This is a genomic window from Bacillus sp. MRMR6 (assembly GCF_001940785.1).
Taxonomy (GTDB): domain Bacteria; phylum Bacillota; class Bacilli; order Bacillales; family Cytobacillaceae; genus Neobacillus.
This window is the reverse complement of record NZ_MSLS01000011.1, coordinates 57672-115342: the sequence shown is the minus strand read 5'-3', so window position 1 is coordinate 115342 and position 57671 is coordinate 57672. Positions and strand designations below refer to the sequence as shown.

Genomic DNA, 57671 nt, shown 5'->3' with positions numbered 1-57671 from the left:
CTTTTTAGTAACAATGAAACGATTGTTGAAAAATAAACTTGCGGTAGTCGGGTTAATGATTATCGCTCTTCAAATCTTGATGGCGATTTTTGCCCCACTGATTACCTTTCACGAACCGGTCAAGCAAAACTTATCTGCAAGTGAGCTTCCGATGTTAAGTGAAGGTCATTGGTTAGGAACCGATAACTATGGTCGTGATGTTTGGAGCAGAGTAGTTTTCGGTGCACGTATCTCCCTTGTGGTAGGGATTGTAGCTGTAACTTTAGGCCTTATCGGAGGAATTGTCCTTGGTCTACTTGGTGGTTATTATAAAAAGCTAGATGGTGTAATTATGAGAATCGTAGATTTGCTATTCTCATTTCCAGGAATCTTACTTGCGATGTTAATTATCGCAATATTAGGAACAAGCCTTATTAATGTCGCGATTGCGATTAGTATTTGGTCGATACCGACCTGTGCAAGGATTGTCAGGGGTTCTGTTCTTTCGATTAAAGAGAAGGAATATATTATGGCGATGAAATCACTTGGAGCATCCGACTTGCGGATTATGATTAAGCATATATTGCCAAACGCCTTCGCGCCAATCATTGTATTTGCAACGATGAGGATGGCAACTGCCATTCTATCAACGGCATCACTAAGTTACCTTGGCTTGGGAGCACAGCCACCAACCCCTGAATGGGGAGCGATGATTTCACAAGGACAAGCTTTCATGTGGAGTTCTCCGCATTTAACGATTGTTCCTGGTATTGCCATCATGTTAACAGTATTTGCTTTTAACGTCGTTGGTGATGGATTACGAGATGCAATTGATCCAAATATGGATATTCAATAAAAAACCGAGGGGGAAATTATAATGAAGAAAAATTGGTTGTTAATCATTACAATTATTACAGCACTTTTATTAGCAGCATGTTCTAGCGGAGACTCAGCTTCACCATCAAGCAGTGAATCTGGTGGAGGCTCAAAGGATGTTGAAAGTTTAACCTATGCTTCTTTGACGGATGCAGTTGGTTTGAGTCCAATTATGACCAATGACTCAGCATCAGCGAATGTTATCGAACATGTTTATGAAACGCTTTTTAAACGAAATGCAAAATCAAAGGAAATTGAACCAATACTAGCAGAGTCTTATGAGAATCCAGATGAACTTACTTGGGTTTTCAAGTTAAAACAGGGAGTTAAATTTCATGATGGAACAGACTTCAACGCTGAAGCAGTTAAATATACGTTTGACAAATTACGTGACCCAGCAACAGCAGCACCACGTGCAAGTTTATTAGAACCAGTTGATACGATTACTGTTATCGACGATTACACAGTAGAAATTAAAACAAAATATCCGTATGGTCCATTCTTAGCGGCTCTATCTCACTCAAATGCTGCAATCGTAAGTCCGACAGCGGATCAAAAGCAAGATTTAATGAAAGAACCAGTTGGTACAGGTCCATTTAAGTTTGTTAGCTGGACACCTGGTGACCAAGTAGTGTTAGAAGCAAACCCTGATTATCGTGATGGAGCTCCTGCTGTTAAGAAATTTGTTTTAAAAGTTATACCGGAAGTTTCAACAGCGATTTCTATGTTACAAGCTGGGGAAGTACAATTTATTGACAAGCTTCCAACAGAACAAATAAGTCGAATTGAAAGTATGAAAAACGTAAATATTGAAAAAGTTGATGGAACAGGACAATACTATTTAACTTTTAATTTCTCAAAAGAAGAAAATCAAGATCCAGAATTTAGAAAAGCTGTTGCAAGTGCGATTGACCGCGATGCCTTCCTTACTAAATTAAATGGCTTAGGTGTAAGAAGTGACAGTGTTATCGGACCACAAGTATTTGGTCATAACGAATCTGCTGATAAAGCAGGTACAGCTTATGATTTAGAAGCAGCAAAAGAATTAGTTGAGAAGAATGGTTATGACAAACGTCCTATTAAGCTCCTGACTGCTAACCGTGGAAACTTTGTATTAATGGCTGAAGTAGTACAGGCACAATTAGCCGAAGCAGGATTTAATGTTCAAATTGAAACAATGGAATGGGCAGCATTCTTAGATACTGCACGTTCAGGGAACTATGACCTTACATTCTTAAGTTGGTCAAACGTTACAGCGGATGGTTCGGAGTTGCTATATCCTAACTTCCATAGTGCTAACGTAGGTTCATCTAACCGTGCACAATATAACAATCCAGAATTCGATAAACTTGTTGAAGCTTCTAGAACGACAACAGACCAAGAGAAACGTTTAACTATTCTTGACCAGGCAAACCATTTAATGCTTGAGGATAACGCAGTGGTGATTATGTACCACGATGTGGTTACAGCCGCACTTAGCAGTAATTTACAAGGTCTGATTGTAGACCCGACCGGAAAATGGGATGTTTCCGAGGTTACAGGAAAGTAGGTTTACATTATGGGAGAGACATTACTTGAAGTCAAAAACATTGTGACAGAATTTCGCACAGCAGACGGGCAGCTGCCTGCTGTGCGTGATGTCTCCTTTTCATTAAAAAAAGGAGAAACACTCTGTATTGTTGGTGAATCGGGCTGTGGTAAAAGTATAACTTCTCTCTCTGTTATTGGATTATTACCTAGCAATGGAAAGATAACGAGTGGGGAAGTCCTTTATGAAGGAAGCCCTATTCACAATTTACCGCAGGAAAAAATGCGCCAAATCCGCGGAAATAAAATCTCTATGATTTTCCAGGAGCCAATGACTGCATTAAATCCTGTGTTAACAATTGGCTTTCAGATCAGGGAACCGTTAATGCTTCATCACGGCTTATCAAAAGTTCAAGCAACCAAGCAAGGAATTGAACTTTTAAAACAAGTTGGGATTCCTTATCCTGAAAAGAGAATGGATCAATATCCACATGAACTGAGCGGCGGTATGCGCCAACGTGTGATGATTGCTATTGCATTATCCTGTAATCCAGGCTTACTGATTGCTGATGAACCGACAACGGCACTTGATGTAACGATTCAAGCACAGATTCTAGATTTGATCAATGACTTAAAAGAAAAGCTTAACATGGGTGTGATGATGATTACCCATGATATGGGTGTAGTTGCAGAAGTGGCGGATCGGGTAATGGTTATGTATGCCGGGAAAAAGGTAGAAGAGGGTACGGTTGAGGAAATCTTCAATAATCGGAAACATCCGTATACGATCGGGCTCTTAAATTCTGTTCCAAATGTGGATGACCCCAACTTTGAATTAGAATCTATTCCCGGTTCATTACCAAGCTTACATGAACAAATTACTGGTTGCCGATTCCACGCAAGATGTAAGTTTGCTACCGATCGGTGCAGAACAATAGAACCTCAAGTGTTTGATGTGTCTGAAACCCATAAGGTTAGCTGCTGGTTAACAGAAGAGGAGGTGCACTAATGGCAGTCGTTACAGAGAAAGTAGCATCAAAAGTAAAGACAGATCCAAAGGTGCTCCTTGAACTAAAAGGAATTAAAAAGTATTTTCCTATCAAAGGCGGAATCCTGCAGCGCAAGCAGGGTGATGTTAAAGCGGTTGAAAATGTTTCCCTGGAGCTTTTTGAAGGCGAAAGCTTAGGAGTGGTAGGCGAATCAGGATGCGGAAAATCTACATTAGGAAGAGCCATTCTAGGTTTAGAAGAGTTAACAGACGGGAAAATTTTCTTCCAGGGCAAAGAAATCCAAAACCTAAGAAGAAGAGAAAAGCTCAAGTTTGTTAAACAGATGCAAATGATTTTCCAAGATCCATATGCGTCATTAAATCCCCGTCAGCGAATTGGACATGCTTTGGAAGAAGTTTTTACAATGCATACCGACATGTCTGCGAAGGAAAAAAGAGAAACTGTTATTAGTTTGTTAGAAGAAGTAGGCTTAAAAGAGGAGCATTTTTATAAATATCCCCATGAGTTCAGCGGTGGTCAGCGTCAGAGAATTGGGATTGCCCGTGCAATTGCACTTAACCCATCTTTTGTTATCTGTGATGAGGCCGTTTCAGCTCTTGACGTATCTGTTCAAGCGCAGGTATTAAAGCTATTAAAGTCCCTTCAAGCAAAATATCAGCTTTCTTATCTGTTCATCTCACATGATTTAGGTGTTGTCCGCTACTTCTGTGATCGGGTATTGGTTATGTATTTAGGAAATACAGTGGAGCTTGCCACGGTAAGTGACTTGTTTGAAAAGCCGCTTCATCCTTACACACAGGCACTGTTATCGGCGATCCCAAGGCCATCGGTTAATAAAAATCGAACCAGGATCCGCCTTCAGGGTGACCTGCCTAATCCTGCAAACCCGCCGAGCGGCTGTCCTTTTCATACCAGATGTCCGATTGCAACGGAAAAGTGTTCAGCTGAAAAGCCTGCATGGAAGGAATACGATCCCAATCATTATGCTGCCTGCCATTACGCTGGGCAGTCAATACTATAAAAATATAAATCCTCCTACCTACCAAGTGGGGGGAATCTTACTTTTAAGGAAACGTAGTATAATAATATTGAAATTGACCAGCGAACAGAAAAGTAAAGTCGGTCAGTTGAGGAGGAATCTAATATGGATTATTTATATCACCCATTCGCATCAAAGCGCCATACTGTATTTGCAAAAAAAGGTATGGTTGCGACATCCCAACCATTAGCTGCTCAGGCGGGGTTAGAAATTTTACAAAAAGGCGGAAATGCGATTGATGCAGCGATTGCGACAGCGGCTGCCTTAACGGTTGTTGAACCAACATCAAACGGAATAGGTGGGGATGCTTTCGCTTTAGTATGGACGAAGGATCAGTTACATGGGTTGAATGCATCTGGACCCTCACCTGAGTCAATCTCTGTAGATGCAGTAAAGAATTTAGGGCATGAGAAGATGCCAGTTCATGGCGTTATTCCGGTTACGGTGCCTGGTGTTCCATCAGCGTGGGCAGCGTTATCTAAGCGTTTTGGTCGTCTATCGTTAGCTGAAACTCTAAAACCAGCAATCCGTTATGCAGAGGAAGGTTATCCTCTTACACCGATTCTGGGTAAGTATTGGAAGTTGGCTTATAATAAATTTAAAGAGAACTTTACAACTGAAGAATTTGAAGCATGGTTTGAAACCTTTGCACCAGAAGGAAGAGCACCTGAGATTGGTGAGGTTTGGAAGTCTCCTGGTCATGCTTCCACGTTAAAGTCAATTGGTGAAACCGATGCACGTTCCTTTTACGAAGGTGAATTAGCTGATAAGATTGATGATTTTATGAAGCAGCATAACGGTTTTTTATCAAAAAGTGATTTGAATAAATATGAGCCACAATGGGTTACACCCATTTCAACGAATTACCGAGGCTATGACGTATGGGAGATTCCGCCGAATGGTCAAGGGATGGTCGCTTTAATGGCCTTGAATATTTTCGAGAAAATGTCACCTCCAGCTTGGCAAAATGCTGAAACTCTTCATCAGCAAATCGAAGCGATGAAGTTAGCGTTTACCGATGGTCAGGCGTTTATTACCGAGCCAGATGAGATGCCGATTTCTGCTGAAGAATTATTGTCAGAAGCATACGCAATTGAACGCAGTCAGGTGATTACAGATGTGGCAATGGATCCAAAACCGTATGACTTGCCAAAGGGGGGTACGGTCTACCTAGCAGCAGCAGATGATGAAGGCAATATGATTTCGTACATCCAAAGTAATTATATGGGATTTGGTTCGGGGGTTGTCATTCCTGGAACAGGGATTGGATTGCAAAACCGCGGGGCAGATTTCTCATTAGATGAGTCTCATCCAAATGTGTTACGACCAGGAAAGAGAACGTACCATACGATTATTCCAGGATTCTTAACGAAGGATGGCCAAGCGGTAGGACCTTTTGGAGTAATGGGGGGGTATATGCAGCCCCAAGGACATTTCCAGGTTGTAACCAATACTGTTGACTATATACTAAATCCACAGGCCGCATTAGACATGCCGAGATGGCAGTGGATGAAAGGAAAATCTGTTCATGTTGAACCAGAGTTCCCTAACTACTTGGTTCAGGCACTTGCTCGAAAAGGTCATGAGGTGCATGTAACTCCAGAAGGAGGAAGTTTTGGGCGTGGTCAAATCATTTGGAGAGACCCTGAAACGGGAGTATTACAAGGCGGAACAGAATCTCGCACGGATGGAGCAATCGCAGCTTGGTAAATGCACTAGCTAAAGAAAAACCATCTGAATCACCTACTTCTAATTCACGCCCGTTTTGGAGAAGGAATTTGGATATTATCACGGCTTTTTTTCGTGTGGGGATATTGGGGTTTGGCGGTGGTCCTTCTTCCATTCCTCTTGTCCATCAGGAAACAGTAAAGAAATATCAATGGATGAATGAAGAGGAATTTGCCGATACGTTAGCGCTTGCGAATACCATGCCAGGTCCCATCGCCACGAAAATGGCAGGATACATTGGTTACCGAGTTACGGGGGTCGTTGGCTGTATTTGTGCGTTATTGGCATCTGTAGTTCCGACAGCGTTAATGATGATTTTCTTGCTGCAACTACTACAGGAATATAAGGATATTCCTTGGGTTCAGCATATGTCGGCATCCGTCGTCCCGGTGGTTGCAGTGATGTTGGCATCAATGACATGGGATTTTGTGAAAAAGTCAGGGGAGACGCTTGGCTGGGTTAAAGGGGTGCTCATTATCTTAGGTGCGCTTGTCTTAATGGAATTTCTGAATATTCATCCAGCTATTCTCATTTTAGTATTAATAATGTATGTGGTGTTGCCATTTGCTAAAAGGGGGATTCAGAAATGATTTACTGGCAAATATTTTTGGCTTTCTTTATCCCGGGGATTTTAGGATATGGCGGCGGTCCCGCATCCATACCATTGGTTGAAAATGAAGTCGTTGACAACTATGGTTGGATGACAACGCAGGAATTTAGTGAAGTGTTAGCAGCTGGAAATGCATTACCCGGACCAATTGCCACGAAAATGGCGGCCTATATTGGGTATACAGAAGGTGGCATTCTAGGAAGTCTTGTCGGACTATTTGCTACCATTGCCCCTTCCATCATCCTAATGTTAATATTAATGGCTGTTTTACTGAAATATAAGGACAAACCACAAGTCAAAAACATTTCAATTATTGTCCGCCCTGTAATAGCTGTCCTATTAGGAGTAATGACACTTGAGTTTGTTAAGGATTCGATTTCTGGTTTAGGAACAATCTATACGATTATCATGTTTGTAGGAAGTTATCTGCTGATAGAGAAATGGAAGGTACATCCTGCATTAGTCATTGTCATTGCACTTTTTATCGGTGCTGCAACAGGTTTGTATTATCCAGGAATACATTAATACCTTTAAATGGAAGTGTTTATTTGCTTAAGTGAGTGAAATACGTTCAAAGACAAAAGACTGTTTGTGTCCTACAGATAGTCTTTTTGTTTTGGAGATTTATGATAAATAAGTGGAGAATAAATTTTTATATTCAGTATAAATGTCGCTTTTTTCGAAAAATTCACCGCAAATTTAATAGAAGTATGGATTGGCCCATGCCGTTTAGGACTTGCTGCATATAGTATTAGCAAGTCCATATTTAGAGGGAGGGTTTACTTTGTTCAACTATGAAACTGCAAAACAATACCAGGGAAAGACTGTTCGTTTTAAAAACGAAAAGGGAGAGTGGGTTATTGGCAAGGTAATGAAGGTTAATAAAGATGGTTTAGAGATCGAAGAGTTCAACACAGAGGGAACAGAAGATGATGGTTTCGGATACGGTTTTTTTGGTCCAAGACCCTTTTTTAGACCAGTTCCATACAGAAGGCCATATGGTTACCGTCGACCTTTTGTTAGATACCCGTTCACTGGGATCACGGCATTAGGCGTTCTACCGTTCTTTTTCTGGTAAAAAGTTACAAGTGGTGCCTATCACCGCTTGAAAAACAAAGAGAGGAGACTGCTTCTAAAAATTGAAGGGTCTCCTCTTTTAGTTTGCTTCTTAATGGTTGGCTTCTTTAATGATTTCTGCATAAAATTTGATGGCACCCATGAAATTTTCTACACTTATATGTTCGTTCGTTCCATGCATTCGATTTAAGTCCTCGGAGGTAATCTGCACAGGCAGGAAGCGGTAGGTATTTTCTGATACCTGATCATAATGCTTCGCATCTGAGCCTGCAAACATTAAATATGGAGCAACGACTGCGTCATTATAAGTGTTTCTGGCTGCTTGCTGAACCGTTTTAAATTGCCAGCTGTCTACAGACGATACCTTGGTGGCCTCACTGCCTGACACCGTTACTTTTATCTCATCATCCTCAATCGTTTTTTCAATAAAGCTCTTAACCTCTTCTAATGAATCGCCAGGCATAAGGCGGAGGTTAATAATTGCGGATGCTTTTTCAGGCAGTGCATTATACTGTTCTCCCGCTTGGAAAATTGTTGGTGCAATGGTTGTTCTAATTAAGGCAGCAGAAGCTGGCTGCTTAAGCAATATATTTTCAATAATAGGTTCGAAAATGAATTTATTGCTAAAGACGTACTTCATGCCAAAGCTCATTTCAGGAGCGACAAATTCAAATAAATCTTCACCTGGACCTCTGAGGTCGGCATCAAATTGGGTATCTTCTAATTTAGCGATCGCACTGGCGATTCGCCCGATATTGGTATGGTCCTTTGGCTGGGAAGAGTGGCCGCCGCTGCCTTCAATTGACAATTCTGCTGTCGCCGAGCCTTTTTCAGATACACCAACCACTCCAACAGGCTTGTCTACACCTGGAACCATATTCTCAACAATTGCTCCACCTTCGTCTAACACAAAGTCAAAGGTGATTCCTCTATCCTTTAACGTGGCTGCGATAACATTAGCACCTTCATCGCCTCCAATTTCCTCATCAAATCCAAACATGAGATAAATGTCTCGAGTTGGCTGGTAGCCTTCATTAAGCAACAGCTCGACTGCTTCTAAAATTCCAATCACGCCAATTTTATCATCAAGCGCACCGCGGCCCCATATCTTCCCGTCAGCAACCGCTCCACTAAAAGGATCATGCTCCCAGTTTGCTTCAGTCCCCTGGAGTACAGGAACGACATCATAATGGCTGGTTAAACCTATCGGATTTTTACTCGAGTCTGAACCTGTCCATTTATAGACAAGGGCGTAATCATTTACCTTTTCCAATTCGAGTTCAGCATGAATGCTAGGATAGCTTTTCTCCAAAAAGGAAATAAACTGGTCAAACTCATTAAGGTCAAACCTGCTTCGATCCTGATAAGATATAGTCTTGTAGGTAATCGCTTCAGATAAGTGTGCAACAGCATTCTCCTCATTGATTGCCAGATAGGTTGGATTTGGGTCTGGCTGTTTGGATTTAACTAGCAAACTATTGAGAACGGTTACAATGATAAATATAAGAATAAGACCACAAAATATGAACAATGATAGTTTTCGCTTTTTCAAAGCACCTTCCTCCAATACTAAAGACTGTCTTTAAAATACATCTACATAGTAATTTCTCTCTGAAGAGGGTTTTTCCCCTCGTTTTGAAACAAGCGCTAGTAAAAAAGCTGCCTAGAGCAGGCAGCTTTGTTATCAAATTGAAATTAAAGCAATTCTTTCGAAACCGCTAGCTTCAGCTATGGAATACTCATACCAGTGTATTAATCTTACTTGCTGGAAGTGCGCTTTGAAGTGTCAGTTTTTCTTCATTGGTTAATGGAACTAATGGTAAACGCACACCTCCAACTTGCACTCCACTCATATTCAAGGCTGCTTTTACTGGTGTCGGGTTTGGTGCAGCGAATAATGCTTTCATAATAGGAAGAAGGACACGGTGTGCAGCTGCCGCCCCTTGAACATCGCCCTTTTTAAAGAGATTAATCATTTCCTGCATTTCGTTACCAATAATATGTGAGGCAACTGAAACCACACCTGCTCCGCCTAAGGCAAGAACGGGAATGGTCAAACCGTCGTCACCGCTATATAATGTAAAATCATTTGGTGTACGACTAATGATTTCCGACATTGAATCTAAGTTTCCGCTTGCTTCTTTAATAGCAACAATATTGGGAACCTCAGAGAGCCGAACAACGGTTTCAACAGACAAATTTACTACGCTTCTTCCAGGAATGTTATAAAGCATCACTGGTAAAGAAGTAGACTTGGCGATTGATTTAAAATGTTGATACATTCCCTCTTGAGAAGGTTTATTATAGTACGGCGTGACAAGCATAATTCCGTCCGCTCCAGCTTCCTCAGCCTTCTTGGTTAAACTAATGCTCGCCCTAGTGTTATTTGATCCTGTGCCAGCGATGACCGGTACTCTTCCATCTGTGACTTCAACAACAAACTTTAGGAAATCAACCTTTTCTTCTGTAGTCAGGGTAGGGGATTCTCCTGTCGTACCTGCAACGACTAATCCATCTGTACCATTGGTAATTAGATAATTTACTAAAGATTTTGCAGCATTAAAATCAATATCGCCATTATGATCGAATGGCGTTACCATAGCTGTTAATACTTGGCCAAAATTCATTATATCTCACCCTTTACATAATTTTTTGTTAGAAATTAGAGGGGGAGGCCACTTACCAATCAACGCAAAAAAGCAGCAACGAGGGTTCGCTACTGCAGTAGAAACATCTATTTATTGTTCCCACGCGTGAGATAGCCCTCCATATAGTTACCTATATGACAGTTCTGGATTTCTTCAATACAGAACCAGCGTCAAGATGAATGAGACTCTATCCGCTTCGGCAAATTCCCCTTTCCACAACTTTCACAGGATCTCATCATCCTCAAACTATGTACTAATGGTCTTTGCGCCTCTATCCTCACTTCAAAGGTATGAAGTAAGAAAGTATTTAATTTTCTGTAACTATACCAAAAATCCGGCTAAGGTTCAAGGAAAATGTGGTGTCAATGTGGTGCCTGTCACCGCTCGTGTACAAATTCCCCCAATTTGTACGCCTGGGGTGGACAGTGGCTGTTAGTTGGTTTCGGGGAGTTCTGGTAATTTTTTTTCTTTTTCGACTTCCATGGCTGAGACGAAATAGGCAAAGCCGTTCATTAGAAAGACGATTACGTTGGATTGGAGCTGCTCCCTTTCTCCTAAATAAGTGTTTAAGATTATGATGACCGAGTATAAAATGACAAAAAATAAAGCGATCTTATTAAATATGATCATTCTCTGACAACCCCTTTTTAGGATTCTTTTCTTAATCATATTGGCTTTTAGCAGGAATTATGCAAGCAAGCTATAACAATATAAAAAGGTGAATAAATTTATTATATTCCACGGACTGTATAGTAATACCAAGACAAAAACCCAGCCGCTTGGGCTGGGTTTCTTTCAGGTGGGACTTTATACAACATGCTTGGCTTTTGGTGCTTGGCTAACGCATAATCCCTTTTTTTCAAATGAAACAATCTTAAACAATAACCCTTGAATGAGGATTGTAAATAAGAAATAATAATACGTTAACTCTTGTGCAAAATGGTAAAGAGCAATAAAGATGAGAACGGAAATTATTCTACCGATATTGAGCAATGTTTCTCTCAACACCATTGATTCAGTACGAAGACCGGACTTCGGCAGGTCCTCAATCGTTCTTAACATAAAGCTAAAATAAGAGACCCCTAAAAGTGCTTTAGCAATCTCGTTTACGATTAGAAAGATAAACACTGTCCATATATTCATGTTAACGACCATCGGAACACATGCTATAAAATACATGATCCAGACAAACAGTAAGGTAGAAGGCTCTCTGTCTTTATGATTATATTTTGCATGCCACAAACTTGAGAGAATGGCAACAGATCCGAATAATATTGAACTAATCCCTACGAGAAACTCATTCTTTACTGCCATAAATAAAATCACAGTGGGGAAGAAAGCTAATAATCCTTCACACATGCCCCAAATAAACCAGCCAAACCACATCGGTTTTAAAGTAGGTTTCCGGCGGTTAAATCTCCATAGTAAACGTAAATATAATGGTTTGCTTGAAGAATGGTCCTTTGGAAGACGAAAGCTTAAAATCAACCCAACAACAAACAGTAATAAAGATAAAGTAAATACAAGGTTATAGCCAGTAAAATCTAACTTAGTAATAATAAAACCAGCAAATGCCGGCCCGATCGTATTAACAAGTCCAAACACAGCCATTTGTTTTCCCATAAAGGAGGATCGTGATTGATTGTCCACTAAGTCATAAATCAGAACAAGATAGCCGAGCCAGTAAAAACCACCTGCTAATCCATTTAAAACCCCAATTAACATTGGAAATTCTGCCGTTTTATCTTGTAGTAAAATCACTAATAGGTAAAATAAAGCGGTAAACCCAATCCCGATTTGAAAACTAAAGATTCGATCCTTACGTTTTGCCAAGTAAGCCCCATAGGCAAAGCCAACTACGGTGAAAAAGAAGGTTACGAGAATAAATGAAGCATTTACCGTTAAATCCTCTGAGAGTCTCCATAGGTAAAGGTTTAAGAACAATCCAGACATGGTAGTCGCTAATCCGTAACTGGCATGAATGGTGAGCAGTAATTTCTGTGATGTACTCAAGTTAATTCCCTCAATCTCTTTATTTTTATATGACAATCTCATTTATTAATTAAATTAACTAACTAGGCTATAATAGCATATTTTGCTCCATTTATGGATAAAAAACTTTAGATGTAGTTTGGTACATTCTTCAAACACAATTACCATTTTTATTGATAGTAATCGGCAGCATGAAATTTTTGTATATTATAAAAGATATCTCTATAATAGAAATAATACAAATCTAGGGAACAGGCATTTACAAGGAGGAAATTCTTACGTGGTCATTGCGATCGTTGTTTTATTATTTGTTTCATTTTTCTTTTCAGGAAGTGAGACGGCTCTAACAGCAACAAATAAAATGAGACTTCAAACAAGAGCTAATAACGGAGATAAAAAGTCAGAAAAGGTTTTAAATTTAGTGTCAAAACCAAGTGAATTTATTACATCCATTCTCATTGGTAATAATATCGCTAATATATTACTTCCTACATTGGTGACTACCATGGCCATACAATATGGATTTAGTTTGGCGATTGCTTCTGCCATTTTAACCGTAATCATTATTATCTTTTCTGAAGTGATTCCTAAATCGATAGCGGCAGCATTTCCGGATCGGATAGCTATTATGGTTTATCCGATAATTCGGTTTGTGATTGTCATTTTTAAGCCCATAACAATCGTCTTAAATGGTCTTACAGGTTTTATCACAGGAATGCTTTCGAGGGGGCAGGAGGAATCAAATGTATCGATATCCAAGGAAGAATTAAGAGCGATGGTCGATATTGCAGATTCTGAAGGAATGTTTAAACAAGAGGAATCACATCGAATTAAGGGAGTTCTAGATTTTTATAATTTAAATGTAAAGGATGTTCTTAAAACTCCTAGGGTAGAGATTGTCGCCCTGCCTATTACAGCTACATTTGAAGAGGTTAGGGACATAGTGATTGAGAATCCTTACACCCGTTATCCAGTTTATAAAGAGGATATTGATAATATTGTGGCAGTCTTTCATTCTAAATTTTTGTTATCTTGGTCAACTGAGCCTGAGAAGTCACTTCAAGCTTATGCGGATAACGATCCGCTAATTATTTACGAGTTCCATTCAATCGAATGGGTTTTTCGTCAGATGACTATGGATAAAAAGCATATGGCAATTGTTTTAGATGAATACGGTGGAACTGAAGGAATTGTCACCCATGAAGACGTAATTGAGGCAATGATTGGGTTGGAGATTGAGGATGAAACAGATCTTGTGAATGAAGGTCTAGTTGAAAAGCTTACCCCGACTGAAATCATCTGTGATGGGAAAATAACCTTACACCGTCTTAACTCTATTTTTCATACAAAGATCCCTGAAGAAGAGGACGTCCTTGCAGGTTACCTATTAAAAAGCTTAACTGACATTCCAGCAAAGGGAGAAGTAATTGAGCAAGATGACTTGACCTTTAAAATCCTAGAGACGGATGGTCGCACGTTGAAGAAGATACAGATTATTAAATAAATTGCATAGCTTATACTGGTAACCGGCCTTCTAAACAGACAGTTTATCTACATGAATAATTAACAGTAGATAACATAACCTATTTCTGTTCAGGAGGTGAAGCAAAAATGTCTAACCAGGGAAAGAATAATCAAAATGGAAGAAATGTTTCCGAGGGCATTAAAGAGACAGCAGGTGCGGCATTCCATGCAGTTCATAGTGCATTGGAGACGACTGAAAATGCAGCAATGAGTGCTGTAGATGCCACGACCCGAGCAGTAAATAATTTAACAGGTAATGAAAAAGGAAGTCGTCAAAATAAATAATGAGCAGACTGAAAAAGCGCCAGTAATTGGCGTTTTTATTTTTGCCTAATATTCTACGGTATGGCAGTTATATGGAAATAAACTGTAAAAACAAGAAATTACCAGCATTGATCGAACACCAAAAACATGACAGCTTTTTGTAAAAACACTATAATAATGCGGGTAGTGTCATTATTTCTATGATGGCTAACCCTAGAAAGATAGATTACAAGGAGGCTGGTACAGGGTGATTTCTTTGCAGCTTGTTAGCAAAAGCTTTAAACAGAACCTGACAGCGTTTCAAGCCGTTGAATCGGCATCCCTTACGATTAAAAAGGGAGAAATCCATGGCATCATCGGTCCTAGCGGTGCAGGCAAATCAACGCTGCTTCGTTTAATCAACTTGTTGGAGTTTCCTGACCAAGGATCCGTCGTAGTGAATGGACAAACCTTAACGACGCTCCCTAACAGCAAGCTGCGTGAAGCAAGGCAGTCAATCGGGATGATTTTTCAGGATTTTAACCTAGTGGCAAACAAGACTGTGTTACAAAACGTATCGGTTCCACTTGAACTTGCTGGCTACTCTAAGAAAGCAAGATTGCATCGAGTGAAGGAATGCTTAGAATTTGTTGGACTGGTTGAGAAAAGCGAGCAATATCCTGCCAGCCTAAGCGGCGGGCAAAAACAGAGAGTGGCAATTGCCAGAGCACTTGCAAACCAGCCATCTGTATTGTTATGCGATGAACCAACATCAGCACTTGATCCTCAGACAACGGCTGGGATCTTAGAAGTGCTTCAAACGATCAACAAAGAGCTGGGTGTAACAATTGTCATCGTCAGCCATGAGATGGAAGTGGTCAAAAGTATTTGCCATAAAGTGACGGTAATGGACAGTGGGAAAATACTCAAGACCGTTTCGATTGAACCACAAGGCTTTGTGACACCTAGAAATGATCCGCAATGGTTTTTACAGCAATTAAAGGGGAATTTAAATGCCTGAGATCATTCTTCAATATCAAACAGAAATATGGCGCGCCATTGGCGAAACCTTTATTATGGTGGGCGTATCGATTGCGGCTGCGTTTTTGATTGGACTTCCTGTCGGTACGCTCCTATATTTGTGCCGTAAGGGGCAGTTAATGGAAAATCGAACTATTTATTCTGGCCTTAATATTTTTGTCAATATTGTTCGCTCATTCCCGTTTCTTTTGCTTGTTGTATTTTTAATACCCTTTACCAGATTTATTGTTGGAACAGCGATCGGCACAATCGCAGCAACGATTCCGTTATCGATTATGGCCATTGCCTATTATTCCAGGCTGGTGGAACAAGCGCTGCTTGAAGTCCCGCGTGGTGTGATAGAATCTGCTGTTTCCATGGGTGCTTCCATAACCGACATTATTTTTAAGTTTCTTTATGTAGAGGCAAGGTCTGGCCTAGCTCTGGGTTTAACCACGGCTACCATTAGTTTTATCTCCTATTCAACCGTCATGGGGATTGTCGGCGGCGGAGGGGTGGGGGATTTTGCAATCCGCTATGGATATCAGCGCTTCGAAACGGAACTTATGACCTATATGATCATTCTGATGATTATCTTAGTACAAACCATCCAGTTTACTGGAACAACCATTAGCAAACGTTTAGATAAACGTTAACACTTACATACCTGGAGGTAATTTTATGATTAAAAAAATATTTTCACTTGTTCTCTTTACTTTGCTCGTTTTAACGGGTTGCAGTGGTAATGAGAAACCGGAAACGGCTCAGAAGCCAGCAGAGGAAATAGAAGAGGTAACCTTAGAAGTAGCTACGCTCATTCCGCCAATGACGGATATACTTGAGATTGTAAAGCCTTTGATGAAAGAGGAAGGGATCAACCTTGAAATCGTCGTTCTTGGCGATAATGTACAGCCGAATAATGCCCTGGCTAATAAAGAAGTAGATGCAAACTTCTTTCAACATATCCCTTATATGGAAGAATACAATAAGGCGAATGGGTCTGAATTAGTGCTGGTAAAGCCTATTTACCATGCCGTTTATGGAGCATACTCAAAGCGCTTTGAGAGCATTGATGACCTTTCGGAAGGAGCAACAATCGCGATTGCCAATGACCCAACGAACATTGGCCGTTCCTTGGACATGCTTAGCGACCATGGCATAATTACCCTTAAAGAGGGTTCAGGGATTCATGCGACTCAAGCAGATATTGTTGAGAATGAGAAAAACTACAAATTTGTAGAAGTAGATTTATTGATGCTTGCGAGAATGCTAGATGATGCGGATTTAGTAGCTATGACACCTGCCTATGCTGCTCCACTGGGTTTAACGCCGAAAAAAGATGCATTATTAACAGAGGGGATGGAATCAGCATTTGCGATTTCGTTAGTAGCACGAGCAGATAATGCTGATTCAAAAGCGATTCAACTCTTAGTAGAAAAAATGACGGGGCCAGAAGTAAGGAAATTTCTAGAGGAAGAATACGCCGAAACAGCTTTGCCTGCATTTGAATAACCTTGACATTGTAGGTATTCTTTTATATTCTTTATGCAAAGAAACAATATAGAAACATTTCGTATAACTCCAATGATATGGATTGGAGGTCTCTACCAGGAACCAATAAATCCTGATTACGAAGAAGGTACATGAATTTGTACTTTCTTCGCAATCAGGATTTTTTTATTCTTTAACTGTTAATTTACGCTCCAGGTGCTTGCTTTCCACTCTAATCAACTTAATACTATTTTATAAAAAATCAGGAGGTCAGCGTTAAGATGAATTTTGCCACATTACCTAAGATTGAACTTCACTGTCATTTAGATGGCAGTTTAAGACCAGAAACGATCATTGATATCGCAGAGAGAGAGGAGATTAATATTCCTTCATTCGATAGAGTAGAGATTCTTAAAGATCTCACAGCACCTATAGAGTGTGAATCACTTGATGAATATTTAGAGAAATTTGCAATCCCCAATTTAGTCATGCAGTCAAAAGAGAATATTAAACGAATTTCTTATGAACTGCTAGAGGATGCCGCACGAGAAAATGTGAAATATTTAGAGGTTAGGTTTGCTCCATTACTTCATACGGCGAAGGGATTAAGTATAGAAGAAGTTATTCAGAGTGTTCTAGAGGGAATTCGGGAAGCGGAAGATCAGTACGATATTAAAGGCAACCTCATCCTTTCTTGTATGAGAACCATGTCTATTGAAAGTGCTTTTGAAGTCGTTGAAAAAGGAAAGCAATTCCTTGGAAAGGGAGTTGTAGCAATTGACTTATGCGCATCGGAAGAGGAAGGTTTTTGCAGGAAATTCGTAGAACCTATTTCACTTGCAAGAGAATATGGATACAGAGTAACCATCCATGCTGGTGAAACAGGAATAGGAGAAAATGTTCTAGAGGCTGTTGAATTGTTGGGAGCCGAAAGAATCGGGCACGGAGTTTTTATTAGGAACCATGAGGAAGCCTATAACATGGTGAAAGAAAAACAAGTAGTTCTTGAAATGTGTCCAACAAGTAATGTGCAAACAAAAGCTGTTGCTAGTTTTGGGGACCATCCCATTCATCAGTTCCATAGAGACGGAATCAAAGTCACTGTTAATACTGACAACAGAACGGTATCTGATACAACCATGGAGAAGGAGTGTAGAATCATATTTAATAAATTTTGCATGAGGTATGAGGACTATAAGGAAATCTATGAAACAAGTGTAGAAGCTTGTTTTGCTGACTCGGAGACAAAAGAAAGATTGAAAGAGTATATGAAATGATAAAAGGGTTGTACCTTTAAGAATACTAATCAAACGTTTGATTAAATCGGAATCAATCCCTGCTAGACAAGGGAAGAGCAAACCAATCAAACGTTTGATTGAATGATACAAAACCTCACGAGATATGGAATGAATAAATCTAATCAATCACCAGGATTGCTATCCACCATTAGGGAGGATTCCGGAGGCCGCTTTCCATTTTGTAAATCTGCAAGTGTTAAGCCAAAGTCCATTTGTAAATGGGGATAGTCTTTAAAACGTGCCCAGTCGCCGCCCCAGTCAAATCCTAATACTTTGGCAAGTTCCACGACCTCTTCCCAATCTGCCACTCCATTTTGATTCCCATCAAATTGCATATCCCAAATAACCTCTTGTGTTGCGGTCCTTAGGGCGAAATCAATGGCAAGGCCATAATTGTGTAAGGACTCCCCACCTCGAGCGTAGGTCACAATATTGCCTTCAGTAGAACGGCCTTTTTCAAAAAGACGATCCTGTTCTTCCGAACTACGGAAACCATCCGTAATGACAACGACAATACCTTTTTCGGCCGCTTGCTGGACTAATTGGTCGCTTCGTTCTTTTACAAGCGGATGGAGTTCGGTAGGGAAAGGCATATTCTGTAATTGTAAGGGTGGATTGATATAGATATAGCCAAGAATAGCTAAAATGGCGAGATATAATGACGTTAGTAATATTTTTTTTCTTTTTCGCTTCAAAACAATAGTCCCTTTCGGTCTAGAATATCATAATAATAATGACGAAAATAACAGTTGCAATGTTTCAATTATTTTTTGTAACTTGGGAGGATCTACGGAAGATTTTCGAGCGTACCACAATTGAATCAAAGAAAGGGAGCAGTATTTTTAGAAATACTACCCGTTACTTAGAATGATTTACTGGTCCTCTTTGTTTTTTAATGTTTTTATTATCAGCCAATTGAAAAGCAGAAGAAGGTAGAGCAGTGGATAAATGAGCATGGAATACCATAACTTCCATCCGTTATATTGGAACACTTCCGTCTGAACTGCTATCCACTCATATGCTAATGCAAATGCAGACCAACCTAGAATATATAAGATTTGTTTTGATAAGGTAGCTAATCGTGGATAAAAATTTAGAAAAATGATATTAACGGCTGGGTAGATAAAGAATACATACCAAAGTGTCAGATTATCAATTCCAGGACTAAAATACCAATATAACCGGTATTTAAATTCTAAATAGATGTCTGTAATCAATTGAAGGACCGTAGAAAACATAGAGGTAGTGTACATTTCCATATATGAGATTCTTTTGGGCATAAAATAAATAATTATAGCAAAGCTGAAAACTGAGATTAGTAATAAAATCAAACAAAATCACCCCCAATTAAATTAATTTTTTCCATATTAATTAATGATTAATCATTGAGGTGTTTGTGTGATGTGATTTTTAAGCGGAACAAGAAAAAGGCGTGTCAAACTATCATTAGTTTGCACGCCATTTTGTTGTTTGGGAGGCTTTTTAAACCTCAACTTTTGCAACTTTAACTGTCCAGTTAAAGGGGTCTTCTTTCTTTCCTAGTTGGATGCCGGTTAATTCGTCATACAGGTCTTGAGATAGCTGGCCAATAGTGCGGTCGTTTATTACGATGGTTTGATCTCTCCAGGTTAATGCACCAACCGGAGAGATTACCGCTGCCGTTCCTGCCCCAAAGACTTCCTCAAGTTCACCACGCTCTTGAGCAGCATACACTTCTTCAATGGAAATGCGGGATTCTCGGACAGGTATGTTCCAATGATTTAGTAATTGGATAACTGAATCACGGGTAATTCCTGGTAAGATACTGCCATTTAATCTAGGGGTGATGACTTCACCATTAATTTTGAAGAAGATATTCATACTGCCAACTTCTTCAACATACCTGTTTTCCTTTGCATCGAGCCATAGAATTTGGGCATAGCCATTTGCATCTGCCTTCTCCTGCGCCTTCAAACTGGCAGCATAATTACCTGAGGTCTTTACATGACCGACACCGCCAATAACGGCACGAACAAACTGCTCTTCGACATAAATGTTAACAGGATTCAACTGGCTGCCATAATAAGCTCCAGACGGAGATAGGATTACCAATAATTTATATTCTTTGGCAGGCCGGACACCTAGGTAGGCTTCAGATGCAAAAATAAAGGGACGGATGTAAAGTGATGTCCCTTCACCTTCAGGTACCCAATCCTTCTCAGTAAAAATTAACTGCTTAATCGCATCTAATAAAAATTCCTCGTCAATTGCTGGAATACATAGTCTGTTGCAGGAGTCGTTAAAGCGGCTCATGTTTTTCTCTGGACGGAAAAGCTGCACTGTGCCATCTGGCGCCTTATAAGCCTTCATTCCCTCGAAGATGGCTTGACCATAGTGAAAAACCATTGCAGCCGGATCAAGTGTTATTGGTTCATATGGAGTAATTCTAGGATTATACCAGCCGATTTCACCTTGATAATCCATCTCAAGCATATAATCACTGTAATACTTCCCAAACCCAAGTGAAGCAGGATCAGGTTTTTCTTTTAATTCTTTTCGTGGAATAAATGCAATTTCTTGTTTCATGATTACACCTCATTTATTATTCATTATGTTGTAATTAGTAGTAGAAATAATGACTCTAATACGAATATTCTAAATATAATACTCTATTACTATAACACTAATTGAGTGTTTTCTGCACACGGTATGATTTGGGAGAATGAAATATTATTGCGATGGAGTTCCAACAAAGTATATAGAAAAACCAAAGAAAAAGAAAACAGGATTGAAACCTGTTGAAGCATAAATAGGGAAAAACCTCTACCGGCTTGGTCGCAAACAAAGGAAATATAAGGCGAAATTCCTATCGAATTGTTTGAATTCAAAGCAACATACAAAAATTATGGTCTAGGTTTTGGGAATGAAAGGTATTGGATTTTAATAAAGGAGGAAATTTGTTTCTGCACCAATAATTGTGTGTTTCCAATATTCTTTATTTTTTGTCTGTAAAAAGGTTGCGAAGAAATAGTGAAGATTCAAGAGTGGCAAATATGGTTTCATTTATGTCTCCTTGCAAATACTTTTAAAAAATGTTAAACTTTAGAAGAATTATTTTTGATCGGTGTAAAGGATAGTATAAGGATTAACTTTTCGTCTTGATGATCACTGAGTGCAAGGATAGTAACACATTGTGTGCAAAGCACACAGCAGGAGGAAACAAAATGGAACAAGGTAAAGTAAAATGGTTTAATGCAGAAAAAGGTTTCGGATTTATCGAGCGTGAAGGCGGAGAAGACGTATTCGTTCATTTCTCAGCTATCCAAGGCGAAGGTTTCAAATCTTTAGACGAAGGTCAAACCGTTACTTTTGACGTTGAGCAAGGTCAACGTGGAGCTCAAGCAGCTAACGTACGTAAAGCTTAATAACAAGAACAAACTAAAACAGGCTCTTTATAGAGTCTGTTTTTTTATTTCTTCTTTTAAAAACAAGGAGCCCCACTCACGAATGAGTAGGGCACATGTGAACAAGTAAATTAAATGGTAAACAGAGTGTACCATATTATCACGAATTCTCCTAATTTCCTTTCAATAATCATTTTAAAGTGCCTATGGAGAGAGTGGCAAAATTGTCCATATTTATTAGTGTAATACGACTAACGGGGGCGTTACTTTTAGACAATTACTCCATAGCTATTACAGATCTACTATACATTTTAGGAGGAAAATCAAGTTTTGCGATACATATCGGAATCCGTTACGATTTCGTAATCTCCTTTTTAGGTAATTTAACTGTAAAGGTTGTTCCTTTGTGTTGATTTCGACTAACAGAAATCGTGCCATCATGTTTGGTAACAATCCATGGGGCAATTGACAGGCCTAATCCTGCACCACCGGTTTCCTCTTGATCGTGCCCGGTCTTCGCGGTAAAAGCGGTCAAAGATATGCTTCATATTTTCCTCTTTATTTCCAATACCAGTATCCATTCTTCTAATTAATTGTTCTAGATGATGGTAACATTCAATTAACTTCTAGTGACGATGGTATTAATGTTGGCGGCGGGAATGACGGATCGGGAATGGATATGAGTACATCATCTGCAGGACTTTTACAAATAAGTGGCGGAACGATCACAGTAAATGCCAGTGGAGATGGTTTGGATTCAAATGGATCGATTGCAATGACAGGTGGTACTGTGATGGTCAATGGACCGACCATTTCGAACAATGGGGCGCTTGATTATGATGGAAGCTTTGACATAAGTGGCGGGCTCATCATTGCAGTGGGGAGCTCAGGTATGGTTCAAACATCCTCAGATCAATCGGCACAGGCATCCAGTCTAATGACGTATCCAACGACACAGGCAGCAGGATTAATGGTCCATCTTGAAGATCATAATGGAAAAAATATTATCAGCTTTCTACCTGCAAACGAATATCAGTCTGTCTTTATTAGTTCCCCTGAACTAAAGAAGGATTCTTCTTATACTCTTTATTCTGGGGGATCATCAACAGGCAGTAATGAGGTTGGTTTATATAAGAATGGCGAGTACAAAGGTGGTACAAAGATAGTAAATCTGAAATGGTTACTTGGTTGAACGAAACGGGAATCACTACTGCGCAAAGTTCCGGCCCTGGTGGAATGAGAGGCGGTGGAGGCTTTACTAATCCGGATGGAAGTACAGGGAGACCTGAGCGGGGAAATCCTGATGACATGTTTGCGAACCTCGACGAAGAAACAAAAGCACAAGCTCAAAAGATGATCGACCAAGTCAATGGGGGCACTCTTTCTATTGAGGAAGCCCGGCAACAACTGGCGGAAATGGGGGTTGAGTTTATGGAAAGTGGGGGATTTAGACCGTAAGATAAAAACAGCCATATAGTTTAAAGTAAACCGTACCAAATTGATGGTACGGTTTTTTGATATTGGGGATGGTATTTTGAGAGACTCGACAGTTCAAAGATTTGTCAAAGTTCAAAACTAATAGAAGAAAGCCGGACTTATGGTCCGGTTTTTTCCCGTATTTAGGCTGATGGGAGAAAAAAGGAAAAGAAGGTAAGGAGCATGAGTGTCACTTTAGCATTACTTGCGGCTTTATTTGCTGTCTATTAAACAATCAAAGGAACAATCAAAGGGACGGTCTTGATGCTTCCATGGAAGCACAAGAACCGTCCCTTTGTTAATTAATTTCGGATCAGATAATCAAAGGCACCTAGTGATGCGGTAGCACCTGAGCCCATTGAGATGATAATTTGCTTATAGGCACTGTCTGTACAATCACCTGCAGCGAATACGCCTGGGAGGCTTGTAGAGCCATGTTTGTCTACAATGATCTCACCGAAGCGAGTACGTTCAAGTGTATCGGCTAGCCAATCGGTATTAGGAACAAGACCAATCTGCACAAATACACCTTCTAATTCTACATGCTTAACTTCCTCTGTATCACGTTCAATATAGCTAATACCGTTAACCTTGTCAGTACCGGTAATTTCTTTTGTTTGAACGTTCTTAAATACAGTTACGTTAGGCAGGCTGTAAAGACGTTCTTGAAGGACAGCATCTGCTTTTAACTCTGGCATAAATTCAAGTACTGTTACATGTTTCACAATACCGGCAAGGTCAATAGCAGCCTCGATACCGGAATTACCACCGCCAATAACGGCTACACGTTTTCCTTCGAATAAAGGACCATCACAGTGTGGGCAGTAAGCAACCCCTTTATTTTTGAACTCTGCTTCGCCAGGGACACCGACATTGCGCCAGCGGGCACCTGTTGAAAGGATAACAGTCTTACTCTTTAGTACCGCACCGTTTTCAAGTTCAATTTCAATAAGGTCCTTCTTTTCTAATCGTTTAGCACGCTGTAAATTCATTACATCGATATCATACTCTTTAACATGTTCTTCAAGACTTGCAGCGACTTTAGGACCTTCTGTATATTTTGTTCCGATAAAGTTTTCAATACCCATCGTGTCCATTACTTGACCGCCGAAGCGTTCCGCGACAATACCCGTACGAATTCCTTTTCGTGCCGCATAAATGGCTGCACTAGCACCAGCTGGTCCGCCGCCGACAACAAGTACATCGTATGGATCCTTATCAGAAAGCTCTGATGCATCAGGACCATTCCCCATTTTAGCGAGGATCTCTTCCACTGTCATACGGCCGCTGCCAAACGATTCTCCATTTAGGAAAACAGTCGGAACTGCTAAGATATTCTTGCTTTCAACCTCATCTTTAAATGCAGCACCGTCAATCATGGTATGAGAAATACCAGGGTTGAGAACGCTCATTAGGTTGAGTGCTTGTACAACATCAGGGCAGTTGTGACAGCTTAGGCTGATGTAAGATTCAAAGTGAAATTCACCTTTAATTTTTTTAATCTGATCAATCACTTTTTGGTCAACCTTCGGGGCTCTTCCACTCACTTGTAACAATGCCAACACTAAGGAAGTAAACTCATGTCCTAGTGGAATACCGGCGAACGTTATCCCAGTGTCTTCGCCGATACGGTTTACACTAAAACTAGGTGTTCTTTCTAAGGCTGTTTTTTCCACCTTAATCCTAGATGACATGGTCGCTAATTCATCGATAAGTGAAAGCATGTCCCGGGATACCTCGTCAGTTCCTGCACTCACCTTTAGCAGCACATCGCCCTCTAACAATTGTAGATATTGGGCTAACTGTGCTTTTATATCTGCATCTAATAACATACTCATCGTACTCCTTAAATTTTACCTACAAGGTCAAGGCTTGGCTTAAGTGTTGCTGAGCCCTCTTGCCATTTAGCTGGGCATACTTCGCCTGGATTGTTGCGAACATATTGAGCGGCTTTTAATTTGCTAACCACTGTACTTGCGTCACGGCCGATACCGCCTGCATTGATTTCAACTGTTTGGATGATTCCGTCTGGATCAATGACGAATGTACCGCGGTCAGCAAGACCTTCATCTTCGTTTAGTACGTCAAAGTTGCGAGAAATCTTTTGTGATGGGTCACCAATCATCACATACTCGATTTTGCCAATCGCCTCTGAGTGATCGTGCCATGCTTTATGTGTAAAATGAGTATCTGTAGAAACTGAATATACTTCTGCGCCAAGTTCTTTTAAAGTTGCATATTGGTTTTGTAAGTCTTCTAATTCAGTAGGACAAACGAATGTAAAGTCTGCAGGGTAGAAGCAAAAAACACTCCATTTACCTTTAAGGCTTTCTTCTGAAATAGTGATAAATTCACCGTTCTGGTAAGCGTGTGCGAAGAATGGTAGTACTTGTGATCCGATTAATGACATAGTAATTGCCTCCTTAGATGTTGGTTGTGAGAATTATTCACAACAAAAATTAATAATTAAATTATAATAATTCTAATACAATGTTTATTATTATATAGAACCTGTTATTTTGTCAACAATATTGCACATTTTTTTCTTGGCTTCGACATAATAGCTATTCTCAGTCAATGTGACAACGGTGAAAATAAGGTATGTTTGGTTCGATTCAAACAGGGATAGCTGCAGATCTATTTCACATCTACCGATATTAAAGTCCCCCAAATTTAACAATATAAACCTCTAGAAAAGCAAAAATCCAGCGGCACATGGCTGCTGGACTCTACAATTGCTTTATCTTAAGAGTATTTTTCAAAATGTACATGATGGTCGGTGACGATACTACTAAGCAAGTCTCATTTTAAAATCATGATAGCCAAATTCACGAACAACCTGACAATCTCCATCTTTATCTTTAACAGCAATAGCAGGTAAGGCCATGCCGTTAAAGGTAGTGTTTTTCACCATCGAGTAAATCGCCATATCACCAAATACTAGCCGGTCGCCACACTGCAATGGCTGATCAAAGGAGTAATCTCCAATGACATCTCCTGCCATACAGGTTTGGCCGCCAAGGCGGTAAAGAAATGGCTTTTCACTAACTTCCCCTGATCCAAAGAGTGGGGGACGATAAGGCATTTCCAGCACATCTGGCATATGACATGATGCAGAAGTATCAAGAATCGCAATATCAATACCATTTTTGATCGTATCTAGAACAGTTGTAACTAGATATCCTGCATTTAGAGCAACGGCCTCACCAGGTTCAAGATAAACTTCTAAACCATATTTCTTTTGCATTTTTTTGATGCATTCTTCTAATAAAGAGATGTTATAATCTACCCTCGTGATATGGTGCCCGCCGCCGAAGTTAATCCATTCCATTTGCGGCAACCATTCTCCGAACTTTTCTTCCACTGCTTGAAGGGTCGCAGCTAAATCATCAGAGTTCTGCTGGCATAGGGTGTGGAAATGAAGACCTGACACACCGTCTAGCAATTCAGGGCGAAATTGCTCTCTCGTCACACCGAACCTAGATCCCGGTGAACATGGGTCATAAATGGCATGCCCATCTTGAGTCGAGCATTCAGGATTAATGCGCAAGCCGACCTTTTTTCCAGCTTGAAGCACCTTATCTTTATATTTCTCCAGCTGTGAGAAGGAATTAAAAATGATATGGTCACAAATTTCCACAATCTCGTCCATTTCATCATCACGATAGGCAGGGGCAAAGACATGATTTTCTTTACCCATTTCTTCGTAACCTAGACGTGCTTCATATAAGCCGCTTGCTGTTGTCCCAACTAAATACTTTGCAATGAGTGGATACATTTTAAACATAGAAAATGCTTTTTGGGCCAAAATAATCTTGCATCCCGTGCGCGCCATGACACCGTTCAGGATTTTTAGATTTTTTTCTACAAGAGCTTCATCAACGACATAACAGGGTGTTGGTAATTCTTCAAACCGCATCTTATCGTACGAGCTCCAACTCTTTTTCTTTTACAGGTTGATCAACCAGAACTGGGTTAAAATCTTCTACCCATGGAAGACCCCACTTGTTTAATTCTTCCATGAATGGATCTGGATCAAACTCTTCAATATTGAATACTCCTGGTTTATTCCATTTTCCAGTCATAACCATTGCTGCACCGATCATGGCAGGTACACCAGTTGTATATGAAATGGCTTGTGAACCAACTTCTCTATAGCATTCTTGGTGGTCACATACGTTGTACACATAGTAAGTCTTAGCTACTCCATCTTTCTTGCCTTGGAAGATACAGCCGATGTTGGTTTTTCCAACTGTACGAGGACCAAGTGATGCTGGATCTGGTAATACAGCTTTCAAGAATTGAAGTGGAATGATTTGTTTTCCTTCGAATTCGATTGGTTCAATGCTAGTCATGCCTACATTTTCAAGAGCTTTTAGGTGAGTGATATAGCTTTGGCCAAATGTCATGAAGAAACGGATACGCTTAAGTCCTGGGATGTTTTGAGCAAGAGATTCAAGCTCCTCATGATATAACAAATACATATCTTTCTCGCCAACTTCAGCAAAGTTATAAACGCGTTTGATTTCCATTGGCTCTGTTTCGATCCATTCGCCGTTTTCCCAATAACGTCCGTTTGCTGAAACCTCACGGATATTGATTTCAGGATTGAAGTTTGTCGCGAACGGATAGCCATGGTCGCCGCCATTACAGTCAAGAATATCGATGTATTCAATTTCATCAAAATAATGTTTTAGGGCATATGCAGAGAATACACCTGTTACACCTGGGTCAAAGCCGCTACCTAAAAGAGCTGTAATGCCAGCTTTTTCAAAGCGGTCACGGTATTCCCACTGCCATTTATATTCGAATTTTGCCGTATCTTCCGGCTCATAGTTTGCCGTGTCCATGTAATGAGTTTTTGTAGCTAGACAAGCATCCATAATCGTTAAGTCTTGATATGGTAATGCTAGATTCATAACGATGTCTGGTTTTACCTCATTAATTAATGCAATAAGTTCGTCCACATTATCTGCATCTACTTGTGCAGTAGTAATTTTTGTTTTGCTTGTGCCATCTAATTTAGCTTTTAACTCATCGCATTTTGATTTTGTACGGCTTGCGATGCAAATTTCTTCAAATACTTCACTATTTTGTACACATTTATGAACTGCTACTGAAGCAACGCCCCCGGCGCCAATAATAAGTGCTTTTCCCATTTTTCTCAAACTCCTAACTACTAAAATATTTTTCGAAGCAATGTGAGGGCCATTTATGGGTTATACACCCTCCAAGTGTTTTTTTACAAGCAAAAAAAGCAAGTGCAAAGCGCATAATACGCACAACACTTGCTTAGATAGTATCATCAATATTAAAAGGCATACGCATGACTAATTCATACGTCTACAATAGAAGTCCTACGGCGTAAGGTAAGAAAGCTCTTTAATATTTAAAATATATCAGATAGGTTCAGAGTCTATATAGCAAATAATTACTTTTACCACTCTTATTGACCGTTTCACAAGTTGTGTACATGAATGCACTGGTTGTAAAGTAACCAACTTATAAAATTTGAGCTTTTAACTCAATCAATAGGGCAACAAAAGTTGCCAATCGGCATTTGACCCGGCACACCGTTGCCCTTAACTTCCGATAGGATGTGGTCAAAAATTATCTGCTTGGAAAAACTCAAAAATATCGATATAGCTTTCCAATAAACAATATTTATATTATCAGCATGATATATAAATGGCAATAGGGAATATTAAAAATTATTTGGTGAGGTAATCACAGGGACGGTTCTCCTGCTTCCTTAAGGAAGCAGGAGAACCGTCCCTGTGATTACCTGTGTTTAATCCGAATGCTAAAAAAGTACAGATGATATTAAAAGATTACTAGTAGTTAGCGCTTACATACAATCGCAAGCACCATATAATTGAAATGTAATCATACAAAAACGGTTCAGGGGGTTCCAAAATGAAAAAGACAATGAAGGCGATTTCTCTATTGCTGGTTGTTATGGTGTTTGCTGGAATGCTGGCAGCTTGTAACAAAACGAGCGGATCAGCGTCAGTGGACGTAGGTATTGTATTACCAACGAAAGATGAGCCAAGATGGGTTCAAGATGAACAAAGATTTAAAGATGCTTTGAAAGACTCCGATTATACGACTGAGATTTTATTCAGCCAAGGTTCATCTGCTAAGGAAAAAGAAAACGTTGAAACATTGATAAATAAGGGAATCAAAGTGCTAATCATTTGTCCACAAGATGGTGATGCAGCAGCGGCAGCAGTTGAAGCAGCTAAAAAAGAGGGTATCACCGTTATTTCATATGATCGTCTGATTACAAATACAGACGCAGTAGATTACTATGTTACATTCGATAGTGTAGCGGTAGGTGCAGCACAAGGACAATATTTAATTGATAACGCAAACGGTAAAGATGTTCCATTGTATTTGTATGCAGGTGCAGCTTCTGATAACAACGCATTTTTATTCTTCCAAGGAGCATGGAGCGTACTTCAACCTAAGATTGCTGACGGAACTTTTAAAGTAGCTAACTCAAGTGAAGCAGAAGCGTTAAAAGCTACAGCAGAACTTTCTCGTGATCAATTAAGTAAGATTCTAGGACAAGTGACAACAAACTGGGATCCAAATGATGCGAAAAACAAAGCACAAACACATCTAACTGCTGCTAAGGCAGACATGAAAGGCGACATTGCTATCCTTGCACCGAACGATGGGACGGCTCGTTCTATCGCTGATGTGTTTTCATCTGATAGTGACATTTCAAGTTATTTTGTAACAGGTCAAGATGCTGAGAAGGCTTCTATTCAATATGTCATTGATGGCAAGCAATCAATGACAGTATTCAAGGATGTTCGAACACTTGTTACAGATGCTATGGGGATGGCGATTAGTATCTTAGACGGCGGTACACCAGAAACAACTGGTTCTTATGACAATGGTAAGGTCGATGTAAAAGCAAAACAAACGAATGTTATTGTAGTTGACAAAGATAATGTAAAAAAAGAACTCATTGATTCTGGTTACTACGAAGCTAGCGAATTTACTGGACTGTAATAACTTAAACATCAAGCGGAATAGTGGTAGAAGTTCTGCCACTATTTCGTGATTGTAAAGCAGTTTGTTAAGGAGGACCCAGATGAGTGAATATATTTTGGAGATGAAACAAATTTCCAAGAATTTTACAGGTGTCAAAGCACTTAGTAATGTCAATTTCAAGGTGGAAAAAGGCGAAATTCACTGCTTAATAGGTGAGAATGGAGCAGGAAAATCAACATTAATGAAAGTTCTTAGTGGTGTTTATCCTTTTGGAACTTATGAGGGTGATATCGTTTTTGAGGGAAAAGTGCAGCAGTTTAATAAAATTACAGACAGTGTAAAGACAGGAATTGCAATTATTTATCAGGAACTCGCGCTGTTTCCAGACCTTACAGTCTATGAAAATATTTTTGCAGGGAACGAAGTAAAGCGCAGCGGAGTGATTGACTGGAATCAGACAATCATCGAGGCCAAAAAAATGCTAAAAAAGGTAAAATTGGATGTCAACCCCGACACACTGATCAAAGATTTGGGTGTTGGTAAACGTCAACTCGTTGAAATTGCTAAGGCATTAAGTAAAGATGTTAAGCTTCTCATTTTAGATGAGCCAACCGCGGCTCTGAATGAGGACGATAGTGAAAATCTATTAGAGTTATTATCTGAACTAAAAAAACAGGGAATTACCTGCATCATGATTTCACACAAACTGAAAGAAGTCATTTCTATTGCGGATAAAGCGACCGTGCTCCGTGATGGTCAAACAATCTGTACATTAGATGCTGAAGCAGGAGAAGTCTCAGAAAACATTATTATTAAGAATATGGTTGGTCGGGAGATAGATGATATCTATCCAAAAAGGACTAATAAAATAGATGGCGAGAAAATCCTTGAATTATATAACTGGTCAGCCTATGACCCTACTTTAGGCAGACAAGTTGTTAAAGATGTAAATCTTCATGTGAAAAAGGGTGAAATTGTCGGAATCGCTGGTTTGATGGGTTCAGGCCGAACGGAACTAGCTCTTAGTATTTTTGGAAATGCAAAGTCCTACAAATTACAGGGTGATTTAGTGCTGGATGGAAAGTCGACAGCCTTAAAGCATACGAGTGATGCGATTAAGGCAGGCATCGCTTATGTGACCGAAGATCGAAAGGGCGATGGATTGTTTTTAATCCAAGATATAAAGAGCAACATTACCGCTGCGAATCTAAAGGGCATTAGCTCGAATGGAATTCTTAATGATAATGAAGAAATAAATATTGCTACTCATTATAAAAATTCTCTTTACATTAAAGCACCTTCATTGGAGCAAGTAGTAGGTAACTTGAGTGGAGGTAACCAGCAGAAAGTGTCCTTAGGTAAATGGTTGTTCGTTGGTCCGAAGCTGCTGATCTTAGATGAACCAACTCGCGGAATTGACGTTGGAGCAAAATTTGAAATCTATACGGTGATGAACGAGTTGATCAATCAAGGTATGAGCATTATTATGATTTCGTCAGAGCTTGGTGAAATACTTGGGATGAGCGATCGGATCTATGTTATGGCCCAAGGTGAAATGAAAGGTGAGTTATCAATAGCAGAAGCGGACCAAGAAAAAATCATGCAGCTGGCTACGCTTTAGGAGGTAAAAAAATGAAGCTTTTCAATGAAGCTAGAGTCTTAATTAGTGAAAATATTCGTGACTATGGCATGTATATTGCCTTATTCGTTATTATCCTTACATTCTCGATTATGACAGACGGACTTTTCATGTCTTCCCGAAATATTAGTAATTTATTAGATTCGGCAGGTTATATTGCTGTCCTTGCGGTTGGAATGACACTCGTAATTGTCATTCGACACATCGATTTATCGGTAGGATTTGTAGCAGGTTTCCTGGGTGCGATTGTTGCCATTCTTCTCACTCAAATGGGACTGCCAATGCTTGTGGCGATTCCCGTCATTCTTATTCTTGGTGTAGGTGTCGGTCTTTTCAATGGATTGTTAGTGGCACAAATTGGGATTCCATCCTTTGTTGCTACGCTGGCAGGGATGCTCATTTTCAGGGGGGCACTCTTACAGGTAACTGAGAAGACAGGAACCATTATCATTCAGGATGACAGCTTTAATGCAATTGGTAATGGATACATTCCTTCTCTTCTCCAAGTAAATGGCCTGCACGTACTTTCCCTTTTAGTTGGTTTAGTAGGTATTTTACTATATATTTATAGCGAATTAACAACACGCAAAAACAAAATCAAATATGAATTTGAAGTCATCTCTAAAGGAATTTTCATCATAAAATTGGCTTTCGTATCTGCCATTATTGCCTATATTACTTGGATTCTAGCAGGCTATAATGGATTTTCTTGGACGGTAATCATCATGCTGCTGGTTGTAGTTATCTATCACTTCCTCACAACAAAAACAGTGCTTGGCCGCCATATTTACGCTGTTGGAAGTAATCCAGAAGCTGCACATCTAAGCGGTATGAACGTAAAAAAGATTACCTATATTGTTTTTGGTTCGATGGGGATGCTTGCCGCACTTTCCGGGATTCTATTTACCTCGCGTTTGCAATCGGCAACGACAACAGCAGGGACACTGTTTGAACTTGATGCGATTGCAGCCGCATATGTGGGTGGCGTGTCATCTGCAGGCGGGGTAGGAAAAGTAACAGGAGCGATTATCGGTGCAATCGTTATGGCATCGCTCACAAGTGGGATGAACCTGCTAGGAGTCGGAATCTCTTACCAGTACATGATCCGCGGAGGGGTACTAGCTGGAGCCGTTATTTTCGATGTCATGACGAGGAAAAAGAGATAGTTTTTTATGAGAGGCTCACCGTAGTCTCTCTTTTCTTTTACTGAAGGAAACTATTTGTGACAATCTCTATAGGAAGGAGACAATGTGTCATTTTTTATATAGATGATTTGATGATTAATAGTTTATTATTAGGGAAGAAGGGGGACATTTCTCTTGCGAAAAGTAGGCATAATAATTTTATTTTGTGTGTTCATCCTTCTTTGCTATTTTACATTTGAATCGGCAAGGAAAGTTTTTCGCTCTGATTGGCACTTACTAAAAGTTAACCAGCAGAAGGCAAACCATCGACTTGTGTTAATTACACAAGATATGGAGACACCTTTTTGGAATAAGGTTGCTAATGGGGCGTTAAGACAGGCAGAAAAGAATGGGGTGAGCCTTGAAGTATGGGGGAGCTACAGCAACAAAGAAGACTTTTTAAAGAAAATGGAAATTGCGATTCATTCGAAAGTGGATGGTATAATCGTACAAGGTCTTGATACAGAAGAGTTTAAACAAATTACAAAAATTAAAGCTTCTTCCTATGGAATCCCGGTCATTACTGTAGCAAACGATGTACCGATGTCGGATAGTCTTAGAAAAACGTATATTGGTTCTGATCAATATAAGGCAGGACAATTAATTGCGACTCAATTGTTGGCTGACATGGGGACAACAGGAGAAGTCGTTCTTATGTACGACCGTCAGCAAGAGTATTACCAAATTCAACGTCTGAATGGAATACAAGATGTATTGAAGCAGCACCCAAATGTTCAAACTGTTTTTGCCGAGACCTCTGATTCAAGGGAGGAAATCGTCGCTACTACACAAGGCATTCTGAACCGAGTCCCTGAAGTTGACGCCTTTATCGCCGTCGATGCTGAGGTTGCAGGGGCTATGATTCAAGAGTTAGGTAAACGTTTTCAGGTTGAACCCTTTTATATATTCTCCTTTGACGATGGTACCGAGTCATTGTCATTGCTTAAGCAGGGTAAACTAGACGGCCTGATTGAGCAATCGCCTGAAAAAATGGGCGAGAAAAGTGTTCAGCTTTTAATGGAGTGGTTGAACGGAGAAACGGTTCCGCTTAACTCTGAAGGTTATTTTACTGATATTCATATTTTGAAAGCGACGGACATGAAATGAATAGTATTCAAAAGAAAATATTGACGCTCACCACTGTTATTCTTGTCATCATGTCGGTTATTTGGATAGCGCTTACATTCTATAATCATAAGACGCAGAATCAATATAATGAAATCCTGCAGCGCTATTTAAGTATGAATGAAGCGGCTAGATCTAGCCAATTTGTCATAACCGACCTAAATAACTATATGATTAGCCCGTCAGAAGATAAAATAGACCAGCTTAATTTGAGTAAAAAGAGAATGCAAAAAGCGAAGCTGGATGTGGCAAAACTCAGAAACTCTGAAAATACGTTCATCTTAACGAACTATATTAATTTAATTGATAGCTTAATTGAAACGACAGATCGGATCCTAATCTTTCATTCAGCACAAGAAACCGAATCTGCTGCAAAGGAGTTCTCGGAAGCTACACGGATTTCAACCTATATTTCTGAAATGACTCTCAGCTTGCTAGATACCGAGCTTAAAACCTATGACCGCTTCTATCGCAGTATGATCGAGCGATCTGGTGAAGTGATCAAGCTTGGAATCTGGCAGTTGCTTCTGATTATTTTCCTGCTTTTAGTAGCAACCTATTGGTTTTCCTTAACGATTACAAGACCTGTACTAAAGCTGACTCAAGCGGCTAATGAGTTGTCCAATGGCAGTTTTGATAAGCCGATTAATGTGGAGACAAATGATGAAATTTCATTTCTTGCTAAAACCTTTGACCGGATGCGGATCAATATAAATAACTTGATTCTTGAGATAAAAAACAAAGCACAGCTCGAACATGAACTGCAACAGAATAAAATTTTATTGCAGGAGAGTCAATTTCGCAGCTTGCAGAGTCAGATTAATCCGCACTTTTTGTTTAATACGTTGAATACACTTTCGAAAAAGGCTTACCTTGAAGGATCTGAAGAGACAAGTGACCTACTTGTAAGTGTTGCTGGGCTGTTGCGCTACAACTTAAAGAGATTAGACCGGTCGGTCACGCTTCAGGAAGAGGTTATGGTTCTTAAGCAATATATGGATATTCAAAAAGCAAGATTTACCGAACGGCTGAATCTGGTGCTGCTAGTGGACGAGTCGTGCCTTAACGTTAGGATTCCTGCCTTAACCCTGCAGCCGATTATCGAGAATGCAGTTATTCATGCCATTGAGCCAAAAGAAGATGGAGGGACGATTTGGGTCCGAGTAATTGATGGTGACCAACAAATTACGATTGAAATTGAAGACGATGGATCAGGGATGGAAGAGGATAAAATTCGGCAGATTCTTGAGGAAGATAGTGTCCAAACAGAAGGCCATTCAACCGGGATTGGGTTTAGTAATGTGGTCAAACGACTGCGTCTGTTTTTCGGATATGATGAAATAATCGATATTGTTAGCTATAAGGGCTGCGGAACAAAAGTGATAATAAGGATAAGAAGGTGATAAGCATGATAAGGCTGTTAATCGTGGATGATGAACAGATCGAGCGCGAGGGAATGCAGGTTATTTTAAATAGGCATTTTCCAGAACTCGTGATTGAGCAGGCGAAAAACGGTAATATGGCGGTACGAATGGCAGGTGAGTTCAAACCAGATCTCATCTTAATGGATATTAAGATGCCTGGAATGAATGGGCTCGAAGCAGTGGAAAAGATATGTGCAAATGATCCCACTATTAAATTCATTATGGTAACAGCCTATGACACCTTTGACTATATGCGGCAAGCGATTAAATTTGGAGTAAAGGATTATCTGCTTAAACCGAGTAAGTCAAGTGATATCGTGTTAACAATTGGAAAAGTATTGAAGCAGATTGAAGAAGAAAGTGAATTGCGTTTAAAGAATAAGCAAGAAAAGGATGCACTTCAGAAAACATTGGCTCTCGTGGAAACAGATGTTGTCACACAGTTGTTGTTCGATCATGTACATGAGGTCCATGTAGACATGTTGTTAGAGATGCTGGATATTCCATCAACGAAACAGCTGTTTGTGATGAGCGTCTTGCTTCCGAAAGGCTCCGAAAACTACTATTCTGCTATTAAAGAGAAAGTCAGGAAGTCGAAGAGCGGATGGGTTGGTGCCTTGTATAGTAATCAACTTCCCATTATCGTATTTAGACAGCCAGACCAAACTTTTCGTACTCAAGCAACAACTCTCGCTCGTGAAATCCTTTCTTTATCAGAAGCTGACCTCAAAGAATGGTTTGTCGGAATAGGGAATATATGTGGTTCTTTGGCTCAAATTCGGCAATCCTATCAAGAGTCGCTGATTGCTAGTATGGACACAACACTTCCGGTTAAATACCGCTACTATTCAGATGTTCCCGCTATCAATGATGTAAACAATCAACAATTGGTAAAACACCATAAAAAAGAGTTTTTTGATCAGATTAGATTTGGCGAATGGGAATCAATCCGTACCGACATTATGAATGTGATTCAATACTATGAAAATGAAAATATTGATCTTCTGCAAATTCAGCAACGACTACTTGAAGTTTTATGGATTGTATCAAGAGTTTTGAGAGAAATGGGAGTTGTGACTGCTACACCACTGTATTCCTACCAAACGATAGATTATCGCCACCTCCGTTCTGAGACAAATCAGCTACTTGATAAAATGAAACAATCGTACGATCAACATTATGAGCGGCTTGAAGCAGATACGATTCATCAAATTAAGCAATATATTATTGAACACTCTAGTGAAGATATATCTTTAGATACATTAGCCAAAAAGGTAGATTTAAGTCCGATCTACATTAGTAAAATGTTCAAAGAAAAACTAGGGATCAACTACATTGATTTATTGACTGAATGCCGGATTGAAAAAGCGAAGAAACTGCTGGGTGATCCAGAAAAAAGTATAAAAGAAATCACCTTCGAGGTCGGGTACCACGATCCTAACTATTTTAGTAAGGTGTTTAAGAAAATGTGCACAATATCGCCGAAGGATTATCGAAGAACGCTGAATGGGAAAAAGGAAATGAATAGTTTATGATGGGGCTAACTGAAAAAGGCAGGTCCGTAATGACAGTGGTAAGGGTGTCCCTATTCATAGTTATCAGTGCACTGCTCGGTGTTACGGCTGCTTGTGAAAAAGGAGACGAGATTCCTGAGCCGGCAGTCTCACCAGGAATCTCACAAGAAGCAAACCAAGCTGTTGAGGCCATGATTAAAATAGGATTTTCAATGGATACATTAGAGGAGGAACGCTGGCTTAAGGACCGAGATCTATTTAAAGAGGCTGTAGAAGGTCTTGGAGCAGAAGTAGAGATTTTGGCAGCTAATGGAGACGATGCGTTGCAGATATCACAAGCTGAAACATTAATTAGCCAGGGTGTTGATCTGCTAGTTGTCGTTCCGCACAATGCAGAAGCCACTGCAGCGATTGTGAATAAAGCCCATTTAGCCGGTATTAAGGTAGTTTCCTACGATCGCCTCATCAAAAATGCCGATATTGACCTGTATATTTCTTTTGACAATGAAATGGTAGGCGAGTTGCAGGCAAGGGAGATTACGGAACTAGTTCCAAAAGGGAAATATGTCTACATCGGTGGGGCAGAAACCGATAATAATGCACATTTGTTTAAAAAAGGTGTTTTTAACGTGCTGGAGCCTTATATTGACCGAGGTGACATTACTATCGTTTATGACCAATGGACCGAGAACTGGACACCTGCTAATGCCTACAAAAACATGCTGGATGCTCTAAAAGCCAATGATAATCAGATCGACGCAGTGATTGCTGCCAATGATGCAACAGCCGGTGCTGTAATTGAAGCACTCGCAGCCCATGGACTTGCAGGGAAAATACCTGTCGCAGGACAGGATGCAGAGCTTGCCGCCACGCAGCGCATTGTGCAAGGAACGCAGACCATGACAGTGTACAAGCCAATCAATGTGCTAGCCAAAGAGGCAGCTGAAATTGCAGTTAAAATGGCAAAAGGAGAAGCCGTTGTTGCGGGTAGTCGAGTAAACAACGGAAAAATCGAAGTCCCCTCATTATTACTCTTTCCAATTGCAGTAAACAAATCAAATATAGACGAAACAGTAATCAGAGACGGCTTCCATTCTAGGGAGCAGGTTTATTTGAAGTAAGCACAGGGCCGGTCCTCCAGCTTCCTTAGGAAACCAGGAGAACCGGTCCTGCGTACTTTTTACAGATAATTAATATTCTTTCAATTGAAAGTATTGTTTATAATTAGCCTTAACAGAGGTGATGTTCGTGAAGGTGTATGTTTCTGTGAAGCAGGCAGGAAGACGTAAGGCATATCTCACAAAGGAAGAATTGATTTTAACCAGAATTCCAACTAGTTTAAGGGAGCTGATTACAGAGGTCATTACGGGGAATGTTGCGGAATACAATAAAAAGGCAGAAGAACACGTATTACTTAAATACCTTTCTTTCGATGACATAGAGAACGAGGTACAAGCTGGGAAGGTAGGATTTGGGGAACGATTCAATACTCAGCAGGCAGATTCTGCTCAAGCAGTTGATACTACGATGACAGCTTTTACAGATGGTCTGTTTAGAGTTTTTGTTGGCGACCAAGAGATCTCGACTCTTGATGGGCCTCTTGAAGTAAAAGAAGCTGATGTATTGACTTTTATTCGGTTTACGATGCTAGCAGGGAGAATGTGGTGAGGTGTTGTTAATTGTATTACTACTATCAAGATAGTGAAGCTATTAAAAAATATATTGAAAAGCTGAATGTAAAAACCATTTTGTCCTTTGGCAGGAATAAAGACATCATCAATGCAATAGTAGCCTGTCATAAAATCAAGGGATACAACTACGAAGAGTGGAACAAAAAGCAAGCTAATCTTTACTCTACTCTATGGACGGAAAACACCGAGTCTATATCAGTGATTTTTAGCGGATCTGAATTTAAGGTGTTGGTCACTCTTTTTGGCAGGGAGTGGGCTGAGAAGTTTAAAAAAGTCTGGGATAACAGTTCTGAATACATTTACTCTTCCGGAATGGAACGGCGGTCTTTTCGGACAAAGTCCTTTGATGTGCTATATCTGGCAACGGCTATTGAGAAGCTGAACGGTATGCTTCACTTAGTGGCAGTGAACTTTTCCTACGAGGAATATTTCGCCTCTAAGGACAATAAATTTGCATTCAATCCGGTCCTTCCAGATTTGTTAGCTTTAGAAATAGATGAGAATAATGAAATGGTGATCAATCAGATTCAGGATATCATTTATGGTGATAACAATACGGGTCTTGTCTCACGCGAAATGATTAAAGGCCTGTTGATGAGCCGAAGTGAACATGCACATAAAATGATAAGCGAACTGCTTTTGGCAGCTAAACTGCAGGAGGGTCTTCGCCAAACGATTGTTGAATGTATGGATGAAGGTTCGAGAGAAGGATTTCTGTATCTTTTAAAAACGATAGTAGACCATAATCTCATTAGATTTTCATCTGTGGTTAGGGCATTTGATGTATGGACAGGCCTTGGAATAACGGCTCAGAAGCCTTCTGTGATAAAGAGATGTTTGGAGACAGCTTATAGGTGCTTAAAGGAAAGAGACTTTGCCGAAGAATGCTTGAAAAGTAAGGATGCGCTGTTAATCTATATTGGATTATGGTCTTTGGCGTTTAACGATGTAGCATGGACGGAAACAAAGATTCAAGAATTGATAGCTGAGGAGGAAAAATATAAAAGATTAGTAGCTTTATACTTTTTACAGCAAGTTCAATATCCTCGTTTTCAGCATAAATATGCCTTGCTACTACTGGATGACCCTGATTATGAAGTCAAGAGCTGGGTTCTTAAAAATCTTTACAGTGATATCAACCATCTTTATAACCTAATGGATAATAGGGAAGATAATAAAAAGTACCAGAGAATAGATGGGATTTGCAGCTCATCAGAATTATTTGAAAAGCTGAAACAAATGCTTGATCATATGCCTAAAAAAGAAAAGATTTTTAAGGAGAGCATTTTCCCCTGGTGTGAGACGACAGTTTCTTGTGATGAGATTTTAGTGAAAATGATGCTGACCGCCTCCGAACCAACAGACAGCCAGATTGATGTACTGCTCGACTATAAAGATAAAATGAGTGTGAATACCCGGTCAGCATTTATTGAGGTTTATTTACCTGAGCCGAAAACACTCAAACAAAAAACAGCGATGATTGAATTTATGGGGGATAAAAGCTCGCAGATTCGTTCCACTGCGTTGAAGAAGGTGAAAAAACTACCTTTAACACCTGAAGATTATAAAATAATCGAAAATTTACTTCAGTATAAAGCGGGCGATTTGCGAAAAAATGCAATTTCTATGCTACTAAAACAATCACAAGAAGAGCTCCTAGGCAGTATTAAACGCTTATTTGATGATAAAAGTGAAAACAAGCATTTGGCCGCCTTAGACATCATATCTGCGATTGAAAAAGATCCAAAATATAAGTTAATAGTAGATGAGTGCAGACAAATGGCAGCGGTACTCTCCGAATCATCCCAGCAGACAAAAATATTGGTGGAGAAAATAACCCAGACAAAGACAGAAGATTTTACTGCTTCCGAGGGGTTCGGATTATATCAGCCAAAACAAACACTCACACTGCCAGAATTATCACCACCATCAGGCTTTACTAGCAAAGATATTCTTTCTTCCTCCTTGGAGGAGATCAAACAAACCTTGCAGACTTTCAGTGATTTAGTAGACCAATATAAAGAATATGAATATGAGGTTGAAGACTGGAGTGGTGCAAGACAAAAGGTCATTCTTGGCGGCGAATATTCGATTCGAGCAATCGGTAATCGTGAATCCAGAGATACCTTACGCACCTTAGAAGATTATCCACTAACAGAGGTTTGGAGAGAAGCATCTGACAAACATAAGCTTTCAACTACAAAACTACTAGAAATCCTATTTTATTTTGACTTAAATCAGCAATACTACCGAACAAATAAAGAGTGGTATAAGAAATTGCTTGCACAGCTGTTTCCTAATCATCAGAACGAATTTAAAAGTCTTATTAAAGATTTGTCTTATTCCTATCATGTTCATACCATCCTTCAGGCCATGCTGAATGAGGTAGCTAACACGGAAATATTTGGGCTCACCCGCAATATGGTCAGCTTTATTAGCCAAAAGGTGCCTAAAAAGTGCTTTGCTATGGAATATGAAAATCGAAATAAAACAGATTATTATTATAGTGATTATTCAGACACATTGGTGAATGCACCAGAGATTTCATTTTGGTATAGTACGATGAAAGCTAGTAGTAATGATAATGATGAACAGCAATTTAGGGACGTTTTCCTGCTGGGGTATGCGATGTATAAAGATTCAGGTTATCTCTCGCATACTTGCTTAGAGCTGGCTGATTTTGAAAAGGCATACGAGATCGGTCTTGTTGATGAAAATGAGTTGTATGCCGAGTTATGCGGAAGGCCATTAAGTCCAGAAAATTTGCGGCTTCTGACAAATCATGAATTTCACAACCACAAATCAGTTTCTTCCTGTAAAAAACTGAATGAAGTATGCCGTAGTGTTGTGGACAGGGTCGTATCAATTGAACTAAAGCGGGGAGATATGACAACAGAGGTTAGCAGGCTGGCTTCAAGAATTTATAGATGTACAGGTACTAAATTCTTTGTGGATATAGTAGTAGCTTCCGAAAAGGATACGTATGTACGCGGTTATAATTTTGTCGGTGACGACAGTACGAAAAAGGAGATTTTCAGCCATTTACTTAAGAACTGTTATCCGGCCGATGGTGAGGATGAGAATACACTAAAAGAGCTGCTGGCTAAACGAAAGGTTACTGAGAAACAGCTGATTGATGCGGCGATGTACTCTCTTCAATGGTTTGATATGATTGAGAAATATTTAAATTGGCCAGGGCTTAAATCTGCAGGCTGGTATTTCCATGCACATGTTAACGAGTATTTTTCACATGAAAAAGAATCGATTGTCGCCCGCTATTCCCCTATTCCCCCTGAGGATTTAAAAAGTGGTGCGTTTGATATTGATTGGTTTAAAGAGGCCGACTCTTTACTAGGAGCAAAACGATTTAAAGTGGTTTACAACAGTGCAAAATATATCGCAGGCGGGGGTCTGCATAAACGATCTCAGCTCTTTACCGATGCGATGCTAGGGAAAATTACCTCCGACCAGGCTGAAAAAATAATAACTGAAAAAAGAAATAAGGATTATGTACTATTGTATGGGCTTATTCCTCTTGGGACAGAGAAAAAGGAAATGCTGTATAGATACGAGCTGCTCCACCAATTTCTAAAAGAAAGCAAGCAGTTTGGAGCTCAGCGCCGTGCGAGTGAAGCAAAAGCAGTCGCTATTTCTTTAGAAAATCTAGCTCGGAATGCAGGCTTTCCAGATACAAATCGATTCACCTGGTATATGGAGACGGAAAAAATTAAATCATTCCAACCATACCTAAAACCAGCAGCTATAGGGGATGTGGACATATCTATCAAAATCGATGAGCTTGGCAGGGCAACGGTTGAAGTCATGAAAAACGGTAAACCGAGCAAGCGTATTCCTTCCAAGTTGAAAAATAATGAGTATGTAACTGAAATAAAAGCGGTCCATAAGTCGTTGAAGGCACAGTATACTCGAGCATGGTCAATGCTTGAAAAGGCAATGGAAGCAGGAGATGAATTTACCGCAGTAGAACTGGCGAACCTTTCCGAGCATCCTGTCATTTATCCGTTAGTAAAGAATCTCGTCTTTAAATCTGGTAATAATTTAGGGTATTTTAAGGATGGAGCACTGGTTGGAACGGAAAAGCAGAGCCTACCAATACAGCCTGAGGACACCTGCATCATTGCCCATCCTGTTCATCTATACGAAAACCGGGTATGGTCAGCTTTTCAACAGGATATATTTGAATGCGGGATTATCCAGCCGTTTAAGCAGGTTTTTCGCGAACTGTACAAACCTACTGCTGATGAGTTGGAGGCAAGGACCATCTCTAGTAGGTATGACGGTCATCAGATTCAGCCGAAAAAGGCTGCTGCGCTTCTAAAGAGCAGGGGCTGGACAGTAAGCTATGGTGAAGGGCTGCAAAAGGTTTTTTATAAGGAAAATATGATTGCCCATATTTTTGCAATGGCAGATTGGTATTCTCCAGCCGATGTAGAGGCACCAACGATTGAAGGAGTCCAATTTACGGAAAGAAATACAGGAAAAGGAATCCCGTTTACAGAGGTTCCTAACGTTATTTTTTCAGAAATCATGCGCGATGTGGATTTAGTCGTAAGTGTGGCGCATGTTGGGGGCGTTGATCCAGAAGCAAGCTTATCAACGGTGGAAATGAGAACAGCGATTATGACAGAACTAGTTCGCCTCTTAAAGTTAACGAATGTGGAATTAAAAGGCTCCCATGCTCTTATTACGGGGATGTTTGGCAAATATACTGTGCACCTTGGCAGCGGAGTTGTTCATAAAATGGCTAGCGGGGCAGTGAATATACTTCCGATTCATTCCCAGCACAGAGGTCGACTGTTTTTACCGTTCATAGATGATGATCCCAAAACTGCGGAAATCACCTCTAAAATCGTCTTGCTGGCTGAGGATTATAAAATAAAAGACCCAACCATCTTGGTGCAGATTGCTGATGGTGTTACGAAATAGTACCTCTCTTTAACCTCTATCCTTTTTGGGTAGAGGTTTTTTATTGAAACATTTAAGAGAATTTGAAGTGACACTATGAAAATAAGTACGGACAACTAAATGGACGATGAAGAATAAATTAGCTAGTTGAATGCAAATTTACTAGAAAGATTGGTACGGACGACTGGAGTTTTGAGAAATAGAGACTCCAACTTTTTTAGTGAATAGATTTTTTTATTAGTTTTATTTATTAGTAATATTGAGAATTTACTAGATTTATAGTATTGTTTATTTTGTAGTAACTTGTTCGACTTTTTTTGGAAGCGTTTTATAACTTGTATGTACATCTGTGATTGAATGGGAGGGGGATTTCCGACAAACAGCATTTAAAGTAAAATGGTTGCGCTATCATTTTAGAAAGATAAAGGAGAAGGTTATATGAGGAAAAGTATTATTAAAAAAAGTACACTTGTTTTTTTAACTTTAATCTTGTTATTACCTAATACTATTTTTGGAATTGAGCAATCTAGTGTGCTTGAGCCACCTGTAATTAGAAATGCCACTGTTCATGACCCATCTATTATTAAGGATGCAAAAAGCGGTACATACTATGTGTTTGGTTCACACATTGCTGCTGCTAAATCAACCGATTTAATAAGCTGGGACAATTTCACAAATGGATACAACACCCCAAATAATACTCTTTTTGGTGACTTATCTAAGACACTTGCCGGTTCTTTTAAGTGGGCTGGGGAAAATGATTCAGACTCTAGAGGCGGATTTGCCGTTTGGGCTCCGGATATTTTCTGGAATCAAGATTATATCAATGAAGATGGAACAACTGGTGCTTATATGATGTACTATAGCGTTTCGTCTACCTATATCCGTTCTGCAATTGGTATTGCTGTAGCGAAAGACATTGAAGGTCCTTATCAATATGTAGATACGATTATGTATTCTGGCTTCACGAACAACGAGGCTTATGACCGAAACAGTACGGTAAATAAGCATTGGCAGAATACCAATCTTTCAAAATTAATTGCAGATGGTGTAATTAGTGGGGTAAATCCAGCATGGTTCACTTCTACTGGAGCCTACAATAACAAACTTTATACAAATGCCATCGATGCTAACATCCTCTATGACGAAAATGGCAAGCTGTGGATGACGTATGGTTCGTGGTCTGGCGGTACATTTATTTTAGAATTGGACAAGCAAACAGGTCAGCCTAAGTATCCTGGTGTAGACGGTCAAACTGCAGATGGCAGAATGATCGACAGATATTTTGGTACAAAAATTGCTTCAGGATATGGTAGATCTGCAGAAGCGACGTATGCAGTATACGATAAGGAATCTGATTATTATTATCTTTATATCACATATGGTGGTTTAGCGGCTGATGGCGGCTACCAAATGAGACAATTCAGATCAAAGACTATTGAAGGACCTTATGCTGATGCAAAAGGAAATGCTGCTGTTTTTCCAGCATCCTTCGATGTTGGAGTAGGAAACTTTCCAAGCAGGACCGACCATAAAGATATCGGTAACAAAATGATTGGAAACTTCTTATTTAAGAGAGATCTTGGCGAGGCAGGAACTGGAATAGGTACAGGCTATAAATCTCCAGGTCACAATTCCTATTATATTGATGATGAAACAGGTAAACAGTATCTCGTGACTCATACTCGTTTTCCGCAACAAGGGGAAATGCACGAGGTTCGCGTACACCAAACCTTTAAGAACAGTGCTGAATGGCCGGTACCAACACCGTATCGTTACGCTGGCGAAACAATCGCGGCTGTTTCAAAGGCAGATGTTGCCGGTGATTATAAATACGTGAACCATGGCAAAGAAATTACCGGTGATTTAACAGAATCAACATGGGTAAAATTAAATGCGGACAACACGATTACTGGTGCTGTAACAGGTACATGGAAGCTTTATGACAATTACAGAGCAGAACTAGTGATTGACAATGAAGGTACGTATGATGGGGTCTTCATTCGTCAATATGACCCGACTTCAGAGAGCTGGGTAATGACGTTTAGTGCGATGTCTGACCAAGGTATCGTCATTTGGGGAAGCCATGTGGAAGCGTCTTCAGACCAAGAATTAGTACAGGCAATTAAAAAAGAGCTGACTACTATTTTTCCGGCTAATGTCATTAGCAATCTTACACTTCCAACTGTAGCAACAAGAGGATCGCAGATTGCGTGGGCATCTTCTAACCCAGAGGTAGTAGCGAATGATGGAACCGTAACTAGACCAAAATTCGGCTCGGACAATGCAACGGTAGAACTAACCGCTTCGATTACATTGGGCGAAGTGACAGACACACAAACCATCACCGTTACAGTTTTAGCAGAAGAACAGGGCGGCTTAGCGGCTTACTACGATTTTAGCAACGGTTTGAAAGATCGTTCCGGAAACCAAACTGAGGCTACAGTGACGGGAGATAGACTAAATAATACAGGCGGCGAAATTACCTTTGAAGAGGGTGTTGTCGGACAAGCTGCTAAATTTGACGGGAAATCTGGAATACGTTTAGGCAACGGGTTAATTACAGGTGATACGTACTCAGTATCATTGTGGCTGAAGCCTGAAGCCATTACGGAATTTACAACCTCTTTCTTTGGTGCTAGAACAGAAAACAATTGGATTAGTGTTGTTCCAAAAACACCTTGGGGCAATACAATGGTTTGGTCACACAATGGTGATCAATGGTATGACGCTGTAACGGATAAGACGATTCCTGCAGGCGAGTGGTCACACCTTACGTTTACGGTTAACAAAGGAAAAGCCGAGTTCTATATTAACGGTGTGAAAAAGTACACAGGAACAAATTTCCCGAATGTATTCACTTCTTTAGACGCGGTATTTGGCCTAGGTGTTAACTACTGGGATGTTCCTTTTAAAGGATTAATGGATGAAGTTCGTGTCTATGATGGAGTCGCTCTTCCAGAAAAGGAAATTCAGGCACTTTATCAGAACCCAGATGGATTAACCGCACAGTATAATTTTGAAGATAATCTTGAAGACCAAACTGCCAACTATACGGCTGGAACGATTACTGGGAATTCTGTCGATAATACAGGCGGTGCTATTTCCTACGTGGATGGCGTAACGGGTAAAGCGGCTGTATTCAACGGTCAGTCTGGTGTTCGTTTACCGAATGGTTTACTATCAAGCAATAGTTATTCTGTATCTTTTTGGTTAAATCCACAAGAATTAACACAGCATACAACAACCTTCTTTGGTGCAAGAACAAACAGTAATTGGTTAAGTCTTGTACCGTTTGGACCAGGTGCCGGGGATACAATGGTATGGTCAGGCAGCGACCCTTGGTACGATGCAACAACAGGTATGAAAATACCAACAAATAAATGGACGCATATGGCATTTACTGTAAATAATGGTGAAATGAAGGTTTACGTAAATGGCGAACAAGCATTTACGGGACAAAACTTCCCGAACCTATTCACAACAGCAGATGGTGTATTTGCCCTTGGTGTTAACTATTGGGACACTCCATATAAAGGATTAATGGATGACTTAAAGGTCTATGGTAATACCGTCCTTTCTGGCGAAGAGGTAAAAGCTTATTATTCTAGCCTAGCAGGAACTGAGGAACCAGGAACAGGAGACCCAGGAACTGAGGARCCAGGAACAGGAGACCCAGGAACTGAGGARCCAGGAACAGGAGACCCAGGAACTGAGGAACCAGGAACAGGAGACCCAGGAACTGAGGAGCCAGGAACAGGAGACCCAGGAACTGAGGARCCAGGAACAGAAGCGCCAGGAACTGGGACTCCAGTTACTGAACAGCCAGGAACAGAACAACCTGTACTCGAACAGCCAGAAACTGAGGCTTTAGATGAAGGAAACGAGTTACCAGATACGGCAACCAATCAATTTAATTTGTTAGCATTAGGGTTCCTAATCATCGTTGCAGGTTCTGCTATTTACTTCATACTAAGAAAGAAAAAGAATATATTAAACTAATGGTACAAGAAACCTTCTTTTGTTTTTATGCAAAAGAAGGTTTTTTTATATAAATAGTTAAATATAATAAATATATTAAGACCTACTAATTTGTCCAACTACTAGTAATTAGTTACAATAGTAAAGACATAAAGGTGCACTTCTTTTTCATGCTAGGGGGAATTTTCACAATCATTTAAGAATTCTAACTGTAAAGGGGAAAAGCTCAAATGAATAGAAGAATAGTGGTTACAGGTATTGGAGCAGTCACTCCTTTGGGGAATGATGCATTGACAACATGGAATAACATTAAAAATGGGATCTCTGGTATTGCTCCAGGGACGATATACGATGTAGACAAGGTTGATGTGAAAATTGCAGCAGAAGTGAAAGACTTTGCACCAGAAGAATTTATGGATAAAAAAGAAGCGCGAAGAATGGGCCGTTACAGTCAATTCGCGGTGGCTGCCAGTAAAATGGCTGTAAAGGATGCTGGCCTTCAAATCGGTGTCGATATTAATCCAGAACGGGTCGGTGTCTGGATTGGGTCAGGTATTGGCGGACTAGCAGAATTTGAGGAACAGCATCGTAAATTTATTGAAAAAGGCCAAAGAAGAGTAAATCCATTTACGATACCAATGTTTATCCCTGACATGGCGGCTGGACAGGTATCCATTGAACTGGGGGCAAAAGGAATGAACAGCTGTACGGTCACAGCCTGTGCCTCAGGTGCTAATTCCATTGGTGATGCATTCCGGGTGATTCAAAAAGGCGATGCGGACATCATGATTGCCGGCGGAACAGAAGCGACGATTACAGAAATGACGATAGCTGGTTTTTCCAATATGACCGCACTCTCCAAAAATCCAGATCCCAAAACGGCAAGCCGGCCATTTGATAAGAATCGTGATGGATTTGTCATCGGTGAAGGTGCTGGGATTGTCGTATTAGAAGAATTAGAACACGCCCTTGCCCGCGGCGCTCATATTTACGGAGAGTTGATTGGGTACGGAGCTACAGCGGATGCCCATCATATTACCTCACCTGCACCTGAGGGTGAAGGTGCGCAGCGAGCCATGAAACTAGCATTAGCAGATGCCGGCATTACTCCTCCGCAAGTGGACTATATCAATGCTCATGGCACATCGACTAGTTATAACGATTTGAATGAGACTTTAGCAATCAAAGAAGTCTTTAAAGAGCATGCTTATACGCTTTCCGTTAGTTCTACAAAATCAATGACAGGACATTTGCTAGGAGCAACGGGTGCGATCGAAGCGATTTTTTCACTTTTAGCCATTAAGGAAGGGATCCTTCCTCCAACAATAAATTATGAAACACCGGACGAACAGCTGGATTTAGATTACGTACCAAACGTAGCAAAGAGGAAGGATATTCAGATCGCTTTATCCAACTCCTTAGGATTTGGCGGACATAACGCAACATTAATTTTTAAAAAGTTTAGTGAGATTTAGTAAGACTAGAGAAAAAGAAAAACTCGTCATTGACGAGTTTTTTATTTTTAAAGGTTTACGCTTTTAATTGGTCTAAGAATCTAGGTAATACTCGTAAAACAAGCTCTGTCCAAAACCAACAATAACCAAGTGAAAATAAGTAAATGATGAGGATATTCCACATGCTAAACTCGATTAAAAATGGTCCTAGAATAGGAAATCTAACACCGTAAAGTAAGAAACAAATCCCCAATAATAAAAATACTGCTGATAATATTACAGCTTTCCATATCCTATTTACCAACAGAAAGCTGAATCCAAGCCCTATGGCCATGATGCCTGTAGTAAAGGGAAAGACAATGAGTTCAGAAGGCTGAAGAAGTAGTAATAGAAAAATTGTAAGAAGATAACACAATAAGCCAAACGAAGGTCCAATCAACATACTAAGAATGATAGGGGCAGAGGAAAAAGGGCTGATTAACATCCCAATGCCTGGAATCCATCCGCCTGAAGACTGAAAAATAGCCGCGATTAAACCAAGTAACGCTGTGGCCACTAACTTAAACGGAAGGCTTTGCCGACTTTTAATTTTATCCATGAGCGGTGATATCGTTTCTTGAATATCTTTATTCCAAAACATCTAGTTATCACCCTTTTAAACATTAGGGTATAGTCATCTAGTTATCTCTAACGATTCTCCAAACGGAACCAGTCCCGGCACTTTTGTCTCTAGGACCCATTAATCCGAAATCAATCACATACAGTTCATCGGCTTCCGGATTAAAAATAGCAGCAACGGGTCTTTTAGGACCACTTTCAATCTCCAAACCTACATGATTTGTATAGAAATCCCGAATCTGTCCCGTTTCAAGATTAACCCGAACGACCTTTAGGCCGCTTTTTCCATCCATTCCTCCGAGCTGACCAACAAATGCCTCACCGACAAAGCCAAAGCTTCGATTGGTTGAAAACGAAAATTTATTCGATGAAGAATGCGGTTCAAAGCGAACGATCGGCTGGCCTGCGAGTTTTGGGTGACTTTTTAAAAGAAAAGTAGGCTTTGGCTTTCCTTCTACACGAAAACGCGGGCTGGTTGCTGGTAATCCACTGAAAAAGTCAGGCCAGCCATACCAGCCATTTTCTTTTACCTCCCAAAAATTATCCCAATCCTCATTGATGGGACGGCTTCCCCGATTATCTGCTCCATTGTCGGTTATATAAAGCTTTTGGTCAAAAGGGGAGAAGGTCAATCCAAATGGGTTGCGAAGCCCGTCTGCATAAACCTGCAAATCACTGCCATCCAAATTGCAGCGATAAACCACCCCGTTTGCGTAAAGGTTTCCTTTTATCACCTCTCCATCCTGATTCGGTACCCCAAACGGTTTAAAGGCTCCTGTTTCCACGGCACTGCCTTCTGGATTAAAGGGGTTATTCGTGATAAAGTCTTTTCCATAAACAACATAATCTCTAGCAGGTGTATCATGGAATTTTGGATTTCGCCTTACCCACGATTGATTATCTGTACCAACTACAGCTGAATTTGTAGCGGTTCCAACCGTAAAATATAACATTCGATCGGGACCAACCTTAATATCTCCGGTAAAATGATCTCCACAAGACTTAAGACCAGACACTAGTGTCGTTTTCTCTCCGTTTGGAGCTAGTTTGGTAATTTTGCCACACCCATCTGAGGTGCTTTTTCCAAATCCAGCCTCAGCAACATAGAAATGGCCCTCGAACCAGGTTAAACCTGTTAGCGGTACGGAAAAACCTCTAGCAATCTCTGTTTTTTGTCCATTTGGACCAATTTGATAAATTCGTCCTTCTCCAGGTTCAGCACCATAGGCATAACCGGCCTCAGCTAGAAACATATTTCCCTTATCATCAAAGGTCATAACCGTTGGAAAAGTAAGGCCATCGATTACCTTTTCTAAGCGGTATCCATTTTCGAGAGAATAATCTTGTCTTGCGGCACGGTCATCGTAGTTCGGAAAACATTGCCTTAATTCTGTAAGCTTTTCAATTTGCCATTTTTTATTAGAGATGATGTTGTTTAGGTAGTAGGATTGGGAGGAGGGGGATAAAAAGTAATGAGTATAACCTTCATACTCCTGTAATAATTCATTTTCCCTTGTTAGTAGTTCGTCAAGCAGGTCGTATATTTGCTGTGGCGGATCAAAATAGCTAGGACTAGGAGGCAGTTTCTTTCCACGAGTAGCAGCCATTTGCTGTAAGGTCATTAATTGCGATTCTTGGATTTTCACGAGCATTCCAAGCTTTTGCGCTAGTTGGGAATCTGTATTCATTTTGTTAAGATGATAATAGAGTGCATAGTTAATATACTCCCACCGATATTCCTTCTCAACCATCCCCTTAGGAATGTATCCTTTGTTCATAAGTTCAACTCCTCCAGGAAGATTAGGTAATTTACCCCTATTTATATACATATTAGGGATGTAGAGAAGTTATGAAGGCTTATATTTTTAAAAATAAGCTTAGGAAAGAAGGCGTGCAGCCAACTTGTGGATTTACACGCCATTTTTGTTGTTGTGATGCAATTAATGAATTAGTGATGCTCTTAAAGTATTTGTCCCATTTTCTAGGTAACCCTTTAGACAAGTTAACATATACACCCAGCCGCCTTTTTGGCCAACCATTTTGTTGATTAGATCGGGGTCATCTTCTTTAAAACCAGATTCAATTATTTCGATAATGGTTTGGGTGTTTTCAAGCGACTCTAGGGTAATCGTGACGATGGTTTGCTGGTTTAGTTCACCCCAAGAGAACTGGATTTTCTTATTTTCTTCCACTTCTAACACCTGTATGACTCCTTCTGCATTGTACTCATCATATCTCCAGGTAATCGTTTTGCCCTGCTCAATTCTCCCTGTACCTGAAGAAAACCAATAATTAGCCATTTGGTTAGGGTCGGCTATTGCTTCGAAAACCTCGGTGGCGGGCTTTCTTATGTTAAATTTCGTTGTTATTTCTTTCGTACTCAAGCTGAATCATCTACTTTCGTATGTAATTTTTCTTTGTGCCTAATAATAGCAATTTGGAGATAGAAGTCAACTGCTATCTTAGCAAACTTGGACAGTGGGTAAAGAAACCGAGGATCGGTGTCCGGTAGGTAGGAGGGTTCAATCGGACAATCATGGTTGGAAGAGTGGAGTCGTTGTCAAAGAGGAGACGTCAATCGGACAAGGTGAGCAAAATAAGCTTGAATCTGTCCAATACAGGACAGATTCAAAGGCTGTTATATATAATACGTATGTCTATGAACACTGCAAGCAGTATAGTTTTTCTTTAAAACCCTAGTAAATGTCCTCTTCGACATATTCATATTACACCACTCATAGATCCTCGGGGTAGTAATCCTCCGCTCAGGAAACAGTAGCTTATATTCAGCTACATTCCGCAAAATAGCTTGTTCAAAAGTTTCATGGCCTCCACATTTCACGCATACCAGCCTATTACTTTCAATTGAAAGAGAAAAGGTCAAACATGTTTTACACAAAGTCCCTTTATTCAAGTGATCATAATCAAATTCAGGCAATTGTACAAAGGGGTTCTTTGTTTGATGGAGTGAAAGGATTTGTTGGGCTAGCGTTTTATGGCCATCATTTAATTTTGAAGGTGTGCTGTTTAAATCCTGAAAAAAATGATTTATTTGAGTGGGGAGAAGGAAAGGCTGGTCCATGGGAGCTTTGTACAAGGTGAACTCTGGATTGATAAAAATAACGGAGGAATCCACAAGGTAATCTAGCTTTAAGTTTTGGAGAAGCTGGCGGAAAAGAGTGGCACATCTTTTCAACTGGAGTACTGGATTCTTGTATTCCCGTTCGGTTTTTACTGCCATAAGTATTTCATCTTTTAAGTACCAATCACCTTCAAAATTCTTTATATCCAAAAGCTGAATCAGTCCCTGCGAAATAATCAAAGTATCAATTTGAAAGTAGGAGTTATTTACTTGTAGCAACAGGTCATTCATAATATATCTTTCTTCTAATAAACTTTCGGCTAATAAATCAAATTTCACCTCCCCCTCATAACCTTTTTCTAGGTTGTAAAGGTGTACCTTTTCATTATAAGGCAAATCCATCCGCGCATTTAAACTACGCATAATAAATAATTCTTCCGATTCGGTCCTAGCCTTAAGTAACATAAGTGTTATCCTTCCATAATCAGATATAGGGCTGACGAAAAACGTCTGCCCCGATAGTTAAAAGTTGAAGCATTTTCTTGCTTTTGGCGGATAGATCCCGCCAGTATGAAACCATTTGTAGTACAGGTCATTCCGTTTTCTACCGATGGAACCGTTCATAATCAGGCCAAGTTTCATCAATTCTGATGGTAATCCTTTTAGCTGATACATCCGGTCAGTTTTATATTCTGTTAATTCAATCAGATCATCGATCAATTTTGTCACAACGAAACAACTATTCACTTGATCAGCACACTGTTCAAATTCATTGTCCAGATTTTCAATATCTTTGAATGGATTCCAGTCATCCTGGAAGAGTTTGGGATAGTGGTCTAAAAAGATGGCATGGAGGATGCTTTCACAAATGATTAGGTCGGATACTGCAGCTTTTACATAATTGGTAACAATAGGATACCAATTCGTTTGGGCACGTTTATCAAGCCATTTAACAAACATTTTTAATTCATTTAGATAGGTTTCAGCTTCATTTTGGTTTGGGTTAATTTGTAGGTTATGTGGAATAAAGGCGAAAATCAATTCTTCCCAAAAAGGGGAATGGCATGCTTTCCAAGAAGGGGGACAATTATCTTCTAGGCGAGTAGTCATATATTCTGCGAGTACACGGAGGAATTCATTGCGGTTTTCATTTTTAGGATCTTCCAATTTATAGGCAATCAAATCTTTTCCATAATACTCGAGGATACCGCGTTGCCTCATGTCAAACTCGGAACTTATGGCTAAGTTCTTAAAGAACTCTGTCCGTTCTTTCGTGGTTGTAAATGGTACGACCCTAACATTTACCTCTGGCATGTTGGCATTACTAACATTCCTTTTATGACGACTACTTCTCATAAATCAACCTGCTTTCAAATGAATTATTTTGGAGGGTAATACGAGGAACAATTTGTATTATACCGCTAATTTCCATTGAAATTGGAAGGATTTATGTAAATATTGTGAATGTCGAGAAAATACTATCAAGAAAAACGAGGGTCATAAAAGTTTCCTTTTTCACTAAGTGGGTATCGTCATTTCAAATCCAAAATATGTCATCACGTATATAAGGTATATTTTAAAAAACTGATTGATATTAGAAAATCGGGAAATATAACAATATCTTACCTCTAAATCTACCGCAGGGAGTTGGCTTATTTGAGTAAGGTTTCAAATGTATTTTGGATTTCCCTCGTGATTGCAAGTGCTTTTGTCATATGGGGAGCAGTTTCACCAGTACAATTAGGTGAAAAGATGGATCAAACGAAGGCCTTCTTTTTAGATACCTTCGGTTGGTTCTATCAATTATCAGCAACTTTCTTTCTTCTATTTGCGTTATTCTTGATTTTTAGTAAGTACGGAAAAATCAAACTAGGCGCACAGGATGACAAGCCTGACTTTAACCGTGCAACATGGTTTGCCATGCTATTTAGTGCCGGAATGGGAATTGGGCTACTTTTCTTTGGTGTTTCCGAACCTATTTCACACTTTAGGAACCCTCCGATAGGTGAAGGTGGTACACCGGAAGCCGCTAAATTAGCTTTAAGATATACATATATGCACTGGGGATTTCATGCATGGGCTATTTATGCGGTGATTGCACTTATATTGGCTTATTACAAGTTTAGAAAAAAGGAACCAGGCTTAATGAGTATTACACTAGTACCGCTTATCGGTGAAAAAGCCAAAGGAACCTTAGGAACAATTATTGACGTAGTAGCCGTCTTTGCAACGATTTTTGGGGTAGCTGCATCATTAGGATTGGGAGCTGCTCAAATAAATGGCGGTTTAAATTATGTTGCAGATGTACCAAACAACTTTACGACCCAACTAATTATCATCGCTATCGTAACTGTCCTTTTTCTACTTTCAGCAAGTACCGGCCTCCAAAAAGGAATAAAATATTTAAGCAATGCAAATTTAATTTTAGCTGTGATTTTACTAATCACGTTCCTCATCTTATGTCCAACAGGATTTATTCTTGATTTATTTACCACGACATTGGGAAGTTATATTCAAAACTTGCCTAGTATGGGATTAAGACTGACCCCCTTCAATCAGGAACAGTCTACTTGGATAAAAGATTGGACGATTTTTTACTGGGCTTGGTGGATTGCGTGGGCTCCATTTGTTGGAACTTTCATCGCACGTGTGTCTAAAGGAAGGTCTGTACGTGAGTTTATGATCGCAGTACTTGTAATACCTACACTTGTGTGTGCCTTTTGGTTTTCTGTATTCGGTGGTACAGCCATCTATTTTGAATATTTTGAGGGTGTTAACATATCAGGACAAAACTTAGAAACAGCCCTATTTTATGTTTATGACCGATTAGCATTTTCAGGTATTCTGGTTGGAGTGACCCTATTATTAATTACTACCTTCTTTGTTACATCAGCAGATTCAGCAACATTTGTATTAGGGATGCAAACTACACATGGAGATTTGAATCCCCCTAATATTGTAAAAATAGTCTGGGGACTATTTCTTTCGGCCTCTGCGGTCGTACTCATGCTCTCGGGGGGTCTGAATGCCATGCAAACCGCCATCATCGTAAGTGCATTTCCCTTGACCTTTGTTCTGATTGCGATGTCATTTGCAATCTTAAAAGACTTTAGGAAAGAAGTCCCGGAAAAGAAAAATGAGAAGAAGAAAGTGAAAGTGGGAAAAACGGAAGAAGAGCCAGACCCTATTTAAATTATTTAAATGTCTTGATTTGCAGTTGTTTAAAGTGAGACATCACATACCCTGTGGATGGTGTCTCTTTTCAATACTAGTTGAAAAGACACCAGTTGAGGATTGGTGTCTTTTGGGGAACTACTTTTCATTTCATAGCCAATAGCCTGTTTTAACAGAACTTTGTACGATTTATTCCTCTTCATATACCTCTGTTGTCGTATCCCTGCACTCCCAGCATTCTGCTCGATTTCTCTCCATAATTGACAATTCCTCTCCACAAGAAATGCAGACATCCATCAGGCAAGCCCCTTTCCAGTGAGATTTATTATTATCAATTTATTCAATGGAGTTAAAAATTATATCTATAACAAGCTTGGAGAAAAAAATTTCCTTTAGACAATATTGGCTTCGGTCAATAATAAACTTAGCTGTTAATCCAAATCCTCTTTAGGTTTTTCAAAATGCTTTCTATTTTTAACTTCAGTAAATATGTTATCTGACTCATGTTGTTGAGTTAGTGAGATTTCAGTAGAGGAATTAGGTAGGTGTAATTCAATCATCGATTTTAGCAACTGTATATCTTCTTTAGTAGCATATTGTTTATCCGGCTTTAACATATATCCTAACTGGCCGTTCGTTTCGATGGTTGCCCATTGTAAGTCACTGATATTTTGTATGTTTTGTTGTCTCATTCGTACCTCTAGCATATCAACGGTTAATCGGAGCTTTTTTAAATTTCTCTTATTAATTTGTCCATTTTCGACTACTACCCGTGATTTTCCATAAATAAAAGTCTCAAAAGCATTTGATTTTAAAACGATATACTCAATCAAAATAAGAGTAAGCACCATTAAAAATGTGATTATCAATGTAATCCAAATGTTCCTGTCACCAACAGGCTGAATAATTAATGACCCAACGGCAACCATCATGACAGTTTGAGCAACGGTAAGCTGTGAGATGGATTTTCTGCCAGCTAACCGTAATATTAGAACTCCGCCTATGACAATGACGACAGATTTCCAAATGAAGTTTAAATCCAACGACATACCCCTTTCATCATGTATTTATGTTTTCTTCTTCTTCTTTTTTTCAACCTTTTCAATCGTTTCTGCCAGAGGAATTTGATACAGCCTGCTCTTAGGCTCATACATTTTCTGAGAAGGCCATAGCCCATGATGGCCTGAGAATAAATAACTAACGATACAAGCAATAAAGAAGTACTCTAGTCCTTTTCCATCAAAAAACTCCATTGCTAAAAGAAAAGCTGCAATCGGGGTATTGGCACCGCCGCAAAAAGCAGCAATTAATCCTAATGCAGCTAGAAATGACAAAGGCAAATCAATGAATGAGTGCAGAGTGTTCCCTAAGGTTGCCCCCATGAAGAACAAAGGTATAGCTTCTCCGCCAACAAAGCCACTCCCAAGTGTTACTGCGGTAAATACTAGTTTAGCTAAGAAGGCAAAGGGAGGAACGTCTTCCTTGAAAGCTTGCTCTAACATCTCCAAGCTTCGACCATTGTAATCTTGTGTTCCAACTAATAAAGTTAATAGGATGACGACCAGTCCGCCGACAAAGGCTCGTTTCATATGATTTTTTTTAAAAAGCTTCTCGGAAAAGTTTTGGATACCATGTCTCAACTGGCAGTACAAAACACTTATCAGGCTGAAAATAATAGAAACGAGGATCACTTTTAAAAATGTAATAACAGATATTTCTGGGATCGTTTGGATGATGAATTCTTCGTGTTTATGCCCCCAGGCAGCAGTTGTTGTATAATGACCAACAAAGCTCGCAACTAGACAAGGAACAAGTGCTTCGAATTTCAGCTTTCCTAGAGCAGCCATTTCCATCCCAAAAACCGCACCAGTTATTGGCGTTCCAAAGGCAGCGCCAAAACCAGCACTTATACCGCTCATCATTAGAATTTTAG

General features: G+C 39.8%; 48 protein-coding genes and 2 riboswitches (2 of these 50 cut by a window edge). Of the genes, 29 read left to right on the top strand and 19 right to left on the bottom strand.

The genetic code is table 11. From position 1 onward, the window contains the following. From BTR25_RS12835 to BTR25_RS12800, 8 genes are all read left to right on the top strand, one after another. Positions 1-835, top strand: partial view of an ABC transporter permease gene (locus BTR25_RS12835; protein WP_075688457.1) — the 3' portion only. 71 nt of this gene lie to the left of the window's left edge; only the last 835 of its 906 coding nucleotides appear in the window; its start codon lies off the left edge, out of view; the stop codon is at positions 833-835. Positions 836-856: 21 nt separating this feature from the next. Continuing rightward, complete coding sequence (locus BTR25_RS12830; protein ID WP_075688456.1) at positions 857-2404, top strand: glutathione ABC transporter substrate-binding protein; 1548 nt, start codon at positions 857-859, stop codon at positions 2402-2404. A gap of 9 nt (positions 2405-2413) precedes the next feature. After that, positions 2414-3391, top strand: a complete 978-nt coding sequence (locus BTR25_RS12825; protein ID WP_075688455.1) for an ABC transporter ATP-binding protein — start codon at positions 2414-2416, stop codon at positions 3389-3391. Then, positions 3391-4413, top strand: coding sequence for an ABC transporter ATP-binding protein (locus BTR25_RS12820; protein WP_075688454.1), 1023 nt, complete (start codon positions 3391-3393; stop codon positions 4411-4413). The genes BTR25_RS12825 and BTR25_RS12820 overlap by 1 nt, the downstream gene beginning before the upstream one ends. A 123-nt stretch (positions 4414-4536) precedes the next feature. Next, positions 4537-6141: a gamma-glutamyltransferase family protein gene (locus tag BTR25_RS12815; RefSeq protein WP_075688453.1), complete on the top strand. Its 1605-nt coding sequence runs from the start codon at positions 4537-4539 to the stop codon at positions 6139-6141. A gap of 68 nt (positions 6142-6209) precedes the next feature. Continuing rightward, complete coding sequence (locus BTR25_RS12810; protein ID WP_075688482.1) at positions 6210-6749, top strand: chromate transporter; 540 nt, start codon at positions 6210-6212, stop codon at positions 6747-6749. Further along, the gene (locus BTR25_RS12805; RefSeq protein ID WP_075688452.1) at positions 6746-7294 is read left to right on the top strand and encodes a chromate transporter; all 549 of its coding nucleotides are present in this window, start codon (positions 6746-6748) and stop codon (positions 7292-7294) included. Before BTR25_RS12810 ends, BTR25_RS12805 begins: the two co-directional genes overlap by 4 nt. A gap of 259 nt (positions 7295-7553) precedes the next feature. Continuing rightward, a complete protein-coding gene (locus tag BTR25_RS12800; protein WP_075688451.1) occupies positions 7554-7847 on the top strand; it encodes a hypothetical protein in 294 nt (97 codons plus the stop codon). 90 nt (positions 7848-7937) lie between these two features. On the opposite strand, the gene BTR25_RS12795 is transcribed toward BTR25_RS12800, so the two are convergent. From BTR25_RS12795 to BTR25_RS12780, 4 genes are all read right to left on the bottom strand, one after another. Next, a complete protein-coding gene (locus tag BTR25_RS12795) occupies positions 7938-9398 on the bottom strand; it encodes a M20 family peptidase (RefSeq protein ID WP_075688450.1) in 1461 nt (486 codons plus the stop codon). Positions 9399-9585: 187 nt separating this feature from the next. Continuing rightward, on the bottom strand, positions 9586-10473 hold the full coding sequence (dapA, locus tag BTR25_RS12790) for a 4-hydroxy-tetrahydrodipicolinate synthase (protein ID WP_075688449.1): 888 nt from the start codon (positions 10471-10473) through the stop codon (positions 9586-9588). A gap of 124 nt (positions 10474-10597) precedes the next feature. Further along, positions 10598-10776: riboswitch (Lysine riboswitch) on the bottom strand. Positions 10777-10926: 150 nt separating this feature from the next. Next, positions 10927-11124, bottom strand: coding sequence for a hypothetical protein (locus tag BTR25_RS12785; protein WP_075688448.1), 198 nt, complete (start codon positions 11122-11124; stop codon positions 10927-10929). Between the two features lie 177 nt (positions 11125-11301). Beyond that, on the bottom strand, positions 11302-12507 hold the full coding sequence (locus tag BTR25_RS12780; protein WP_075688447.1) for an MFS transporter: 1206 nt from the start codon (positions 12505-12507) through the stop codon (positions 11302-11304). 259 nt (positions 12508-12766) lie between these two features. On the opposite strand from BTR25_RS12780, the gene BTR25_RS12775 reads away from it, so the two are divergent. The 6 genes from BTR25_RS12775 (at position 12767) to add (ending at position 18041) form a co-directional block, all read left to right on the top strand. Beyond that, positions 12767-13990 carry a hemolysin family protein gene (locus BTR25_RS12775; RefSeq protein ID WP_075688446.1) on the top strand — a complete coding sequence of 408 codons (1224 nt, stop codon included), beginning with the start codon at positions 12767-12769 and terminating at the stop codon, positions 13988-13990. A gap of 107 nt (positions 13991-14097) precedes the next feature. Further along, positions 14098-14295 carry a hypothetical protein gene (locus tag BTR25_RS12770; RefSeq protein ID WP_075688445.1) on the top strand — a complete coding sequence of 66 codons (198 nt, stop codon included), beginning with the start codon at positions 14098-14100 and terminating at the stop codon, positions 14293-14295. Between the two features lie 226 nt (positions 14296-14521). Continuing rightward, a complete protein-coding gene (locus BTR25_RS12765) occupies positions 14522-15274 on the top strand; it encodes a methionine ABC transporter ATP-binding protein (RefSeq protein WP_075688444.1) in 753 nt (250 codons plus the stop codon). Next, positions 15267-15929 carry a methionine ABC transporter permease gene (locus BTR25_RS12760; protein WP_075688443.1) on the top strand — a complete coding sequence of 221 codons (663 nt, stop codon included), beginning with the start codon at positions 15267-15269 and terminating at the stop codon, positions 15927-15929. Before BTR25_RS12765 ends, BTR25_RS12760 begins: the two co-directional genes overlap by 8 nt. Before the next feature lie 25 nt (positions 15930-15954). Beyond that, positions 15955-16785 carry a MetQ/NlpA family ABC transporter substrate-binding protein gene (locus BTR25_RS12755; RefSeq protein ID WP_075688442.1) on the top strand — a complete coding sequence of 277 codons (831 nt, stop codon included), beginning with the start codon at positions 15955-15957 and terminating at the stop codon, positions 16783-16785. 39 nt (positions 16786-16824) lie between these two features. Continuing rightward, positions 16825-16924: riboswitch (purine riboswitch) on the top strand. Between the two features lie 121 nt (positions 16925-17045). Continuing rightward, a complete protein-coding gene (gene add, locus BTR25_RS12750; protein WP_075688441.1) occupies positions 17046-18041 on the top strand; it encodes an adenosine deaminase in 996 nt (331 codons plus the stop codon). A 143-nt stretch (positions 18042-18184) separates the two neighbouring features. Here the strand turns inward: add and BTR25_RS12745 are convergent, their stop codons facing one another. The 3 genes from BTR25_RS12745 to BTR25_RS12735 form a co-directional block, all read right to left on the bottom strand. Further along, entirely contained in the window at positions 18185-18757 is a 573-nt protein-coding gene (locus BTR25_RS12745; RefSeq protein WP_483295257.1) for a M15 family metallopeptidase, read from the bottom strand. A 177-nt stretch (positions 18758-18934) separates the two neighbouring features. Continuing rightward, the gene (locus tag BTR25_RS12740; RefSeq protein ID WP_083652356.1) at positions 18935-19393 is read right to left on the bottom strand and encodes a CBO0543 family protein; all 459 of its coding nucleotides are present in this window, start codon (positions 19391-19393) and stop codon (positions 18935-18937) included. A gap of 151 nt (positions 19394-19544) precedes the next feature. Then, positions 19545-20627 (bottom strand): branched-chain amino acid aminotransferase, encoded by a 1083-nt coding sequence (locus BTR25_RS12735; RefSeq protein ID WP_075688439.1) that lies wholly within the window; start codon positions 20625-20627, stop codon positions 19545-19547. Between the two features lie 638 nt (positions 20628-21265). Here BTR25_RS12735 and BTR25_RS12730 point away from each other — a divergent pair. Further along, the gene (locus tag BTR25_RS12730) at positions 21266-21466 is read left to right on the top strand and encodes a cold-shock protein (protein WP_042463323.1); all 201 of its coding nucleotides are present in this window, start codon (positions 21266-21268) and stop codon (positions 21464-21466) included. A gap of 331 nt (positions 21467-21797) precedes the next feature. Here the strand turns inward: BTR25_RS12730 and BTR25_RS12725 are convergent, their stop codons facing one another. Then, positions 21798-21980 carry an ATP-binding protein gene (locus tag BTR25_RS12725; RefSeq protein WP_075688438.1) on the bottom strand — a complete coding sequence of 61 codons (183 nt, stop codon included), beginning with the start codon at positions 21978-21980 and terminating at the stop codon, positions 21798-21800. A gap of 57 nt (positions 21981-22037) precedes the next feature. On the opposite strand from BTR25_RS12725, the gene BTR25_RS28175 reads away from it, so the two are divergent. Both BTR25_RS28175 and BTR25_RS28170 read left to right on the top strand, forming a co-directional pair. Further along, entirely contained in the window at positions 22038-22637 is a 600-nt protein-coding gene (locus BTR25_RS28175) for a carbohydrate-binding domain-containing protein (RefSeq protein ID WP_368482990.1), read from the top strand. After that, positions 22622-22903, top strand: a complete 282-nt coding sequence (locus BTR25_RS28170; protein WP_075688436.1) for a hypothetical protein — start codon at positions 22622-22624, stop codon at positions 22901-22903. The genes BTR25_RS28175 and BTR25_RS28170 overlap by 16 nt, the downstream gene beginning before the upstream one ends. A 320-nt stretch (positions 22904-23223) precedes the next feature. On the opposite strand, the gene ahpF is transcribed toward BTR25_RS28170, so the two are convergent. From ahpF to BTR25_RS12695, 4 genes are all read right to left on the bottom strand, one after another. Then, positions 23224-24753, bottom strand: coding sequence for an alkyl hydroperoxide reductase subunit F (gene ahpF, locus BTR25_RS12710; RefSeq protein WP_075688435.1), 1530 nt, complete (start codon positions 24751-24753; stop codon positions 23224-23226). Between the two features lie 14 nt (positions 24754-24767). After that, positions 24768-25331, bottom strand: a complete 564-nt coding sequence (gene ahpC / locus BTR25_RS12705; RefSeq protein WP_075688434.1) for an alkyl hydroperoxide reductase subunit C — start codon at positions 25329-25331, stop codon at positions 24768-24770. Positions 25332-25712: 381 nt separating this feature from the next. After that, positions 25713-26840 carry a carboxynorspermidine decarboxylase gene (nspC, locus tag BTR25_RS12700; protein WP_075688433.1) on the bottom strand — a complete coding sequence of 376 codons (1128 nt, stop codon included), beginning with the start codon at positions 26838-26840 and terminating at the stop codon, positions 25713-25715. A 1-nt stretch (position 26841) separates the two neighbouring features. Further along, on the bottom strand, positions 26842-28080 hold the full coding sequence (locus tag BTR25_RS12695) for a saccharopine dehydrogenase family protein (protein WP_075688432.1): 1239 nt from the start codon (positions 28078-28080) through the stop codon (positions 26842-26844). 757 nt (positions 28081-28837) lie between these two features. Between BTR25_RS12695 and BTR25_RS12690 the strand changes: the two genes are divergently transcribed. From BTR25_RS12690 to fabF, 11 genes are all read left to right on the top strand, one after another. Next, complete coding sequence (locus BTR25_RS12690; protein ID WP_075688431.1) at positions 28838-29944, top strand: sugar ABC transporter substrate-binding protein; 1107 nt, start codon at positions 28838-28840, stop codon at positions 29942-29944. A gap of 82 nt (positions 29945-30026) precedes the next feature. Further along, the gene (locus BTR25_RS12685; protein ID WP_075688430.1) at positions 30027-31547 is read left to right on the top strand and encodes a sugar ABC transporter ATP-binding protein; all 1521 of its coding nucleotides are present in this window, start codon (positions 30027-30029) and stop codon (positions 31545-31547) included. 11 nt (positions 31548-31558) lie between these two features. Then, a complete protein-coding gene (locus tag BTR25_RS12680) occupies positions 31559-32731 on the top strand; it encodes a sugar ABC transporter permease (protein ID WP_075688429.1) in 1173 nt (390 codons plus the stop codon). Positions 32732-32884: 153 nt separating this feature from the next. Next, positions 32885-33856, top strand: coding sequence for a sugar ABC transporter substrate-binding protein (locus BTR25_RS12675; RefSeq protein WP_075688428.1), 972 nt, complete (start codon positions 32885-32887; stop codon positions 33854-33856). After that, positions 33853-35277: a sensor histidine kinase gene (locus BTR25_RS12670; protein ID WP_075688427.1), complete on the top strand. Its 1425-nt coding sequence runs from the start codon at positions 33853-33855 to the stop codon at positions 35275-35277. Before BTR25_RS12675 ends, BTR25_RS12670 begins: the two co-directional genes overlap by 4 nt. A gap of 5 nt (positions 35278-35282) precedes the next feature. Beyond that, on the top strand, positions 35283-36833 hold the full coding sequence (locus tag BTR25_RS12665; protein WP_075688426.1) for a response regulator: 1551 nt from the start codon (positions 35283-35285) through the stop codon (positions 36831-36833). Next, positions 36830-37933 (top strand): D-xylose ABC transporter substrate-binding protein, encoded by a 1104-nt coding sequence (xylF, locus tag BTR25_RS12660; RefSeq protein WP_075688425.1) that lies wholly within the window; start codon positions 36830-36832, stop codon positions 37931-37933. Before BTR25_RS12665 ends, xylF begins: the two co-directional genes overlap by 4 nt. Before the next feature lie 127 nt (positions 37934-38060). Continuing rightward, positions 38061-38480, top strand: a complete 420-nt coding sequence (locus BTR25_RS12655; RefSeq protein WP_075688424.1) for a hypothetical protein — start codon at positions 38061-38063, stop codon at positions 38478-38480. 11 nt (positions 38481-38491) lie between these two features. After that, complete coding sequence (locus BTR25_RS12650) at positions 38492-43450, top strand: DUF4132 domain-containing protein (RefSeq protein ID WP_075688423.1); 4959 nt, start codon at positions 38492-38494, stop codon at positions 43448-43450. 417 nt (positions 43451-43867) lie between these two features. Continuing rightward, entirely contained in the window at positions 43868-47431 is a 3564-nt protein-coding gene (locus tag BTR25_RS26855; protein WP_083652354.1) for a LamG-like jellyroll fold domain-containing protein, read from the top strand. 209 nt (positions 47432-47640) lie between these two features. Next, positions 47641-48885, top strand: coding sequence for a beta-ketoacyl-ACP synthase II (gene fabF / locus BTR25_RS12620; protein ID WP_075688422.1), 1245 nt, complete (start codon positions 47641-47643; stop codon positions 48883-48885). Positions 48886-48940: 55 nt separating this feature from the next. Here the strand turns inward: fabF and BTR25_RS12615 are convergent, their stop codons facing one another. The 5 genes from BTR25_RS12615 to BTR25_RS12595 all read right to left on the bottom strand — a co-directional run bounded on the left by BTR25_RS12615 (position 48941) and on the right by BTR25_RS12595 (position 53920). Beyond that, complete coding sequence (locus BTR25_RS12615) at positions 48941-49504, bottom strand: hypothetical protein (protein WP_075688421.1); 564 nt, start codon at positions 49502-49504, stop codon at positions 48941-48943. Between the two features lie 37 nt (positions 49505-49541). Beyond that, entirely contained in the window at positions 49542-51260 is a 1719-nt protein-coding gene (locus BTR25_RS12610; RefSeq protein ID WP_075688420.1) for a PQQ-dependent sugar dehydrogenase, read from the bottom strand. Between the two features lie 162 nt (positions 51261-51422). Next, on the bottom strand, positions 51423-51866 hold the full coding sequence (locus tag BTR25_RS12605) for an SRPBCC family protein (RefSeq protein WP_075688419.1): 444 nt from the start codon (positions 51864-51866) through the stop codon (positions 51423-51425). 254 nt (positions 51867-52120) lie between these two features. After that, entirely contained in the window at positions 52121-53029 is a 909-nt protein-coding gene (locus BTR25_RS12600; protein WP_075688418.1) for a nuclease-related domain-containing protein, read from the bottom strand. Between the two features lie 57 nt (positions 53030-53086). Next, positions 53087-53920 (bottom strand): hypothetical protein, encoded by an 834-nt coding sequence (locus tag BTR25_RS12595; protein ID WP_075688417.1) that lies wholly within the window; start codon positions 53918-53920, stop codon positions 53087-53089. A gap of 300 nt (positions 53921-54220) precedes the next feature. Here BTR25_RS12595 and BTR25_RS12590 point away from each other — a divergent pair, with 300 nt between their 5' ends. After that, positions 54221-55756 carry a glycine betaine uptake BCCT transporter gene (locus BTR25_RS12590; RefSeq protein ID WP_075688416.1) on the top strand — a complete coding sequence of 512 codons (1536 nt, stop codon included), beginning with the start codon at positions 54221-54223 and terminating at the stop codon, positions 55754-55756. 413 nt (positions 55757-56169) lie between these two features. On the opposite strand, the gene BTR25_RS12585 is transcribed toward BTR25_RS12590, so the two are convergent. Together BTR25_RS12585 and BTR25_RS12580 are read right to left on the bottom strand one after the other, a co-directional pair. After that, positions 56170-56787, bottom strand: a complete 618-nt coding sequence (locus BTR25_RS12585; RefSeq protein ID WP_483295256.1) for a DUF421 domain-containing protein — start codon at positions 56785-56787, stop codon at positions 56170-56172. A gap of 18 nt (positions 56788-56805) precedes the next feature. After that, positions 56806-57671, bottom strand: partial view of a chloride channel protein gene (locus BTR25_RS12580; RefSeq protein WP_075688414.1) — the 3' portion only. It continues 436 nt past the right edge of the window; the window shows 866 of its 1302 coding nt (coding positions 437-1302); its start codon lies beyond the right edge, outside the window — the gene reads right to left on this strand; its stop codon occupies positions 56806-56808.

Excerpts from the sequence above, each read along its gene's own strand:
- BTR25_RS12785 (WP_075688448.1), bottom strand. The coding sequence starts at position 11,124 with ATGATCATATTTAATAAGATCGCTTTATTTTTTGTCATTTTATACTCG.
- BTR25_RS12735 (WP_075688439.1), bottom strand. The coding sequence starts at position 20,627 with ATGAAACAAGAAATTGCATTTATTCCACGAAAAGAATTAAAAGAAAAA.
- BTR25_RS12755 (WP_075688442.1), top strand. The coding sequence starts at position 15,955 with ATGATTAAAAAAATATTTTCACTTGTTCTCTTTACTTTGCTCGTTTTA.
- ahpC (WP_075688434.1), bottom strand. The coding sequence starts at position 25,331 with ATGTCATTAATCGGATCACAAGTACTACCATTCTTCGCACACGCTTAC.
- BTR25_RS12585 (WP_483295256.1), bottom strand. The coding sequence starts at position 56,787 with ATGTCGTTGGATTTAAACTTCATTTGGAAATCTGTCGTCATTGTCATA.
- BTR25_RS12615 (WP_075688421.1), bottom strand. The coding sequence starts at position 49,504 with ATGTTTTGGAATAAAGATATTCAAGAAACGATATCACCGCTCATGGAT.
- BTR25_RS12730 (WP_042463323.1), top strand. The coding sequence starts at position 21,266 with ATGGAACAAGGTAAAGTAAAATGGTTTAATGCAGAAAAAGGTTTCGGA.
- BTR25_RS12690 (WP_075688431.1), top strand. The coding sequence starts at position 28,838 with ATGAAAAAGACAATGAAGGCGATTTCTCTATTGCTGGTTGTTATGGTG.
- BTR25_RS12825 (WP_075688455.1), top strand. The coding sequence starts at position 2,414 with ATGGGAGAGACATTACTTGAAGTCAAAAACATTGTGACAGAATTTCGC.
- dapA (WP_075688449.1), bottom strand. The coding sequence starts at position 10,473 with ATGAATTTTGGCCAAGTATTAACAGCTATGGTAACGCCATTCGATCAT.
- BTR25_RS12830 (WP_075688456.1), top strand. The coding sequence starts at position 857 with ATGAAGAAAAATTGGTTGTTAATCATTACAATTATTACAGCACTTTTA.
- add (WP_075688441.1), top strand. The coding sequence starts at position 17,046 with ATGAATTTTGCCACATTACCTAAGATTGAACTTCACTGTCATTTAGAT.
- BTR25_RS12820 (WP_075688454.1), top strand. The coding sequence starts at position 3,391 with ATGGCAGTCGTTACAGAGAAAGTAGCATCAAAAGTAAAGACAGATCCA.
- BTR25_RS12695 (WP_075688432.1), bottom strand. The coding sequence starts at position 28,080 with ATGGGAAAAGCACTTATTATTGGCGCCGGGGGCGTTGCTTCAGTAGCA.
- BTR25_RS12770 (WP_075688445.1), top strand. The coding sequence starts at position 14,098 with ATGTCTAACCAGGGAAAGAATAATCAAAATGGAAGAAATGTTTCCGAG.
- BTR25_RS12600 (WP_075688418.1), bottom strand. The coding sequence starts at position 53,029 with ATGTTACTTAAGGCTAGGACCGAATCGGAAGAATTATTTATTATGCGT.
- BTR25_RS12815 (WP_075688453.1), top strand. The coding sequence starts at position 4,537 with ATGGATTATTTATATCACCCATTCGCATCAAAGCGCCATACTGTATTT.
- xylF (WP_075688425.1), top strand. The coding sequence starts at position 36,830 with ATGATGGGGCTAACTGAAAAAGGCAGGTCCGTAATGACAGTGGTAAGG.
- BTR25_RS12610 (WP_075688420.1), bottom strand. The coding sequence starts at position 51,260 with ATGAACAAAGGATACATTCCTAAGGGGATGGTTGAGAAGGAATATCGG.
- BTR25_RS12680 (WP_075688429.1), top strand. The coding sequence starts at position 31,559 with ATGAAGCTTTTCAATGAAGCTAGAGTCTTAATTAGTGAAAATATTCGT.
- nspC (WP_075688433.1), bottom strand. The coding sequence starts at position 26,840 with ATGCGGTTTGAAGAATTACCAACACCCTGTTATGTCGTTGATGAAGCT.
- ahpF (WP_075688435.1), bottom strand. The coding sequence starts at position 24,753 with ATGTTATTAGATGCAGATATAAAAGCACAGTTAGCCCAATATCTACAA.
- BTR25_RS12760 (WP_075688443.1), top strand. The coding sequence starts at position 15,267 with ATGCCTGAGATCATTCTTCAATATCAAACAGAAATATGGCGCGCCATT.
- BTR25_RS12595 (WP_075688417.1), bottom strand. The coding sequence starts at position 53,920 with ATGAGAAGTAGTCGTCATAAAAGGAATGTTAGTAATGCCAACATGCCA.
- BTR25_RS12670 (WP_075688427.1), top strand. The coding sequence starts at position 33,853 with ATGAATAGTATTCAAAAGAAAATATTGACGCTCACCACTGTTATTCTT.
- BTR25_RS28170 (WP_075688436.1), top strand. The coding sequence starts at position 22,622 with ATGGTTACTTGGTTGAACGAAACGGGAATCACTACTGCGCAAAGTTCC.
- BTR25_RS12665 (WP_075688426.1), top strand. The coding sequence starts at position 35,283 with ATGATAAGGCTGTTAATCGTGGATGATGAACAGATCGAGCGCGAGGGA.
- fabF (WP_075688422.1), top strand. The coding sequence starts at position 47,641 with ATGAATAGAAGAATAGTGGTTACAGGTATTGGAGCAGTCACTCCTTTG.
- BTR25_RS12685 (WP_075688430.1), top strand. The coding sequence starts at position 30,027 with ATGAGTGAATATATTTTGGAGATGAAACAAATTTCCAAGAATTTTACA.
- BTR25_RS12805 (WP_075688452.1), top strand. The coding sequence starts at position 6,746 with ATGATTTACTGGCAAATATTTTTGGCTTTCTTTATCCCGGGGATTTTA.